Origin of the sequence: Sphingomonas sp. S-NIH.Pt15_0812, assembly GCF_003951315.1 — a bacterium.
Taxonomy (GTDB): Bacteria; Pseudomonadota; Alphaproteobacteria; order Sphingomonadales; family Sphingomonadaceae; genus Sphingomonas.
Window position 1 is genome coordinate 115,344 of sequence record NZ_QLJH01000004.1, and the last position, 57,671, is coordinate 173,014.

46 protein-coding genes, 1 tRNA gene and 2 pseudogenes (2 of these 49 cut by a window edge) are annotated in these 57,671 nt (G+C 69.3%); 14 read left to right on the forward strand and 35 right to left on the reverse strand.

Translation table 11 applies throughout. The features are described 5' to 3' along the window. Positions 1-2,213, forward strand: partial view of an esterase gene (locus BRX43_RS04135; protein ID WP_125993565.1) — the 3' portion only. The gene continues 316 nt to the left of window position 1, outside the view; the window shows 2,213 of its 2,529 coding nt (coding positions 317-2,529); the start codon falls outside the window, past its left edge; the stop codon is at positions 2,211-2,213. A gap of 17 nt (positions 2,214-2,230) precedes the next feature. Here BRX43_RS04135 and BRX43_RS04140 read toward each other — a convergent pair whose 3' ends face one another. The 5 genes from BRX43_RS04140 to BRX43_RS20175 form a co-directional block, all read right to left on the reverse strand. Further along, positions 2,231-3,391: an acyltransferase gene (locus tag BRX43_RS04140; protein WP_206433101.1), complete on the reverse strand. Its 1,161-nt coding sequence runs from the start codon at positions 3,389-3,391 to the stop codon at positions 2,231-2,233. 93 nt (positions 3,392-3,484) lie between these two features. Further along, positions 3,485-4,858 (reverse strand): glutamate--cysteine ligase, encoded by a 1,374-nt coding sequence (locus BRX43_RS04145; protein ID WP_125993567.1) that lies wholly within the window; start codon positions 4,856-4,858, stop codon positions 3,485-3,487. An 85-nt stretch (positions 4,859-4,943) separates the two neighbouring features. Continuing rightward, entirely contained in the window at positions 4,944-5,951 is a 1,008-nt protein-coding gene (locus tag BRX43_RS04150) for a glycosyltransferase family A protein (RefSeq protein ID WP_125993568.1), read from the reverse strand. 82 nt (positions 5,952-6,033) lie between these two features. Further along, positions 6,034-6,780 carry a 16S rRNA (uracil(1498)-N(3))-methyltransferase gene (locus tag BRX43_RS04155; RefSeq protein ID WP_125993569.1) on the reverse strand — a complete coding sequence of 249 codons (747 nt, stop codon included), beginning with the start codon at positions 6,778-6,780 and terminating at the stop codon, positions 6,034-6,036. Next, positions 6,780-6,938 (reverse strand): hypothetical protein, encoded by a 159-nt coding sequence (locus tag BRX43_RS20175; protein WP_164523518.1) that lies wholly within the window; start codon positions 6,936-6,938, stop codon positions 6,780-6,782. The genes BRX43_RS04155 and BRX43_RS20175 overlap by 1 nt, the downstream gene beginning before the upstream one ends. 239 nt (positions 6,939-7,177) lie before the next feature. Here BRX43_RS20175 and ubiA point away from each other — a divergent pair, with 239 nt between their 5' ends. From ubiA to BRX43_RS04170, 3 genes are read left to right on the forward strand one after another with little or no spacing between them, the layout of a single operon-like run. Continuing rightward, positions 7,178-8,086: a 4-hydroxybenzoate octaprenyltransferase gene (ubiA, locus tag BRX43_RS04160; protein ID WP_125993570.1), complete on the forward strand. Its 909-nt coding sequence runs from the start codon at positions 7,178-7,180 to the stop codon at positions 8,084-8,086. 37 nt (positions 8,087-8,123) lie between these two features. Then, positions 8,124-9,482 carry a metallopeptidase TldD-related protein gene (locus BRX43_RS04165; RefSeq protein ID WP_125993572.1) on the forward strand — a complete coding sequence of 453 codons (1,359 nt, stop codon included), beginning with the start codon at positions 8,124-8,126 and terminating at the stop codon, positions 9,480-9,482. Next, positions 9,475-10,257, forward strand: coding sequence for a 3'(2'),5'-bisphosphate nucleotidase CysQ (locus tag BRX43_RS04170; protein WP_125993573.1), 783 nt, complete (start codon positions 9,475-9,477; stop codon positions 10,255-10,257). Before BRX43_RS04165 ends, BRX43_RS04170 begins: the two co-directional genes overlap by 8 nt. 71 nt (positions 10,258-10,328) lie before the next feature. On the opposite strand, the gene BRX43_RS04175 is transcribed toward BRX43_RS04170, so the two are convergent. Then, on the reverse strand, positions 10,329-11,726 hold the full coding sequence (locus tag BRX43_RS04175) for a short-chain fatty acyl-CoA regulator family protein (protein WP_125993574.1): 1,398 nt from the start codon (positions 11,724-11,726) through the stop codon (positions 10,329-10,331). 162 nt (positions 11,727-11,888) lie between these two features. Between BRX43_RS04175 and BRX43_RS20180 the strand changes: the two genes are divergently transcribed. Together BRX43_RS20180 and BRX43_RS04180 are read left to right on the forward strand one after the other, a co-directional pair. After that, complete coding sequence (locus BRX43_RS20180) at positions 11,889-12,044, forward strand: hypothetical protein (protein WP_164523519.1); 156 nt, start codon at positions 11,889-11,891, stop codon at positions 12,042-12,044. Between the two features lie 139 nt (positions 12,045-12,183). Continuing rightward, a complete protein-coding gene (locus tag BRX43_RS04180; protein ID WP_125993575.1) occupies positions 12,184-13,779 on the forward strand; it encodes an isocitrate lyase in 1,596 nt (531 codons plus the stop codon). Positions 13,780-13,902: 123 nt separating this feature from the next. Here the strand turns inward: BRX43_RS04180 and BRX43_RS04185 are convergent, their stop codons facing one another. From BRX43_RS04185 to BRX43_RS04270, 18 genes are all read right to left on the reverse strand, one after another. Then, a complete protein-coding gene (locus tag BRX43_RS04185) occupies positions 13,903-14,304 on the reverse strand; it encodes a flagellar protein FliS (protein ID WP_125993577.1) in 402 nt (133 codons plus the stop codon). Then, positions 14,304-15,743, reverse strand: coding sequence for a flagellar filament capping protein FliD (gene fliD, locus BRX43_RS04190; RefSeq protein WP_125993578.1), 1,440 nt, complete (start codon positions 15,741-15,743; stop codon positions 14,304-14,306). The genes BRX43_RS04185 and fliD overlap by 1 nt, the downstream gene beginning before the upstream one ends. A 54-nt stretch (positions 15,744-15,797) precedes the next feature. Then, positions 15,798-16,931 carry a flagellar type III secretion system protein FlhB gene (locus BRX43_RS04195; protein ID WP_125993580.1) on the reverse strand — a complete coding sequence of 378 codons (1,134 nt, stop codon included), beginning with the start codon at positions 16,929-16,931 and terminating at the stop codon, positions 15,798-15,800. 3 nt (positions 16,932-16,934) lie between these two features. Then, a complete protein-coding gene (fliR, locus tag BRX43_RS04200) occupies positions 16,935-17,708 on the reverse strand; it encodes a flagellar biosynthetic protein FliR (protein WP_125993582.1) in 774 nt (257 codons plus the stop codon). A gap of 7 nt (positions 17,709-17,715) precedes the next feature. Further along, positions 17,716-17,985, reverse strand: a complete 270-nt coding sequence (gene fliQ / locus BRX43_RS04205) for a flagellar biosynthesis protein FliQ (protein ID WP_125993583.1) — start codon at positions 17,983-17,985, stop codon at positions 17,716-17,718. Positions 17,986-18,058: 73 nt separating this feature from the next. Next, positions 18,059-18,949: a flagellar type III secretion system pore protein FliP gene (gene fliP / locus BRX43_RS04210; protein WP_125993584.1), complete on the reverse strand. Its 891-nt coding sequence runs from the start codon at positions 18,947-18,949 to the stop codon at positions 18,059-18,061. Next, a complete protein-coding gene (locus BRX43_RS04215; RefSeq protein WP_125993585.1) occupies positions 18,946-19,200 on the reverse strand; it encodes a flagellar biosynthetic protein FliO in 255 nt (84 codons plus the stop codon). The genes fliP and BRX43_RS04215 overlap by 4 nt, the downstream gene beginning before the upstream one ends. A gap of 4 nt (positions 19,201-19,204) precedes the next feature. After that, the gene (fliN, locus tag BRX43_RS04220) at positions 19,205-19,507 is read right to left on the reverse strand and encodes a flagellar motor switch protein FliN (RefSeq protein WP_125993587.1); all 303 of its coding nucleotides are present in this window, start codon (positions 19,505-19,507) and stop codon (positions 19,205-19,207) included. After that, entirely contained in the window at positions 19,504-20,382 is an 879-nt protein-coding gene (locus tag BRX43_RS04225; protein WP_346962846.1) for a FliM/FliN family flagellar motor switch protein, read from the reverse strand. Before BRX43_RS04225 ends, fliN begins: the two co-directional genes overlap by 4 nt. A 57-nt stretch (positions 20,383-20,439) precedes the next feature. Beyond that, positions 20,440-21,093 carry a flagellar basal body-associated FliL family protein gene (locus tag BRX43_RS04230; RefSeq protein WP_125993589.1) on the reverse strand — a complete coding sequence of 218 codons (654 nt, stop codon included), beginning with the start codon at positions 21,091-21,093 and terminating at the stop codon, positions 20,440-20,442. A gap of 14 nt (positions 21,094-21,107) precedes the next feature. After that, on the reverse strand, positions 21,108-22,646 hold the full coding sequence (locus BRX43_RS04235) for a flagellar hook-length control protein FliK (RefSeq protein WP_125993591.1): 1,539 nt from the start codon (positions 22,644-22,646) through the stop codon (positions 21,108-21,110). A 24-nt stretch (positions 22,647-22,670) separates the two neighbouring features. Continuing rightward, the gene (locus BRX43_RS04240; protein WP_125993593.1) at positions 22,671-23,099 is read right to left on the reverse strand and encodes a hypothetical protein; all 429 of its coding nucleotides are present in this window, start codon (positions 23,097-23,099) and stop codon (positions 22,671-22,673) included. Then, positions 23,099-24,418 (reverse strand): FliI/YscN family ATPase, encoded by a 1,320-nt coding sequence (locus BRX43_RS04245; RefSeq protein ID WP_125993594.1) that lies wholly within the window; start codon positions 24,416-24,418, stop codon positions 23,099-23,101. The genes BRX43_RS04240 and BRX43_RS04245 overlap by 1 nt, the downstream gene beginning before the upstream one ends. Next, entirely contained in the window at positions 24,412-25,137 is a 726-nt protein-coding gene (locus BRX43_RS04250) for a FliH/SctL family protein (RefSeq protein WP_125993595.1), read from the reverse strand. Before BRX43_RS04250 ends, BRX43_RS04245 begins: the two co-directional genes overlap by 7 nt. Then, the gene (gene fliG / locus BRX43_RS04255) at positions 25,130-26,134 is read right to left on the reverse strand and encodes a flagellar motor switch protein FliG (protein WP_277600151.1); all 1,005 of its coding nucleotides are present in this window, start codon (positions 26,132-26,134) and stop codon (positions 25,130-25,132) included. The genes BRX43_RS04250 and fliG overlap by 8 nt, the downstream gene beginning before the upstream one ends. Next, positions 26,131-27,807, reverse strand: a complete 1,677-nt coding sequence (fliF, locus tag BRX43_RS04260; protein WP_125993597.1) for a flagellar basal-body MS-ring/collar protein FliF — start codon at positions 27,805-27,807, stop codon at positions 26,131-26,133. The genes fliG and fliF overlap by 4 nt, the downstream gene beginning before the upstream one ends. 4 nt (positions 27,808-27,811) lie before the next feature. Then, positions 27,812-28,180, reverse strand: a complete 369-nt coding sequence (gene fliE, locus BRX43_RS04265) for a flagellar hook-basal body complex protein FliE (RefSeq protein WP_125993599.1) — start codon at positions 28,178-28,180, stop codon at positions 27,812-27,814. Next, a complete protein-coding gene (locus tag BRX43_RS04270) occupies positions 28,177-29,499 on the reverse strand; it encodes a sigma 54-interacting transcriptional regulator (protein WP_125993600.1) in 1,323 nt (440 codons plus the stop codon). Before BRX43_RS04270 ends, fliE begins: the two co-directional genes overlap by 4 nt. 291 nt (positions 29,500-29,790) lie before the next feature. Here BRX43_RS04270 and BRX43_RS04275 point away from each other — a divergent pair, with 291 nt between their 5' ends. Next, positions 29,791-30,621 (forward strand): flagellin, encoded by an 831-nt coding sequence (locus BRX43_RS04275; protein ID WP_125993601.1) that lies wholly within the window; start codon positions 29,791-29,793, stop codon positions 30,619-30,621. A 439-nt stretch (positions 30,622-31,060) separates the two neighbouring features. Here BRX43_RS04275 and BRX43_RS04280 read toward each other — a convergent pair whose 3' ends face one another. Both BRX43_RS04280 and BRX43_RS04285 read right to left on the reverse strand, forming a co-directional pair. Next, the gene (locus BRX43_RS04280) at positions 31,061-35,668 is read right to left on the reverse strand and encodes an NAD-glutamate dehydrogenase domain-containing protein (protein ID WP_125993603.1); all 4,608 of its coding nucleotides are present in this window, start codon (positions 35,666-35,668) and stop codon (positions 31,061-31,063) included. Between the two features lie 51 nt (positions 35,669-35,719). Then, the gene (locus BRX43_RS04285; RefSeq protein WP_125993604.1) at positions 35,720-37,042 is read right to left on the reverse strand and encodes a hypothetical protein; all 1,323 of its coding nucleotides are present in this window, start codon (positions 37,040-37,042) and stop codon (positions 35,720-35,722) included. 157 nt (positions 37,043-37,199) lie between these two features. Here BRX43_RS04285 and BRX43_RS04290 point away from each other — a divergent pair. Then, positions 37,200-37,275, forward strand: a tRNA-Thr gene (locus BRX43_RS04290). A gap of 444 nt (positions 37,276-37,719) precedes the next feature. On the opposite strand, the gene BRX43_RS04295 is transcribed toward BRX43_RS04290, so the two are convergent. Continuing rightward, complete coding sequence (locus BRX43_RS04295) at positions 37,720-39,696, reverse strand: TonB-dependent receptor (protein ID WP_164523520.1); 1,977 nt, start codon at positions 39,694-39,696, stop codon at positions 37,720-37,722. A gap of 409 nt (positions 39,697-40,105) precedes the next feature. On the opposite strand from BRX43_RS04295, the pseudogene BRX43_RS04300 reads away from it, so the two are divergent. Continuing rightward, a pseudogene (locus tag BRX43_RS04300) lies at positions 40,106-40,642 on the forward strand (transposase). A gap of 365 nt (positions 40,643-41,007) precedes the next feature. Here BRX43_RS04300 and BRX43_RS04305 read toward each other — a convergent pair. From BRX43_RS04305 to BRX43_RS04315, 3 genes are all read right to left on the reverse strand, one after another. After that, the gene (locus BRX43_RS04305; RefSeq protein WP_125993608.1) at positions 41,008-42,111 is read right to left on the reverse strand and encodes a Ca2+-dependent phosphoinositide-specific phospholipase C; all 1,104 of its coding nucleotides are present in this window, start codon (positions 42,109-42,111) and stop codon (positions 41,008-41,010) included. Next, positions 42,111-44,792, reverse strand: a complete 2,682-nt coding sequence (locus tag BRX43_RS04310; protein ID WP_241214755.1) for a TonB-dependent receptor — start codon at positions 44,790-44,792, stop codon at positions 42,111-42,113. Before BRX43_RS04310 ends, BRX43_RS04305 begins: the two co-directional genes overlap by 1 nt. Before the next feature lie 221 nt (positions 44,793-45,013). Continuing rightward, the gene (locus tag BRX43_RS04315) at positions 45,014-48,103 is read right to left on the reverse strand and encodes a TonB-dependent receptor (RefSeq protein ID WP_125993610.1); all 3,090 of its coding nucleotides are present in this window, start codon (positions 48,101-48,103) and stop codon (positions 45,014-45,016) included. A 666-nt stretch (positions 48,104-48,769) separates the two neighbouring features. On the opposite strand from BRX43_RS04315, the gene BRX43_RS04320 reads away from it, so the two are divergent. From BRX43_RS04320 to BRX43_RS04330, 3 genes are all read left to right on the forward strand, one after another. After that, the gene (locus tag BRX43_RS04320) at positions 48,770-49,408 is read left to right on the forward strand and encodes a PEP-CTERM sorting domain-containing protein (protein ID WP_164523521.1); all 639 of its coding nucleotides are present in this window, start codon (positions 48,770-48,772) and stop codon (positions 49,406-49,408) included. After that, positions 49,408-50,040, forward strand: a complete 633-nt coding sequence (locus tag BRX43_RS04325) for a L,D-transpeptidase family protein (RefSeq protein WP_241214756.1) — start codon at positions 49,408-49,410, stop codon at positions 50,038-50,040. Before BRX43_RS04320 ends, BRX43_RS04325 begins: the two co-directional genes overlap by 1 nt. 82 nt (positions 50,041-50,122) lie before the next feature. Next, a complete protein-coding gene (locus BRX43_RS04330) occupies positions 50,123-50,647 on the forward strand; it encodes a CAP domain-containing protein (RefSeq protein WP_125993614.1) in 525 nt (174 codons plus the stop codon). 493 nt (positions 50,648-51,140) lie between these two features. On the opposite strand, the gene BRX43_RS04335 is transcribed toward BRX43_RS04330, so the two are convergent. Both BRX43_RS04335 and BRX43_RS04340 read right to left on the reverse strand, forming a co-directional pair. Then, on the reverse strand, positions 51,141-52,148 hold the full coding sequence (locus BRX43_RS04335) for a glycosyltransferase family 4 protein (RefSeq protein WP_125993616.1): 1,008 nt from the start codon (positions 52,146-52,148) through the stop codon (positions 51,141-51,143). 15 nt (positions 52,149-52,163) lie between these two features. Further along, on the reverse strand, positions 52,164-53,747 hold the full coding sequence (locus BRX43_RS04340; protein WP_125993618.1) for an alpha-amylase family glycosyl hydrolase: 1,584 nt from the start codon (positions 53,745-53,747) through the stop codon (positions 52,164-52,166). Between the two features lie 189 nt (positions 53,748-53,936). Between BRX43_RS04340 and BRX43_RS04345 the strand changes: the two genes are divergently transcribed. After that, positions 53,937-54,932, forward strand: coding sequence for an LLM class flavin-dependent oxidoreductase (locus tag BRX43_RS04345; protein ID WP_125993620.1), 996 nt, complete (start codon positions 53,937-53,939; stop codon positions 54,930-54,932). 3 nt (positions 54,933-54,935) lie between these two features. On the opposite strand, the gene BRX43_RS04350 is transcribed toward BRX43_RS04345, so the two are convergent. From BRX43_RS04350 to BRX43_RS04360, 3 genes are all read right to left on the reverse strand, one after another. Further along, positions 54,936-56,252 carry a HAMP domain-containing sensor histidine kinase gene (locus BRX43_RS04350; RefSeq protein ID WP_241214767.1) on the reverse strand — a complete coding sequence of 439 codons (1,317 nt, stop codon included), beginning with the start codon at positions 56,250-56,252 and terminating at the stop codon, positions 54,936-54,938. 109 nt (positions 56,253-56,361) lie between these two features. Then, a complete protein-coding gene (locus BRX43_RS04355) occupies positions 56,362-57,027 on the reverse strand; it encodes a response regulator transcription factor (protein ID WP_125993622.1) in 666 nt (221 codons plus the stop codon). Positions 57,028-57,153: 126 nt separating this feature from the next. Then, positions 57,154-57,447 carry a hypothetical protein gene (locus tag BRX43_RS04360; protein WP_125993623.1) on the reverse strand — a complete coding sequence of 98 codons (294 nt, stop codon included), beginning with the start codon at positions 57,445-57,447 and terminating at the stop codon, positions 57,154-57,156. 100 nt (positions 57,448-57,547) lie between these two features. On the opposite strand from BRX43_RS04360, the pseudogene BRX43_RS04365 reads away from it, so the two are divergent. Next, positions 57,548-57,671 (forward strand): annotated as a pseudogene (locus BRX43_RS04365) (ATP-binding cassette domain-containing protein); it runs 1,665 nt beyond the window's last position.

The window sequence follows — 57,671 nt, forward strand, 5'->3', positions numbered from 1 at the left end:
ACCAGGCATCGGTCGAGGCGATCAAGGACGACGCCTATAATGGCGGCCGCCCGATCGCCTGCCATTGTTTCGAGACGGGTTCGCAATGGCATTATGTCTGGACGCGCGACCTGTCCTACGCGCTCGACCTGGGGCTGGCGGCGATCGATCCGGGCCGCGCGGTCGACAGCCTGATGTTCAAGACCAGCGACATCCGCGCCGGCGTCGCGGTCCCGCCCGAAATCCCGGCGGCTTCGCGCCAGATCGTGCAGGACACCGGATCGGGCGGCAGCTGGCCGATCAGCACCGACCGCACCGCCTGGGCGCTGGGCGCCGAGCGGACGCTGGCCAATCTCGACGGCCCCGCGCGCGACCGGTTCGCGCGGGCGGCGCTCACCGCGCTCACCGGCACCCTGGAGGCGGACCGGGTCGCCGCCTATGATCCGCGCGACGGCCTCTATGGCGGCGAGCACAGTTTCCTCGACTGGCGCGACCAGACCTATGCGCCGTGGATCCTCGACGACCTGTCCGCGATGGCGCAGATGAAGGGGCTGTCGACCAACATCCTCCACTATCGCGCCCTCCGCCTCGCCGCGCGGCTGGCGGGGGAGCAGGGGCAGGCGGCGCTGGCCACGCGCTATGACGGCTGGGCGGGCAGCTTGCGCGGCGCGATCGCGCGCGGCTTCTGGGATGCGAAGGCGGGGCTGTTCGCCACCTATGTCAGCGCCGATACGACGCCCTACGCGATCGCCAAATACGACCTGCTCGGCAATGATCTGGCGATCCTGTCGGGGATCGCCGACGCGGCCCAGGCGCGCACCATCCTGTCGCGCTATCCCTTCGCGCCCTACGGCCCGCCCGTCGTCTGGCCGCAGGCACCGGGCCAGTTCGTCTATCACAACCGCGCGCAATGGCCATTCGTCACCGCCTATACGCTGGCGGCGGCGGCACGCGCGGGCCATGTCGCCGCCGCCGACCGCAGCCTGGACGCGGTGATGCGCGGCGCGGCGCTCCACCTGTCGAACATGGAGAATCTCGAATGGCTGACCGGCCGTTCGCGCTTCGACGATGGGCCGGAGATCAATGCCCGCCGCCAGCTCTGGTCGGTCGGCGGCTATATCGGCGCGGTCACCGCAACCCTGTTCGGCTGGCATCCGGAGGCCAACGGCGTGCGCGTCGCCCCGTTCCTGACCACGCATATGCGTACATTGCTGGGGGCAGGCGACACGGCGACGCTGGGGCGGCTCGACTATGCCGGCCGGCCAATCGCGATCACGCTTCGCCTGCCGCCCCGGGCGGCGGCCGGCGGCGTCTATCCGGTCGCGCGCATCCTGCTCAACGGCCGCCCCGCCCCCGCCCGGATCACCGCGCACGATCTGTCGCCGGGCGAAAACCGGATCGAGGTGACGTTCGGCAAGGCGCGACGCTCCGCCACGCGCGTCGCCACCGTGGCGGCGATCCCGGCGACCAGCCATGACGATCCCCGCGCCTTCATGCCCGCGACGCCGGGCCTGACCGCCAGCGCCCAGACGGACGGCGTGCGACTGGCGATCACCGGCCCCGCCCCCATCGCCCCGGTCCGCTACACGCTGCTGCGCGACGGCCGACCGGTGGCGCGCGACCTGCGCACGACTGGCTGGACCGATCGCGGCCGCGATCCCGAACGCACCGCCTGCTACAGCGCGATCGCGACCTTCACCGGCAGCGGCCTCGCCTCGCAACCCTCGGCAGCGGCCTGCGTGCGCGGCCGGTCGGCGCAGACGATCGCGATCGACGACCCGCGCCTCTCCGGCGCCGGCCGCCGCCTGCCCGCCGGGGCGGACGGCGTCGCGGAACCCACCTTGCTGCTCGGCACGGGGATGCGGGCGAGCATCGCCGACGTGACGATCCCGCGCGCCGGCACCTATGCGATCAGCCTGCGCTACGACAATCATGTCGGGCCGCTCAACACCGGCATCACCAACGGCGTGAAGCGGCTGACCCTGACCGGCCCCGGCGGCCGCGCCGGCGGGATCGTCCAGATGCCGCATATCCGCGGCATCGGCGACGCGCATCCGTTGCGGGCCTCGACCCGCGTCTATGTCACGCTGCCCGCCGGCCGATACCGGCTGGACCTGAGCGACTTCCTCAACATGAGCGCGCTCGCCGCCAACGCCACCTACAAGGGCGCGGGCGGCCCCGACGGCCCGGTCAACGCCGTGCGGATCGCCGCGGTGATGATCGACCCGGTCTGATCGACGATGGCATTTTCCTATCGCCCGCGCGCATCAGGATGAAGCCGCCATGATGCTGAGCGCGCAAACCAGATAGGAGCTTGCTTCGCCAAGTGTCGCGCCAGCATAGACGAGGGGCGTTCGATCAAGCGATGAAATGCCATTGCGACGGGAAAAACAAGCGACACGGACAGGAGGGTCCCCATCCAAGATGGCGCATGACCGTCCATCAACCTGACAACACTGATCAGAACCAGCATGTGCGTAAGATACAGGCTATAGGATATTTGCCCAAGGAAGCTAGTCGTTCTGCCCAGGAGAAACGAAGGTGTAGCCGCTTTGGACAGGCACAGTGACAGGATGATACACGCCCCCACCCCTTGCATCAAAAGCCACAATAGATTTGCCGGGCTACTTATCCAGCCCACTTGAAATGGTGGAAAACATAGCAATCCCACGCCTAAAAGCCATGCAATGGCGATCAACCGCGGCGACCGTGCATCAATCCATGCCGATACATTGTTGGCGTTGATTGCTATCAGCGACCCCATAACGAAAAGTGATACATATTGCATCGAAGTGAGGATGGATCGCACTATGAAACGATCCGTCAAATGGATCGCCCAACTCGCTATGATCAATAATATCAAAGATGCCGCACATGTTTCCATCGGGCGCAGGCGCAATCCAACGACAAAAAACGGCAGGATAAAGGCGATCCGCATTTCGTGGAAAAGGCTCCACGCCGGATTGTTCAGCGTATCCTTGGCACCCGTCATCAGCAAATGATGCAGGACGAGCATGCTGCTGACAGGGTCGCTCCAGCTATAGTTGAACCAGCCGGTCGCGTCCCGCAGCGGGTCTTGCCCCAGCAAGCCGCATAAGATGACAGCAATAACAATCGATGCCGCGAAGGGCATCCAGATCCGTATGCACCGACTGATAATATAAGGTAGATACTCTCTGCCCAGTGAAGCGCTTGGCGCAAGAACCAACCCACTCAGTACGAAGAAAAGAATGACGGCAGGTGGCCCCGCAACCAGCATGCGTAGCGGTGATGCAAACAGCCATGATGGCTGATGGGCCGTCGCCGTGATGGTTAAGCTCACATGCCATAGCAACACTATGACAGCTGCGATTCCCCGCACCGCATCCAATGAGCGTATCCGCACCCATGCCCCCCCGGCCATGTAAAGCATGCCGGAAGCGCCGGCGACCGGAGCCGCGAATATCACATCATAGGCGTCGTTGGAACGACCAGAACTTTAGTCCTTGTGGTTCCGGCAAGGAAGTTAGAAACTCTCCTCGGCATAGACGCGCGACACGTCGCCGCCCCAGATGCCGTGATAGCGGTCGAGCAGCGACTGGGCCGGCACCACGCCGCTGCGCACGATCTCACGCAGGGGATCGAGGAAGCCGGTCTCGTTCTCGCCCGCCGCGTTGAGCCGGCCGCGCGCCGCCAGGCCCCGATGGGCGATGTCGAGCACTTCGCCGGCGATGTCGCTCAGGCGTCCCCCGCCCGGCACCGGCGCGTCGAGCGCCAGCGTCGGCACCGCATCGCGCAGGGTCTGGCGCTCCTCCAGCGTCCAATGCTTCACGAGGTTCCAGGCGGCATCCAGCGCCCCCTGGTCGTAGAGCAGCCCGACCCACAGGGCCGGGAGCGCGCAGATGCGGTTCCAGGGACCGCCATCGGCGCCGCGCATCTCCAGGAAGGTCTTCAGCCGCACCTCCGGGAAGGCGGTGGAGAGATGGTCGGTCCAGTCGTCCAGCGTCGGCTTCTCGCCCGGCAGCACCGACAATTCGCCCTTCAGGAAGTCGCGGAACGACAGGCCGGCGGCATCGATATAGCGGCCGTCGCGATAGACGAAGTACATCGGCACATCGAGCATATAGTCGGCGTACCGCTCATAGCCGAAGCCGTCCTCGAACACGAAGGGCAGCATGCCGGTGCGCGCCGGATCGGTGTCCGACCAGATATGGCTGCGATAGGACAGCTTGCCGTTGGGCTTGCCCTCGGTGAAGGGCGAGTTGGCGAACAGGGCGGTGGCGAGCGGCTGGAGCGCCAGGCCGACGCGGAACTTCTGCACCATGTCCGCTTCCGACGCATAGTCGAGATTGACCTGGATGGTGCAGGTGCGCAGCATCATGTCCAGCCCCATCGAGCCGACGCGCGGCATGTGCCGGCGCATGATGTCGTAGCGGCCCTTGGGCATCACCGGCAGGTCGGCACGCGCCTTGTCGGGCCACATGCCCAGGCCCAGGAAGCCCAGGCCCAGCCGCTCGCCCGCTTCCTTGACCTGCGCCAGATGCCGGCCGGTTTCCGCGCAGGTCTGGTGGAGATTGTCGAGCGGCGCGCCGGACAGTTCGAACTGGCCCGCCGGCTCCAGGCTGACGCTGCCGTCCTGGCCGCTCAGCGCGATCACCGTGTCGCCCTCGGTCACCGGCTGCCAGCCATGCCGGGTCAGATCGGCGAGCAGATCCTTGATGCCGCCCGGCGACGCATAGTCCGGCGCGCTGTGATCGGCGGTGCGATAGACGAATTTCTCATGCTCGGTGCCGATCCGCCAGCGTTCCGCCGGTTTCTCGCCGCGCGCGAAGCTGGCGATCAACTGGTCCCGCGATTCGATGATCGGCGAGCGCTTGGGTTCGGCGGTCTTGGTGGTCATGGCGGGCCTTTACGCGCGCGTGAAGGCGGACGCCAGCCGGGATTGAAGCGATCCCGACAAGCCGCCGCCCCGCAAGCATTTTCTCCTATTGCGCCAACAGCTTGTACAGCCCCAGCTTGGCCGCGACCGCCCGCAGCCGGAACTTGCGGTCGAACTTCTGGCGGGTGAAGGGCTGATAGGGGCGGACCGGCGTCGGCGCGGTCAGGTCGGCGGGATGGTCGAACAGGCCGGCGCGCTCCGCATCGACCAGCCAGTTCTTGGCGACGCCGCCGGCATGGAGGCACTTCGCCGATTTCAGGTTCAGGTCGCGCAGCATCGCCACGCCGTCGCGGCCCATCTTGCGCCGCAGCCGCACCGACACGCTGTTCGCGAAGCAGTGCCAGGCGGTGGGATCGAAATAGCCGCCCCCCTCGCGCATCGCCAGTGCCGCCCACACGATCGACTCGACGTGCATCGACCAGGCGGGCAGCGCCGCATCGCCCAGCTCGACCAGCAGCGTCTCCAGATAGGCCCAGTCGATCCCGCGCACCTGCGCGACGCCGATATCGGTATGGTCGGCCAGCGCCACCTGCCGCTCGAACGCGGTCTCGACCACCTCTTGCGGCAACAGGCAGTTCGGCCCCTGCCACATCAGCAGCACGCCGCGCGCCGGCGCTGGCTCGAAGGTGAAGCGGTTGGGGAAGTAAACGTCGGGATCGATGATGACGACCGGCCGCCCCTCATCCACGACCAGCGCGGGATCGGTGATCTTGCGCCAGCAGGGGTGGCCGTTGCGGAACCGGCGCACCGCCGGCTGCCCCGCCAGCCGTTCCTCGGCGATGGCATCCACCGCCGCCTTGCCGACGACACTCCACGCGCTGTGGCGCGGCGCATCGACCTCCGCCAGCGCGGCGCTGATCGCGGCGACATCCTTGTCGCCATCGGTGACGACGATCAGCTCGATCGGCTCGGCGACGTTGCGGATCAGGCTGGCCAGGCACGCCTTCGCATAGCGCAGCGACCCCGCGCCCATCACGCAGACCACGGCGCGCCGTTCACCGGCGCCCGTCCCGCGATCCCTGCCCTGGCCGCTGTTCGTCGTCGCTGCGGTCATGTCCGTCGTCCTGCCCGTTCCCGTTGCGCGGGTGTCTGCCCGGTGCGGCCGCCCCGCGCAAGCGCCTGCGGACGATCGAAAGTCACGACCGCCAGTCGCCCGCCGCCGCCATCCACAGCGCCACCGCCGCCGCCGCCGCCGTGTCGGCGCGCAGGATGCGGGGGCCGAGCGCGATGCCGACCGCCGCCGGATGCCCGCGCACCGCCGCCCGCTCCTCCGCGTCGAAGCCGCCCTCCGGCCCGATCAGGATCGCCGCCGGACCGGGCCGCGCCGCCATCGCCTGGAACGCCGGCTCCCCGCCCGTCTCGTCGGCGAAGAACAGCGCGCGCTCCGCCGGCCAGTCGCGCAGCAGGGCGGGCAGCTTCATCGGTTCGGCCAGTTCGGGCAGCGCGGTGCGGTCGCATTGCTCCGCCGCCTCGACCAGATGCGCGCGCAGCCGCTCGCCATTGGGCTTGTCGACCACGGTGCGCCGGGTGACGACCGGCACCAGCCGCGCGACGCCCAGCTCGCACGCCTTTTCCGCCATCCAGTCGACCCGGCCCTTCTTCAGCGGCGCGGCGCACAGCCACAGGTCGGGCACCGGCTCGCGCGGGCGGAGCAGCGTCTCGACGGTGAGCGTCAGGTCGCGCTTGCCGGCATCGGCCACGGTGGCGAGCCATTCGCCGGTGCGGTCGTCGAACAGCTTGACCGGCGCGCCCGGTTTCAGCCGCATGACCGACAGCAGGTAATGCGCCGCCGGTCCGTCGATCCGGCGCGGGCCGGCGGCGAGTGCGTCGTCGACGAACAGCCGCGGCGTCGATTGGGGTGGCCAGGCGGGGGTGGCGGGCATCAGCGTCTCCGGCGGAGCAGGCGGCGACCGATCCACCAGAGCGCCGCCGCCGCCACGACCGCCAGGATCGCCGCGCCCGCCACCGCCCCGGCGACGCGGAAGATCGCCCAGAACAGCGCCTCGACGAAGCGCCCGACCGCGACCGACAGGCCGATCAAAAGGATGCGCGCCGAGGCATGATGCGTCCCCGGATAGCGACGGATCGGGGGTGCGCCAATGGCGGAGGCGTCGGCGTCTCAACATGCCTGGAGCGCCAAGAGCTTGCGCCACCCCGGCGGAGGGCGGGACGGGCGAGTACGTCCGCCTCCCCGCCCCCGTCCCAGCCTCGCGTCTTCGCGCGGCCATTACCGCTTCCCGGCAAGGTGACGCCGCCGCCCGGCTGCGATAAGGCCGCGCGATGACCATCGGCATCGTCCCCGACAGCGAGCATCGCGGGTTCGTCGCGCGCCTCCCCGCGACCTTGCGCGGCCTCGCTTTGCTGGCCCGGTTCGACCGGCCGATCGGCTGGTGGCTGCTGTTCTGGCCCGGTGCGTGGGGCGTGGCGCTGGCCGGCGGGGCGGCGACGCGCTGGCCGCTGATCCTGTGGATCCTGGCCGGGTCGATCGCGATGCGCGGCGCGGGCTGCGTCTATAACGACATCATCGACCGCGATCTCGACGCGCAGGTCGCGCGCACCGCCGCGCGGCCGATCCCCAGCGGCCTCGTCTCGCTGCGCACCGCCTGGCTGTGGCTGGTCGCGCTCAGCCTGGTCGGGCTGGCGGTGCTGGTGCAGCTCCACCCGCTCGCCGCCGGGGTCGCGCTCGCCAGCCTGGCGCCGGTCGCCGCCTATCCCTTCATGAAGCGGATCACCTGGTGGCCGCAGGCGTGGCTGGGGCTGGTCTTCTCCTGGGCGGCGCTGGTCGGGTGGAGCGAGACGGCGGGCGACCTGTCGGCGCCGATCTGGTGGCTCTATCTGGGATCGATCCTGTGGGTGATCGGCTATGACACCATCTATGCATTGCAGGACCGGGAGGACGATGCGCTGATCGGCGTCCGCTCCTCGGCGCTCAGGATGGGCCGCCGGGTGCGCGGCGGCGTGGCGGGCTTCTATGCCGGCGCGCTTCTCGCCTGGGCGCTGGCGATCTGGAGCGTCCGGCCCGATCCGCTGGCGGTCGCGGCGCTGGTCCCGGCCGGCCTGCATCTCGGCTGGCAGGTCGCGACGCTGCGGCCCGACGACGGCGCGGGCGCGCTCGCCCGGTTCCGTAGCAACCGCTCCACCGGGCTGCTGCTGTTCCTCGCCTTTCTGGTCGTCGGCCTCAGCCGTTAGGTTGCGCGAGCGCAGACCCGCGCTTAAGTCCACGGGCATGTTGTCCCCCGACCAGGCGCGCGACCGCGCCCAAGACATCGTCGCCCGCGCCACCGCCGCCGGGGCCGATGCCGCCGATGCCGTGTTCGCCGCCGACAGCGCGCTGGAGATTTCGGTGCGGCTCGGCAAGCTGGAGGATGTCGGCCGGTCGGAAAGCGCCGAGCTGGGCCTGCGCGTCTTCGTCGGCCAGCGTTCGGCGAGCGTGTCCACCTCCGACCTGTCCGACGCGGCGCTGGACGCGCTGGTCGAACGCGCCGTCGCCATGGCGCGCGAGGCGCCGGAGGATCGCTGGGCCGGCCTCGCGCCCGCCGAGCGGCTGCTCCACGGCGCGCCGCCGCAGCTCGACCTGGACGATCAGGCGAACGGCCAGGGCGAACCCTCGCCCGAAGCCCTGCGCGACCTGGCGCTGGCGGCCGAGGATGCGGCACGGGCCGTGCCCGGCGTCACCAACAGCGAAGGCGGCGGGGCCAGCACCTCGCGCAGCCTGTGGGCGCTCGCCACCTCGACCGGATTCGCGGGCGCCTATGCCGCGACCGGATACGGCCTGTCCGCCAGCGTGCTGGCCGGCGAGGGCAGCGGGATGCAGCGCGACTATGCGCATCACGGCGCGCGCAAGCGCCAGCATCTCGACAGTCCCGACGCCATCGGCCGCGAGGCGGGGGAGCGGGCGGTGGCGCGGCTCAATCCCGGCCGCCCGACCAGCGGCGCGATGCCGGTGGTGTTCGACCCGCGCGTCGGCGCCTCGCTGATCGGCCATCTGGTCGGCGCGATCGGTGGCGCGGCGATCACCCGCCGGACCAGCTTCCTGCTCGACTCGCTGGGCGAGGCGGTGCTGCCCGCCGGCCTGTCGGTGCGCGACGACCCGCATCGCCCGCACGGCCTGCGCTCCCGCCCCTTCGACGGCGAGGGGCTGGCGGTGTCGCCGACCGCGATCGTCGAGGACGGGGTGCTGGAGACGTGGCTGCTCGACTCCGCCGCCGCGCGGCAATTGGGGCTGGAGCCGACCGGCCATGCCAGCCGCGGCATCGGCGGCGCGCCCGGCGTGTCGACCAGCAACCTCTATCTCGACGGGGGCAAGCTGCCGGTCGAGACGCTGATCGGCGACATCGCCGAGGGCGTCTATGTCACCGAATTGATCGGCATGGGCGTGAACGGCGTCACCGGCGACTATAGCCGGGGCGCGGCCGGCTTCCTGATCCGCAACGGCGAGATCGCCGCGCCGGTCGCCGAGTTCACCATCGCCGGCAACCTGAAGGACATGTTGCTGGCGATGACCGCCGCCAACGACCTGCGCTTCCGCTACGGCGTCAACGTCCCGACGCTGCGGATCGACGGGATGACGATCGCGAGTGCCTGACCGCTATCTCCTGGAGGCGGCGGTCGATATCGCGCGCGAGGCGGGTCAGATGGCGCTCGCCCGCTGGCGCACCGATTTCCGTCGCTGGGAGAAGGAGCCGGGCAGCCCGGTCTGCGAGGTCGACCTGGATGTCGACCGGATGCTGCATGCGCGCCTGTCGGCGCTGCTGCCCGACGCCGGCTGGCTGTCGGAGGAGACGGCCGACGCGCCCGACCGGCTGGCGCAGGCCCGCGTCTGGGTGGTCGATCCGATCGACGGCACGCGCGACTATATCCGGGGGCGCGACGGCTGGTGCGTGTCGATCGCTCTGGTCGAGAATGGCCGCCCGGTCTTCGCGGTGCTCGATGCGCCGGCCCGGCGGGAAAGCTGGGTGGCGAAGGCGGGGCGCGGCGCGTGGCGCAACGGCGTCGCGCTGGCGGTGGGCGACCGGGTGGAACTGGCGGGCACGCGGGTGCCGGCCGATGCCCTGCCCAAGGCGGATCGCGACTTCGTGCTGGTCGACAAGCCCAATTCGATCGCGCTGCGCATCGCCATGGTCGCGGCGGACGAGGCGGATCTGGTCGCGACGTTGCGCTGGGGCAATGAATGGGACATCGCCGCCGCCGTGCTGGTCGCCAGCGAGGCGGGCGCCGGCGTGTCCGACGCGCTGGGCCAGCCCCTGTCGTTCAACAAGCCCGATCCGCGCGCCTTCGGCGTATTGGTCGCCGCGCCCGGCATCCAGCAGGCGGCCATCGCCCGGCTGGATGAGCGCGCCCGCACGCTGTCGGCCGGATAAGGGCTGATCGATCCTGCTTTTCGCGCGACGACGCGGAGACGCAGGTCCTGCGCCGTGGCGCCCGGTCACCGTCACCCCTCCGCGAAGCGAAAGGGTGACAGGCCGCGTTCGCGATCCTGCACGATCCGCGCCCGGCCGGCGGGCGGGGCGGAGCGTTGCAGGCAATCGGCGCGCAGGCAGGCCCGGCACCCCAATCCGATCGGCGTCGCCGCGCCCGCCGGATCGAGCCCGCGCGCCGCGTGCAGGCTGGCCGCCTGCGCGGCGGCGACGCCCAGGCCGATCGCATATTCGACCGGTACCGCCTCCGGCCCGACCGTCGGCGCGCCCGGCGCGGGCGTGCTGCGCGTCAGCGTGATCCAGCGTGCGCCATCCTCCAGCTCGACCAGTTGCACCCCCGTCGTGCCCGGCCGGTCGAAGGCGTGGTGCAGCCGCCACAGGGGACAGCGCCCCGCCGCCTCGGCCAGCACCGCGCCGCTCGCCCCCCCCAGCCGCTCGGCCAGCTGTCCCGCCCGGTCGATGCGGATGAGGAAGAAGGGCAGGCCGCGCGCGCCGACGCGCTGCATGGTCGTCAGCCGCCGCGCCACCTGGTCGAAGCTCGCCCCGAACCGCCGCTCCAGGATCGGCAGCTCATAGCCGCTCGCCTCGCAGGCGCGCAGGAAGCGGGCATAGGGCATCATCACCGCGCCCGCGAAATAGCCGAGCAGGTGCTGGCGGAACAGCCGCTCCGCCGTCCGGTCGGCAAAGCCCGCGCCGCGCGCCAGCGCGTCGATCTCGGTGCGCGCCTCGACCTGCCCCAATTGGTGCGCCAGCGCGAAGATCCGCTCGGCCGGGGCCAACCGCTCGCTGAGCTGGAGCTGGCGGGCGTGCAGGTCGAGCCGGCGGAGCAGGTCGGGCAGCACCTCGACCGGCAGGATGCGGATCGACAGGCCGTGGCGGACGCGCAACCGTTCGACCAACGCGCCGTACAGGTCCGCGCCGCTCAGCCGCAATTCGTCGGCCAACGCCTCCGCCATGGCGTCGAGATCGGCGAAATGGTTGCGCCAGCGGTCGATTTCGCGCCGGGCGAGCAGCATCGGATCATCGTCCTCGCCCCCGCCCGATGCGCCGCCGCCACCGATCCGGTCGAAGGCGCGGGCGAAGGCCTCCGCCCCGCCCGGCGCGGCCGCCAGCCATTCCTCCACCTCATGCCGGTCGATCGCCAGGTCGGCGAACAGCGGATCGGCCAGCCGCCGCCGGAGCGCCTCTGCCCCGCCGCCCGGATCGCCCCCGCCCAGCCCGCGCGGGTCGAAGTCGAACCGCTCCGCCATCGCCACCAGCAAGGCGGCGGGCAATGCGCGCTGGTTGCGCTCGATCAGGTTCAGATAGCTGGGCGAGATCGCCAGCATCTCCGCCATCGCCGCCTGGGTCAGGCCGGTGCGGCGGCGCAGGCGGCGGACCGCATGTCCGGCGAAAAGCTTGTCGCGTGCCATCCCGCATCCTGTCGAGAAATTTACAAATCGACGGTTCATAGCGCGTCCCGGCCGACGCCGCGACACGATTCCGGATCGATACAGGCTGAGCAGCGGTGATTCGGTGGATTACACCACAATCTATCCGGCGGACTGATCCGCCAGAGCAAAGGAGGATTTCCGATGCCGAACGAACCGCAACGCAGCCGCGCCGTCTTCTCGACGGAGGATTTCAGCCTGATGAAGGAGGCGGTCGCCGATTATGTCCGCCGCATCGCCGACGATCCGCGCTCGGTGAAATTCTCCAATCTCTACCACCGGCTCGGCCGGCTCGGCTGATCGGCCTCTCCCGTGTTCCGGCGAAAGCCGGAACCCAGGGCCAAGCCAGAAAACGCCTGAAAGCGCGTGCAACCCTGGGCTCCTGCCTTCGCAGGAGCACGGCGGGCGCATGGCGCCCCCTCACGACAGGATCGCATCGATGACCTATCAGGAACAGACCAGCCAGATCCGCCGCCTGGTCGACGCGCACCAGGGCAGCTGGGACGGCATCGACCCGGACGCGGTCGCCCGGATGCGCGCGCAGAACCGGTTCCGCACCGGCCTCGACATCGCGCGCCACACCGCCGCCATCCTGCGCCGCGACATGGCCGCCTATGATGCCGATCCGGCGCGCTACACCCAGTCGCTGGGCTGCTGGCACGGCTTTATCGGCCAGCAGAAGATCATCAGCATCAAGAAGCATTTCGGCAGCACGCAGGGCCGCTACCTCTATCTGTCCGGCTGGATGATCGCGGCGCTGCGCAGCCGGTTCGGCCCGCTGCCCGACCAGTCGATGCACGAGAAGACCAGCGTGCCCGCGCTGATCGAGGAACTCTACACCTTCCTCCGCCAGGCCGATGCGCGCGAGCTGGGCATGATGTTCCGCGACCTCGACACGGCGCGTGCCGCCGGCAACGCGATCGAGGCGCAGCGGCTGCTCCACGCGATCGACCATCACGAGACGCATGTCGTGCCGATCATCGCCGATATCGATGCCGGCTTCGGCAATGCCGAGGCGACCTATCTGCTCGCCCGCAAGATGATCGAGGCCGGCGCCTGCGCGATCCAGATCGAGAACCAGGTCAGCGACGAGAAGCAATGCGGCCATCAGGACGGCAAGGTCACCGTCCCGCATGAGGACTTTCTGGCGAAGATCCGCGCCTGTCGCTACGCTTTCCTGGAGCTGGGCGTCGAGGATGGCGTCATCGTCGCGCGCACCGACTCGCTCGGCGCGGGACTGACCAAGCAGATCGCCTATTCGCGCGCCGCTGGCGACCTGGGCGACCAGTATAACGCCTTCCTCGACTGCGAACCGGTGACCGACCTCTCCGCCTTGCGCGGCGATGTGGTGATCGCGCGCGACGGGCAGTTGATGCGGCCGAAGCGCCTGCCCTCCAACCTGTTCCAGTTCCGCGCCGGCACCGGCGAGGATCGCTGCGTGCTCGACTGCATCACCGCGCTCCGGAACGGCGCGGACCTGTTGTGGATCGAGACGGAGAAGCCGCATATCGACCAGATCGCCGGCATGGTCGATCGCATCCGCGCGGTCGTGCCCGACGCCAAGCTGGTCTACAATAATTCCCCCAGCTTCAACTGGACGCTCAACTTCCGCCAGCAGGTCTATGACGCGTGGGCCGCGGCGGGGCGTGACGTCTCCGGCTACGACCGGGCGCGGCTGATGAGCGTCGACTATGACGACACCGCGCTGGCGCAGGAGGCGGACGAGCGGATCCGCACCTTCCAGCGCGACGCCTCGGCGCGGGCGGGCATCTTCCACCATCTGATCACGCTGCCGACCTATCACACCGCGGCCCTCTCGACCGACCATCTGGCGCGCGACTATTTCGGCGAGGCGGGGATGCTGGGTTACGTCCGCGGCGTCCAGCGGGTCGAGATCCGCGAGGGCATCGCCTGCGTCCGCCACCAGGCCATGTCCGGTTCCGACATCGGCGACGATCACAAGGAATATTTCGCGGGCGAGGCGGCGCTGAAGGCCGGCGGCGCGCACAATACGATGAACCAGTTCGCGGCCTGACCTTCCGCGAACCTACGTCCCCGTCTTGCACTCCTGCGAAGGCAGGAGCCCAGGGCCAAGCAGAGCAAGGATTGTTGGTTTGCGGAACCCTGGACTCCTGCTTTCGCAGGAGCACGGGAAGCTTCACGCCGCCGAGATGCTGGCCCAGGCGCCGGCGATCTCGGCCATGCTGTCGGCGGTGGCGCGGAACGGCGTGGGGTCGTCGCCCAGCGCGGCATGGACGATCTGCGCGCGCGTGCCGGCATAGAGCCGCGCCAGCGTCTTCGACACCTCGCCGCCCTGGTCGAAGTCCAGCCCCGTCTCCAGGGCGAACAGGATCGCGGTGGCGCGGGTCACCCGGTCGCTCTTCACACGATGCTGGCGATGCTCCGCCGCACAGGCCGCCGCGCGCAGCGCCGCAACCAGTTCGGCATAGAGGAGCTGCACCAGCTTGGGTCCGGTCGCCGCCTGGGCGGTGCGGCCGGCGGCATCGATCTCGCGATACGTCGCCCAGGGATCGCGGAGCAGGGTGGAGGCATAGGCCATCAGTCGTTGCCCTTGGTCCACTGCGCGATCTGCTGCGTCATGAACGCCTGCGTCGCCTTGTACGCCGCGACGCGCGCGTCCATCGCCGCGAACTGGCTGGTGAGGCGCGTCGACAGCATGGTGGCCGCGTCGCCCGCCTTGCTCTTGGCGTCGGCTAGGTCGCTCTGCTGCTTGGTATAGCGCGCGGTCGAGCCGTCGAGCCCGGCATTCTTGTCGGTCAGCTTGCCGACCACCGCCGACAGCGCCGCCGACAGGCCGCCGCCGCTCGCGCCCGTGCCATCGGCGAACAGCGCCTCGACCGCCGCCGGATCGGCCGCGATCGCCTTGTTGAAGGTGGCGGTGTTGAACGACAATGTGCCGTCGCGATTGGTCGACACGCCGATATCGGCCAGCGTCTGCGGCCCGCCGCTGCCGGCGGTCGCCAATCGGGTGGTGGTCAGCGCGCCCAGCGCGCGCATCATCGCGGTCGCGGCGCTGTCGGTCTTCAGCACGCCGTCGGTGACGTTGGTTTCCTCGGCGATCACCGCCTTTACCTGGTTGAAGGTGTCGACGAAGTCCTGCGCCGCCTGCATCAGGCTGTTGGACGGGCTGGCGGTGCCGATCGTCACCGTGCCGACCGATTGCAGATCGAGCCTCACCCCGTCGAACAGGTTGTTGATCGTGTTGCTGCTGCGCGTGAAGCGCGCGCCGTCGAGCATCACCACCGCGTCCTGCGCCTTGGTCCCGACGGTGGTGCCGGTCGCATCCGGTCCGACCGACAGGGTGGCGAGCGACAGTCCGCCCGCGCCCGTATCGCTGCCGGTGATCTCGAACGCCTGGGACGCGCCCGTCGCGCCCTTGATCGTCAGCCGCTGGCCATTGCCGTCGCTGATGACGCTGGCGGACAGGCCGGTCTTGTCCTTGATCTGCGCGGCGATGTCGCTGAGAGTCGCGCCGGCGGCGATGTCGACCGAAACGGTGCGGGTCGCCGACAGGCTGGTCTTGCCCTCCGCATCCGTCACATAGCTGCCGGTCACGACCGACAGCGTGCCGGCGCGGAACCCTTCGGTCGCGCCGACCGGCATGTTCGTGGTCGCGGCCTGTGCCGCGGCGAGCTGGGTGACGTCGATCTTGGCGCTGATCCCGGCGACCTTCGCCCCCGCCAGCCGGCTGACCACCGCGACGCCGCTATTGGAGCTGGTCGGCTGGGTGGCGAGCGAGCCGCCCTTGACCAGCGAGCGCAGCGCCGAATCGAAACCGGTGATGCCGCTCTTCAGCTTGGCGAGGCCGCTGATCTGTGCGGTCAGCGTGTCCTGGCGCGTGGTGAACTGGCTGGTCTTGGCGGCATATTGCGCATCGACCAGCGAGGCGACCAGCGCCTTCAGGTCGATGCCCGATCCCACGCCCAGCGCCTGGGTGATGGAGGAAGAGCCACTGGTCGCCGAGGTCGTACTGGTCATCACCCGTCCCTTGTCTGACAGGGTAAACGGCCGGCGGGCCGCATCCTTTAGGATTTACTGCTTGGCGCCATTCTCGTCGAAGCGCGCGGTGTCGGGCACCTCGACCGGCGGCAACGGCGCGGCGCTGCCCCCGACCTTCGCGTTCAGCCCGAACACGAAGGCAAGCACGGTCGCGATCGCCACATACAGGTCGTCGCGCACCTCCTGCCCCTCGCGACTGGTATAGTAGACCGCGCGGGCGAGCGCCGGATATTCCAGGATCGGCACCGCCATCTCGCCGGCGATCTCGCGGATGGCGAGCGCGGTCGCGCCGCGTCCCTTGGCGACCACCACCGGCACCTGGTCCCGGCCCCGGTCGTAGCGCAACGCCACCGCGAAATGGGTCGGGTTGGTCAGCACGACATGCGCCTCCTGCACCGCCTTGCGCGCGCCGCCCGTCAGGATCGCCCGCTGGCGCGCGCGGATATGGCCCTTGGCCTCGGGCGAGCCTTCGCTTTCCTTATGCTCGTCCTTGATCTCCTGCTTCGACATGCGCAGCTTGCGCATCCGTTGCAGCCACTGGACCGGCACGTCGATGCCGGCGATCGCGACCATGCCCAGCGCCATCGCGACCAGGATGCCGGTGAAGGTTCCGCCGACCTCGTTCAGCGCCTGGGGCAGGCTGGACGAGGACAGGCCGAGCGTGGCGCGCGACGCCTTCCACAGCATCCAGCCGCCGATGCTGCCGAGCAGCACGACCTTGAGCAGCGACTTGGCCAGCTCGATCCAGCCCTGCATCCCGAAGATTCGCTTCAGGCCCGAGGCGGGATTGATGCGGCTGGCCTTGGGCGCGAGCAGCCCGCCGTTGAAGCCGAAATGGCCGAGCATGGCGCCCGACACCAGGGCCGCCGCCAGGCTGATCGCCAGCAGCGAGCCGACCGGCGCCGCCAGCCGCCATCCCGCCTCCGCCAGGGGTCGCCAGGGCGCGAAATCCTCGACATCGCCACGCCCGAACTGGAAGCTGGCGGCCATCACCGCCTTGCACGCCGCAAGCAGGGCAGGCCCCATGAACAGGACCCAGCCGACGCCCGCCAGCGTCACCACCGCCGCTGCCAGATCGCGCGAGCGCCAGACATTGCCGTCCTCGACCGCCTTGTCCTGGCGCTTCTGGGTCGGGGCCTCGGTCTTTTCGCCGAATTCGTCCGCCATGGTTCAGCCCAGCACCAGGGTCTGCACCGCGCCCAGGGCCTCCTGCACGATCACCTGCATGTAATCGCCCATCGCCGGGAAGGCGATCGCCAGCGCCACCACGCCGACCGCGAGGCTGGCGGGCAGGCCGACCGAGAAGAGGTTGAGTGCTGGTGCGGCGCGGCTCATCATGCCGACGACCAGGTTGAGGCAGAGCAGCAGGAAGCCGACCGGCAGCGCCAGGAGCAGCCCCGCCAGAAAGGCATAGCCGCCGAAGAAGGCGATCGCCTTGAAACGGTCCGCACCCAGCCACGCCTGGCCCGGCGGCAGCGCGGCATAGCTTTTGACCACCATGTCGACCAGCACCAGATGCCCGTCCATCGACAGGAACAGGAGCGTCAGCATGATGCTGAAGAACTGGCCCAGCGCCGGGCTGGACCGCCCGTTCTGCGGGTCGATCGACGAGGCGAAGCCGATCCCCATCGCGCCGCCGATCAGTTCGGAAGCGATGAGCGGCGCGGCGAAGGCGATCTGGAGGATGAAGCCCATCGCGAAGCCGACCAGCGCCTCGGCGGCGATCGACAGGAAGGTGGCGACCGCGAACACGCTGGGCGGCGGCGCGATGCTGTGCGTCGCCAGCACCAGCACCCCGACCGCGCCCGACAGGGAAACGCGGACCAGCAGCGGCAGGCTGACCGAGCCGAACACCGGCGCGGCCACGAACGCCGCGCCGATCCTGACCATCACGAACAGGAGCGCCCAGAGCTGCGGCTCGATCGAGAGGCCGAAGCCCAGCATCGCGACGCTACTTCACCAGGTCCGGGATGCGTTCGAACATCTGCACGGTGAAGTCGGACAGCAGGCCCAGGATCAGCCCGCCGAAGATCAGGATCGACAATGCCACCACGACCAGCTTCGGTACGAAGGTGAGCGTCTGCTCGTTGATCGAGGTCGCCGCCTGCACCATGCCCAGGATCAGCCCGGCGAGCAGCGCCGGCACCAGGATCGGCGCGGCCGCCAGCGCCAGCACCCACATGGTCTGGTTGGCGATGGTCAGGAAATAATCGGCGTCCATGTCCTTGGATTCCGTTTCGAGAGGGTGGCCGTGTCGCGCCGATGCTCCGCTTCAGGCCGGAGCAGGGCGGCCCTCACGTCGCGAAGGAGTTGGCGAGGCTGCCCATGGTCAGCGCCCAGCCATCGACCAGCACGAACAGCAGCAGCTTGAACGGCAGCGAGATGATCGTCGGCGACAGCATCGCCATGCCGAGGCTCATCAGCACCGTCGCCACCACCAGGTCGATGACGATGAAGGGCAGGAAGATCAGGAAGCCGATCTGGAACGCCGTCTTCAACTCCGAGGTGACGAAGGCGGGCAGCAGCACCGCGAACGGAATGTCGTTGGGCGAGGCATAGGGGCCGGACTTGGCCATCTGCGCGAACATCGTCACGTCCTTGACCCGCGTCTGCTTGGTCATGAACTGGTGGAGCGGCGTGGCCGCCGTCTGGATCATCTGCGTCCCGGCCAGTTGCCCGGCGGCATAGGGCTGGATCGCCTGGGTGTTGATCTGGCTGATCGTCGGGGCCATCACGAACAGGCTGAGGAACAGCGACAGGCCGATCAGCACCTGGTTGGGCGGCGTCTGTTGCAGGCCCAGCGCCTGGCGCAGCACCGCCAGCACGATGATGATCCGCGTGAAGCTGGTCATCATCAGCAGGATGCCCGGCAGGATCGTCAGCAGCCCCATGATGATGAGGACCTGCAACGACAGGCTGAGCGGCGCGGACTGGCCCTGTTGCTGGCCGCCCAGCTGCCCCAGCGCGCGGTCGACCGCGTCGCCGACGCCCGGCACCGGCGCGCCCGGCGCACCGACCGGGGGGGCGGCCTGGGCGAAGGCCGGCATCGCGACCGCCAGTGCCACGACCAGCGCCAGCGCGATCCAGAGCAGCGTCATGCCCCGCGACCGGCGATCGGCGCGCGGCGTGCGGCCGGCGCGGAGCAGCGCGGGACCGACGCCGCCGCGGGTAACGGACATGCTCATGAGTCCACCTTGTCGACCAGCGACACGCCGCCACGCCCGACCGAGACGAGCAGCCGCCGATCCTCGAACTCCACCACCGCCAGGCGCAGTCCCGGCGAGATCATCATGGTTTCCTTCACCGCGATCAGCCGCGTTGCCGGCCGGCCGGGCATCCGGCTTTCCAGCCGCCGCCAAAGATAGAGGCAACCGATCATCAGGCCGCAGACCAGCGGCAGGAGGATGACGAGCTTCAGGATGTAGGACCAGAGCATCGGATCAGCCCCGCAACCCGCCGGCCTTGTCGGGCGAGACCAGCTCGGTCATCCGCACGCCGAACCGGTCGCCGACCGTCACCACCTCGCCCCGGCCGATCAGCGTGCCGTTGACGAACACGTCGAGCAGTTCGTTGGCCTGGCGATCCAGCTCGATCACGCTGCCCTCGCCCAGCGCCAGCAATTCGCGCAACGACAAATGGGTCGAGCCGATCTCGACGGTCAGCTTGACGTCGACATCCTGGAGCAGCCGGAAATTGGCGGCGACCGCGGCGTCGACCGGGAATTGGCCGGTCATCTGGTTCATGGATTCAATCCTTCGGGAAGTGCCAGCGCGGTGAGCCGGATGGCGGCATGGCCGTTCGAGACGCCGACGGTGCCGTGGCCCAGCCGGTCGTTGCCGACCATCACGGGCACGTCGGGGGCGATGCTGATCGGGATGACGTCGCCGGGCTTCAGGTCCAAGAGCAGCTGGAGCGAGACGACCGGTTCGGCCAGCACCGAGCGGACCGGGAAGCGCACCGTCATGGCGGCGCGGGTCAGTTGCGTGCGCCACACCGGATCGGGCTCGGCCTTGTCCAGCACCTTGCCGGTCAGGGTCGGCGCATGGGGCTTGAGCGGCGCGACCGGGTAGAGCAGGTCGAGCGTCAGCGGCGACGGCCCCTCCGCATCGATCACGAAGCGGGTCAGGATCACCGCATCCTCGCCGTCGAGATCGGCCCCGGTCTCCGGCGCGCCGGCGGCGAAGGCCATGCGGGTCAACGGCTCCCAGGCCTGGGCCAGCGGCGTCGCCAGCATCTCGGCGATGCGGCGGCCCATGGCGAGCGCGGCGGGCGAGAATTCGGTCGGCAGCGTCGCGGGCGCGGCACCGGTGCCGCCGAAGAACTGGTCGAGCAGCTGGAGCAGCGCGCCGCCGTCCAGCACCGCGAAGGCGCGCACCGACCCCGCATCCGCCGCGAAGGGCAGCCAGACCGCGAGCGCGTCGCCGCGCTCCGCCCGGTAATCGGCGAAGCGCTGCACCACCAGCGGCTCGGCCGCGCAGCGCAGTTCGCGGCGCAACAGCCGCTCCCAGACCGGGCGTAGCCCGCGCGCCAGCCGCGCCGACAGATGCTGGAGCGTGTGCAGGTCGCCAAAGGGATTGAGCGGGGCCGCCCCCAGCGTCGCCGCTTCCGCATCCGGCACGGACGTGCGGCGGCGCGAGCGTTGATCGCTGGTTGGTGAAGCGGCGTTAACCATGTCTCACTGAACCACGAAACTGGTAAAATAAACGTTACTGACGCCGCCAAACCCCTCTTTTTGCTGTAAGGTTGCGTTAATCGCCTTGACCAGCCGATCCTGGAGCTGGCGCTTGCCGGCGGTGGTGAACACCTGGTCCTCGGTGGTGTCCCCCAGCGCCATCAGGATCGCCGAGCGGACCGCGATATCGTTGGTCTTGAGGTTCTGGACGACCTTGTCGTCATAGGGCGTCGACACCGCCACGCCGAGCTGGATGAAGTGCACCGAGTCCTGGAGGTTGGAGGTGAAATCCTTGTCCATGGCGTAATAGGTGGAGGCATAGCGGTCGCCGCCATGGCCCTCGGGCGTGGGCATCCCCTCAGCCCCGGTCTTGGCCTCGGCCTCCCCCTCGCCGCCGCCGCCATGACCGCCGCCCTCGCCGCCTTCACCACCCTCACCGGGACGCTTCTGCTCGCTCTTGGGGACGAGATGCGGTTCGTCCTTGGCGGGCTTTTCGGCCGCCTCATGCTTGCCGCCGACCAGCCCGGACTGGGCGGCATAGACGCCCGCGCCGACCCCGCCGCCGACCAGCACCAGCAGCGCCGCCGCGCCGATGATCAGCTTCTTCTTGCCGCCCTTCTTCGCCGGGGCGGGGGCTTCGGTCTTGGTATCGCTCATATCGGGTCCTTCGGTCAGGCGAGACGCGCATCGTCATCGCCGTCGCGCGCCGATGCGGTTCGATGGGGGGAGGCCGGGCGCGGAGACGGCGCGGCCTGATGCTGGGATTGGGACTGAGGCTGGGGCTGGCGCTGTCCGCTGCCGGCCTCCGCCTGATTCTGGCCGACCGAGGTCTGGCCCAGTTTCAGCCCGCGCTGCTCGGCCGCTTCGGCGAGGCGGGGTTGCGCCTCCTGCAACAGGCTGCGCGTCTGCGCCTCGGCGGCGGTGAAATGGACATGGAGCGTCTCGCCCTCCTGACGGACGCCGATGTCGATCGCGCCCAGCGCGTCGGGCACCAGTCGGATGCGCGTGTCGGCGGCATCGGCGGCATCGCGCAGCCGCTCGATATGCGCGACCATCGCCTGCGGCCAGCGCTCCTGCGTCAAGTCGAGCGGCGACCGCTCGCCGCCGCTCGGCGGCGCGACGGCGGCGACCGACGGGGTCGCCGCGGCCGGGGCGATCGCGGCGAGCGGATCGGTCGGGGCGGCCGGGTCGCGGTCCTTGCCGGTCGGCAGGGTCGCCGCCGTCACGGCGGCGGCGAACATCGGCGCGGCGGCCGGATCGGGTGCGGCCGGCGGAACCGACTGCGCCTGCGGCAATGGCGCGGTGTGCTGATCGATGCGGTTCGGCATCACCGGCCGGCCGGCGTCGATCCCTCCCTCGGCTGTCAGGGGCGCGGCCGGCGCGGCATCGGTCGCGACCGGCAGCGGGGTCGCCGCCGCGAGCGGCACCGGACCCGCCAGTGCGACGACGGGGGCGGCCTGCGCCTGCCAGTTCGCCGGCAGCGCGACCGGGGCCAGCGGCAGCACCGGCGCGGCGGGCAGCGGCACCGGCTCGATCCGCACGCCGGCCCGCATCGCATCCGCCACCATCGTCCGGGCCGCCATCACGATGGCGGCCGAGGGGGCGGCCGGCGCGGCGACGGCGGGCATGGCGGGAGCCGGCACGGCAAGCGACGCGATGGGCACGGCCGTTTCGATATCGGGTGCCTGCGCCTTGGGCGACACCGGGGTCGGTGCGACCGACATGGCGGGCGCGGTCGGCACGGCCGGGGCCTCACCCCGGACCGATACGACATCGGGAAGAGGCGTGGGCGAAACGGCATCGGTCGCCACGACCGGTGCCTGCGGCCCGACAGTGGAGATGGCCGGCAGCGTCCAGCGCTCCGCCTTCGGCCCGGATCGATCGGTCGCCGACACGGGGGTCGCGACCGGCCCGAAGGCGGCGCTCGGCAGCGACGCCTTCTCCTCCGGCGCGACCGGCAGGGGGACGCCCGGCAACAAGGCGGCGAGGAAGCGGAGGTCGTCGGTCGCCCCCTCCGGCAAATCGCTGCCGGGGGCGGCATCCTCCTGCCGTTCGCCGGGCATGGCGTTCGCTCCGGCCACGCCCGCCGGCGCGACCCCCGCCTCAGCGCCCGGCAACAGGAAGGCGAGCAGGCCCGCGCCCGCCGCGACGGGGGCCGGGCGGCCGGCGGGATTTGGGACGTTAGTGGCAGGAGCGGCGATCTGGATCATGGAATTTCCCTGTTCGCCGCTCGATCAGCAAGGATCGTGCCGTTTCGCGAGCAGGCCGGCACGGAACACCGGCGCATCCTCCAGCGCGCGCATCGCCTGGCGATCCGCCTCGATCCGGGCGCGGTCGATCAGCTTCTCGACGGCGCTCTGGTCGCGCTTGGCGTCCTGGCTGGCGGCGGTGGCGGCGGCGGCGCGGGCCTCGGCCTGCGTCACACGCTGCGCGGCGGCGGCGGCCGACTGGTGCAGCCGCTCGCGATAATGGGCGACGGCGGCGAAATGGGCGGAGTCGTGCAGCGCCTCGGTCGGCGCGACCGCGTCGACCAAGCCGGCGATCCGGCGGGTCAGCGCCTGCTGGTCCTCCAGCGCCGCCCGCTGCCGTGCTTCCTCGGCGCGGGCGAGCGTCAGCTGCATCGTCCGCACCCGGTGGATCCGCGCCAGCGTGTCGCGGTTCATCAGCCGTCGCCGAACACGCCGGTCAGCTCGGCGATGGCGGTATCCAGCGGCACGATCTCGTCATGATCCTGGCGGACATAGTCGGTGATCGCGGGATGATAGGCGATGGCCGCGTCGATCGCCGGATCGGCCCCGGCGCGATACGCCCCCATCAGGACCAGGTCGCGATTGGCCTCATAGGTCGCCAGGTGGCGGCGCAGCACGCGCGCGGCCTGGAGGTGCGGGCGGCCGGTGATATCGGTCATCACGCGGCTGACCGACGGCCCCAGGTCGATCGCCGGATAGACGCCGCGTTCGGCCAGGGCGCGCGACAGCACGATATGCCCATCCAGGATCGAGCGCGCCGAATCGACCACCGGGTCGTTGCCGTCGTCGCCATCCGCCAGCACCGTGTAGATGGCGGTGATCGAACCCGGCCCGTGCGCATCCTGCCCGGCCCGCTCGATCAGATTCGGCAGGATCGCGATGGCCGAGGGCGGATAGCCGCGCGCCGAGGCCGGCTCGCCGAGCGCCAGCCCGATCTCGCGACCGGCATGGGCGACGCGGGTCAGCGAATCCATGATCAGCAGCACCGTCTTGCCTTGGGCGCGGAACGCCTCGGCGATGGCGTGGGTGCGCAGCGCGCCGCGGATGCGCAGCACGGGGGAATGGTTGGCGGGCACCGCGACCACCACCGATCGCCCCCGCGCCGCCCCCGCCACCTTGGTGTCGAGAAAGTCGGCGACCTCGCGGCTGCGCTCGCCGATCAGGCCGACGACGACGACATCGGCGCGCGCGGCACGGACCATCATGCCGAGCAGCACCGACTTGCCGACGCCCGAGCCGGCCATGATGCCGATCCGCTGGCCCTGCCCGATCGTCAGCAGCCCGTTGATCGCGCGCACGCCGACATCCAGCGGCTCCAGCACGCGCCCCCGATCCAGCGGCCCCTGCAACTTGCCGGCCAGCGGCCAGCGCTGCGCACCCCGGATCGGCCCCAGCCCGTCGATCGGCCGGCCCGCGCCGTCGACCACCCGGCCGAGCAGCGCGTCGCCCACCTCCGCCTCGCCCGGCGCACCGATCGGGCGGACGGGCGCGCGCGGCAGGAGCGGCGCGGGGCCGCCCAGGTTCATCAGGATGGTACGGTCGCCGCGAAAGCCGATCACCTCCGCCTCGACCACCCCGCCCACTTCGCAGACGGTGCCGACCGGCACGGTGAGCCCCGTGGCCTCCATCAGCAGCCCGTCGCAGGACAGCAGCCGCCCGGCGACCTTGGGCACGGGACGGAAATCGGCCTGGGCCAGGGTCTCCAGATAATCCGCGACGAAGCGGTTCAGCATGACGCGGCCTCGCGCACCGGCAGCGGCGCCCGGTCGATCGCGGCGGACAATTGCTCCAGCCACAGGGCCGGGCCATCCTCCACCACCGTCGAGGCGCTCTCCAGCACGAAGCTGCCGCGCGCCAGTTGCGCGTCGCCGACCGCGAAGATCGTCGCGGGCAGACGCCCGTCCAGCAGCGCGACATCGGCCGGATGGACGCGCAGCATCGCCGATTCCTGCGCATCGGCCAGCATCTCCGCCGCGACGCCGACGCGGGTGGCCAGCCGCTCCGCATCGATGCCCGCCTCGCCGACCAGCCGCGTGACCAGCGCCAGCACCGTCTGGCGGAGCTGCGCGGCGATCGCGTCGCGGTCGATCCGGGCGCCCAGCGCCCCGGCGACGCCGTCGATCAACGCCCGGTCGCGCGCCTGCTCGGCCTGCGCCGCCGCATGGGCGGTCGCCAGTCCCTCGGCGACGCCGGCGGCATGGGCGGCCTCCAACGGATCGATCTGGACCACCGGCTCGGCGCAGGGATCGAGCATGTCCCAGCCGGCGGTCGGATTGACGCTCGGATCGGCGGGGCGGAAATGCTTCGGCCCGGTCGATTCCGCCGCATCGGTGCGCCGGTTCGCGCAGGGATCGACCGCGGCGAAGCCCATGGGCGGCGCGAAGGCGGCCTGGAGCGTCTCCGCCGCGACCGCGTGGCGGACCGCGAAGCCCGCGACGAACCCGTCAGACATAATCGTCGTCGCCCCCGCCCATCTGGATCGTGCCGTCCTTGGCCAGCGTCCGCGCGACGGCGATCATCGCCTTCTGCGCTTCCAGCACCTCGGCCAGCTTCATCGGCCCGCGCGCCTCCATCTCGTCGCGGATGCCGTCGGCGGCGCGCGCCGACATGCAGCCCAGGAAGCGGGTGCGGATATCCTCGTCCACGCCCTTCAGCGCCTTGACCAGGATTTCGCCATCGACGTTGCGGATCAGCGTGCCCAGATTCTTGTCGTCCATCTCCAGCAGATTGTCGAAGACGAACAGCGCCTCCTCGATCTGGCGGGCGACATCCTTGTCGATCTTGAACAGCTTGGGCATCAGCTTCTGCTCGGTGCCGCGCCGCGCGCCGGACAGGATCTTCGCCGCCTCGCGCGTGCCGCCCAGCGTCACCGTCTGCGGCGGGCCGCCGGTGCGCGCCGCCAGCATCGCCTTCAGCGTCTCGACCGCCTCGGGCGTGATCGGCCCCAGCTTGGCGATGCGGTGGAGGATGTCGGGCTGCGCCGCCTCGGGCAGCCGCTCCAGCACCTGCCCGCCGACCGCCGGGTCCAGATTGGCGATCAGCACCGCCGCGATCTGCGGATGCTCCTTCTCCACCATCGCCGCGATCTCGCTGGCGTCGAGCCAGTCGAGCAGCTCCAGCTCGCACACCGCCTCGGGCGGGGTGATGCGCTTCAGCACGCTTTCGGCCTTTTCGGGGCCGAGCGCGCGGGTCATCACCGCCTCGATCTGCGGCCGGGGGTCGAAGCTGATGCCGGTGCGCTCGCGCGCCTTGCCGACGAAATCGTCCAGCACCTCGGCCACTTCCGCCTCGGACACGTCGGCGACGTTGAACATCGCCGCGCCCAGCTGGCGCACCTCCTCCGGCTCCAGCTTCTGGAGGATGGCGGCGGCCTCCTCCTCGCCGACGATCATCATCAGCACCGCCGCGCGCTCGATGCCGGTATAGCTGCGGGTGGCGAGGCTGCTCACTGGCCGTCCGTCCGGATCATGTCGCGCACCGCCAGCGCCGCGCGCGCCGGATTGTCGCGGGTGAAGCCGCGCACCGCGCTGATCCGCTCGTCATAGCCGCGTGCCGTCTCCAGCTGGTCGAGGCTGACCGGCGGGCTGACCGCGATACCGTCCGCGCCGACGCCCGCCCCGCCCGTGCCGAGCGCCGGGGCGCTGCCGGGGACGGGTGCCTCGGCCTCCTCCTTCTTCTTCATCAGCGCCTTGGCCAGCGGCCGGACGCCGAGCAGCAGCACGAGCAGCGCGATGATGATCGCGGTGCCGTTGCGCGCCAGCACCGGCAGCCAGGCATTGTCGTACCATTTGCTGGTGTCGACGGCGTCGCTGGCGCCAGCGAACTTGCGGCTGATGACGGTCACCTGATCCTGGCGATTGGCGTCGAAGCCGACCGCGCTCTTCACCAGGTCGGTGATTTGGTTGATCTCCATCGCCGTGCGCTTGCCGGTCGCCGGATCGCGCAGCAACACCGCGACCGACAGCCGCTTGATCGAGCCCGGCGCGCCGCGGGTGACCGAGACCTCGCGGCCCAGGTCATAGGCGCGCTGGTAGCTGTCCGATTGCTTCGCCGGATCGGGCGGCGCGGCGCCCGCCTGGGGCTGGGGCGAGCCGGACGCGCCGACCGCCGGGGTCGGCACCTGCAGGGTGGAGGCGGGCGGCGGCGTGTTGGACAGCGCGCCGGGGATGCCGCCGGGGGCTGCGCCACCGCCCTGGTTGCCGGTCCACTGCCCCGTCTCCGCGCGCAGCGCGCCCTGTTTCTCGTAGCTCTCGCGCGTCGCCTGGGTCTCGTCCAGATTGACGTCGGCCTGTACCTCGGCGGAGAAATTGCCCGCGCCGAGCAGCGGGGTCAGCAACTGGGTGAGCTGCTGGCGCACCTTGTCCTCGACCCGGTTCTGCACGTCCAGCCGCTCGTCGCCCGCCTTGCCCAGCCCGTCGCGGCCGCCCGGCCGGGTCAGCAGCGCGCCCGCCTGGTCGACGATCGTCACCGCATCGGGCTTCATCCCCGGCACCGACGAGGCGACCAGGTTGACGATCGAGCTGACCTGCGCGTCGCTCAGCGAACGGCCGGCATTGAGCTTCACCACCACCGAGGCGGAGGGTTCGGCATGGTCGCGCACGAACACCGTCGCCTCCGGCATGGCCAGGTGCACGCGCGCCTCGGCGACCGAGTCGATCTCCTGGATCGAACGCGCCAGTTCGCTCTCGCGCGCCTGGCGCAGCCGCTCGCCCTCCACCGCGCGGCTGACGCCCATCGGCAACTGGTCGAGGATCGCATAGCCGCCGGGCGCCGCCTTGGGCAGGTTCTGGCTGGCGAGCAGCATCCGCGCGCGGCTGTACTGGTCCTCGTCCACCGTCACCGCGCCGGTCGCGTCGTCGACATGCGCGCCGATATCCGCCTGTTGCAGCGAGGCCATGACCGCCGCCTTGTCGGCATCGGCCAGATTGGCGAACAGCGTCTTCTGCGGCGGCGTCGACAGCGACGCATAGGCCAGGCCGGCGGCGCCGATCAGGCCGACCAGCATCGCCATCGGCGCGGACCGGCGCACCGCCGGCTGGGCCATGACGCCCCGGATCTGGCGCAGCGGGTTGGCGAAACGCTCCGGCACGGCGGGCGCGGTGGTGGTGAGGGCATTGCTCATCGGATCAGACCGGCATGCTCATGATGTCCTTGTAGGCGGACAGGATCTTGTTGCGGACCTGAAGCGTCGCCTCGAACCCGACCGAGGCGGTCTGGCGCGCCAGCATCACCTTGGCGATGTCGACCGTCTCGCCGCGCTCATAGGCTTCGGAAAGCTTGGTGGCCTGGTTCTGGCCGTCATTGACGCTCTTCAGCGCGGTGTCGAACGTGTCGGCGAAGCTGCCGACCCCGCCGGCCGGATTGGTCGCGACGGGCGCGCTGCCTTGCGTCGAGGCCGCCTTGGCCAGCGCCTGGTTGCGCTCCAGGATCTGCGCGCGCAGCGCCAGGACGCGGTCGATCCCGTTCGCGCCGCCGATGCCCCCGACGCCGCTCACGATGCCACCGCCTGGGCCACCGCCCGGGAGAGATCCTCACCCTGCTCGCGCGCCTTGGCGAGGCGGTAGCGCAAGGTGCGCTCCGAAATACCCAGCCGCCGCGCGGTCTCGATCCGGCTGCCGCCGCATGCCGCCAGCGTCTCGCGGATCGCCTGGAATTCGCTCATCTGCACGACATTCCCCAAGGTCGCGGGGCCCGGGGTCGCGGGCGCGGCCGGGACGACGCCACCGATCGGCACCACGTTGGTCGCCGCCGCGCTCGGCGTGAAGCGCATCGTGATCGGCCGGTCGAAGACGATGTGCGCCGCCTCGATCGTGTCGCCGCCGGCGAACAGCAGCGCGCGCTGCACGACATTCTCCAGCTCGCGGACATTGCCCGGCCAGTCGTGGCGCATCAGCAGCTCGACCGCCTCGACGGTCGGCCAGGGCACGACCGCGCGCGCGCCGGCATGACGAAGCACCATCGTCGCGACCAGCGCCGGAATATCCTGCGGCCGGTCGGCGAGCGCGCGCGTGGTCAACGGGAAGACGGCGAGACGATAGTAGAGATCGGCGCGGAACCGGCCGGCCGCCACCTCGGCCTGCAGGTCGCGATTGGCGCAGGCGACGACGCGCACGTCGATCGGCTGCGGCACGCTGGCGCCGATCGGCACCACCTCCCGCTCCTGCAGCACGCGCAGCAGCTTGGCCTGGAGCGACAGCGGCATCTCGGCGATCTCGTCGAGCAGGATGGTGCCGCCCTCCGCCGCGCGGAAAAAGCCCTCGCCACCCGACGATGCGCCGGTGAACGCGCCCTTCTGGTGGCCGAACAGCAGCGCCTCCAGCATCGATTCGGGCAATGCGGCGCAGTTGATCGCGATGAACGGCTTGGCGGCGCGGGCGGAGGCGGCGTGGATGGCGCGCGCCAGCACTTCCTTGCCGGTGCCGGTCGGACCGTTGATCAGCACGGTGATGTCGGCCTGCGCCACCCGCTCGGCCAGCGCGAACAGCGCCAGCGTTTCGGGATCGGCGGCGGTCGGCATGTCGGGACCGCCGGCCAGCGCACGGACGAAGCCGTGACCGACCGCCGTGTCGGCCGGTCCGTAGGAGATGCGGTGCGGCGCCCCGTCGCGCCCCGGTACGATTCGCCGCCCCTGGTCGCCGACGATCAGCGTGCGGGCCGGGACCGGTGCGGGTTCGCCCTCGGCGACCAGGAACAGGTCGCGCGGGCCGGGCTGGCCCACTTCGAAACTGCCGATGCCGAGCCCTTGGGCGCGCAGCGACGAGACCAGCGCGTAGCGCTGGTTCGCGATGGCCGCCGATGGAAAGATTGATCGCATGTATGCCCCCAATTGCTCGTGCGGCAAGTTTTGCCGGATTTGGGTAAACACACTCTTAAACCCCCATAATGAGGGCAGTTTTCTACCGCGCCCGTGTGCACGTAGAGGGAAATACCCCGTGTCGGTGCGCGCGACCCTATCTTTTGGCGATCGGGACCGGTCGAATCCGGCGCGAATCGGAGCCCGTGATTTTTTCCGCTTAAGCCCCGCCCCGCCCGGCCGTTCCTTGCTGCGACGGCTCGGCCCTCCGCTCTGGGGGCGGCGGGGAAGCCGTGCAGACGGAGACACATCATGACCGTAATCGCCACCAACACCGCCGCGCTGCGCGCTGCCAATGCCTCGATGAGCGCGTCGACCTCACTGTCGACCTCGATGGAGCGCCTGTCGACCGGCAAGCGAATTAACTCCGCCAAGGACGACGCCGCCGGCCTCGCCATCTCTCAGACCATGACCTCGTCGATCCGCGGCATGAGCCAGGCGATCCGCAACGCCAATGACGGCATCAGCTACGCCCAGACGGCGGAAGGCGCGCTGGGCGAAGTCACCAACATGCTGCAGCGCGTCCGCGAACTGTCGGTCCAGTCGGCCTCGGGCACCTATACGGACGGTGACCGCACCAACCTGAACGCCGAGGTTTCGCAGCTCAAGGACCAGATCACCAACGTGCTGGCGACGACCGAGTTCAACGGCAAGCGCGTCTTCAACAGCAATGCCACCGGCGGCACCTACACCGCCGCAGCCGGCACCACCAAGATCCAGGTCGGCGCGCAGAATGGCGACACGGTCGAGCTGGCCTTCACCGCGCTGTCCGACCTCGCCTCGGCCGACGTGACCACCGACGCCAACGCCAACACGACGCTCGGCACGGTCGACACGATGCTGAAGGACGTCGCCACCACCCGCGCGACGCTGGGTGCGGCGCAGAACCGCCTCGCCTCGGTGGTCAACAACCTGACCAGCAACGTCACCAACCTGTCCGACGCGCGCAGCCGCATCGAGGACACCGACTTCTCGGCGGAAACGACCGCGCTCGCCAAGGCGCAGATCCTCAGCCAGGCCTCGACCGCGATGCTCGCCCAGGCGAACCAGTCGCAGCAGTCGGTGCTGAAGCTGCTCCAGTAATCCGGGCTTCGGCGCCGGCCCCGGCCCCCGATCGCGGGTGCCGGCTTCGAGACGGGCGGCCCTTCCCTCCTGAAGGGTCGCCTCACCGGCCCCGGTGGTTCACGCCGCCGGGGCCTTCGGCTGTCTGGAGCAGGGTGGCGGAGCCACTGGCTCCAAAACGCACCCTATCCTCCCGGCGCAGGCGGAACCTTCGCAAAGCTCGGGCAGGCTCGTGCTCCTGCAAACGCAGGAGCCCAGGGCCAGGCTAACCTACGCCTTATGGGCCCGTCCGTCACCCCGGCTACCACTAGCCGCATTGGCCAGGCTAACCTACGCCTTATGGGCCCCTGCGTCCGCAGGAGCATGGTAGCGACTCGGCATCGCTGCGGGGTGGAGGCCAGGGACAGGAGCGATCCCTCCCGCAGCGGTGCCGGGGAGGGAGCCGCAGCCATCGCGCGACCTATCGCCCGAGCAGCACGCGCGCCTGACCCGCCACCTGCGCCAGCATCGCGGCGCTCGGCTGCGCGGCATGGCGGGCGCGGTCGACCACGGCGCGGAACTGGCCCACGCGCGCGGCATTGTCGGCCAGCCACTGCGCCACCAGCGCCTCCGGCGCGGCGTCCGTCCCGACCCGGCGCTGGAGGAAGTCGAGCCGCAACTGCTCGAATTCGCGCACCAGTCCGGCGACCAGCAGCCGCTCCCAGGGATCGCCCGGCGACAGGCGCGTCGCCTGCCCCTGCGCCCAGTCGAGACCCAATGCCTGGCCCAGCGCGGTATAAGCACGGGTTAGGTCCGCCTCGTCCACGCTCAGCTCGACGCCCAGCGCCGCGAGACCGACCGCGCCGTCCAGGTCGAACAGCCCGGCGACCCGCGCCGCCAGATGGTCGGGCGCGCCCTTGTCTCGGAGCTGGCCGGCGATCCGGTCGCTCGCCGCCCGCGCCTCGTCGAGCAGCAGCGTGTCGGTGGTCGCCGCCAGCTTGCCGATGCCCGGCCCCAGCCGCTCGATCGCCGCACCCGGCATCGTTCCCGCCGGCACCGCACGGAGCAGGTCGGCGACATGGCTGCGCACCGCACGCGCCGTCTCGTCGAACAAGGCGATCCGCGCCGGCTCGCTCATCGGCTCGGTCTCGATCGCCTGCCACAGGGCGGGCAGGTCGAACAGATGCTCGGCCGCCACCGTCATCGCGGCGATATCGGCCATGCCGACGCCCTCCTCCTCGGCCAGTTCGACCGGGGGCAGGATGCCCAGCCGGTTGACGATCCGGTTGGCGAGCTTGGTCGCGACGATCTGGCGACGCAGGCGATGCTGGTCGATGGCGTCGGCGAACCGCGCGCGCATCGCCGCCGGGAAGGCCGCATGCAAGTCGGGCCGCAGCACGGGATCGAGCCCCAGATCGGTCGCCTCGATCGCATCCTGCAGCGCGAGCTTGGCGGTCGCCAGCAGCACGGCGAGCTCGGGCCGGGTCAACCCCTGCCCGTCCTGTCCGCGCCGCAGCAGGTCGTCATTGCCCGCGAGCCCCTCGACCCGGCGGTCGAGGCGGCCGGCCGCCTCGAACAGTTCGATCGCGCGGACATAGCTGGGCATCGCCGCCGCGCCGTCCTGTTCGGCGATCGACAGCGCCAGCGTCTGGAGCCGGTTATCCTCCAGCACCAGATGCGCGACATCGTCGGTCATCGAGGCGAGCAGCGTGTTGCGGTCGCCCTCGGCCAGCCGGCCCTCGTTCATCTCGCGGTTGAGCGCGATCTTGATGTTCACCTCATTGTCCGAGCAATCCACGCCGGCGGAATTGTCGATGAAATCGGTGTTGATCCGCCCGCCCCGCTCGGCGAACGCGATCCGCGCCGCCTGGGTGACGCCCAGATTGGCGCCCTCGCCGATCGCGGTGACGCGCAGCGCCTCCGCATCGACGCGCAGCCGGTCGTTGGCGGGATCGCCGACCCCGGCATTATTCTCGGACGCCGCCTTCACATAGGTGCCGATGCCGCCGAACCAGAGCAGGTCGGCCGGCGCCTTCAGGATGGCGGAGATCAGCGCCGCCGGCTCCAGCAGCGTGTCGGTGATGCCGAGCAGCGCCTGCACCTCGGGCGTGATCGGGATCGTCTTGGCCGCCCGGCTGTGGATGCCGCCCCCCGCCGAGATCGGCGCGGCATAATCGGCCCAGGACGACCGCGGCAGCGCGAACATCCGCGCGCGCTCTTCATAGGACACCGCCGGGTCGGGATCGGGGTCGAGGAAGATGTGGCGATGGTCGAACGCTGCGACCAGCTTGATCGACCGGCTGAGCAACATGCCGTTGCCGAACACGTCGCCCGACATGTCGCCGCAGCCGACCACGGTGATCGCGTCGCGCTGCACGTCCACCCCGCGCTCGGCGAAGTGGCGCTGGACCGAAACCCAGGCCCCCTTGGCGGTGATGCCCATCGCCTTGTGGTCATATCCCTGGCTGCCGCCGCTGGCGAAGGCGTCGCCCAGCCAGAAGCCGCGTTCCAGCGCGATCGCGTTCGCCACGTCGGAGAAGGTCGCCGTGCCCTTGTCGGCGGCGACGACGAAATAGGGATCGTCGCCGTCCAGCACCGTCACGCCCTCCGGATGCACGACCCGGCCGTCGACGATATTGTCGGTGATCGACAGTAGCGAGCGGATGAAGACGCGGTAGCTCTCCGTCCCCTCGGCCAGCCAGGCGTCGCGATCGACAGAGGGCGAGGGCAGTTGCTTGGGATAGAAGCCGCCCTTGGCCCCGGTCGGCACGATCACCGCGTTCTTGACTCGCTGCGCCTTCATCAGGCCGAGGATCTCGGTACGGAAATCGTCGCGCCGGTCGGACCAGCGCAGGCCGCCGCGCGCGACGGGCCCGGCGCGCAGGTGGATGCCCTCGACGCGCGGGCTGTACACCCACACCTCGCGCCATGGCAGCGGCGCCGGCAGGCCCGGGATCTGTGCGCTGTCGAGCTTGAAGGCCAGCGCCTCCGCCGATGCGGGCGCGAAGGCATTGGTGCGCAGGCAGGCGCGGATCAGGCTGGCATAGGCGCGCAGGATGCGGTCGTCGTCGATCGCCGACACGGCGTCCAGCCCGGCGGCGATCGCCTGGTTCTCCGCCTCGACCTGGCCGTGATTGGCGGGATCGTGCGCGGCGGCGAAGCGGGCGACCAACGCATGGGTGACGGCGGGCGCACGGCGCAGCGCATCGACCACCGTGGTCAGGCCGTAGGGCAGGCCCGCCTGGCGCAGATAGCGGAACCAGGCGCGCAGCAGCACCACGTCGCGCGGGGCCAGCCCGACCTCGACCAGCAGCCGGTTGAACGCGTCATTCTCCGCCGCGCCCTGCAGCACGGCGGCGATCGCCCCCTCCAGCACCGCCGGGTCGGCGATCGCGCCGAAGCTCGACACCACGAAGTCATGGACGAAGGCGTCGCCCGCCTCGCGCAGCCGGGTCGGCAGTTCGCCGATCACGCGGAAGCCGAAATTCTCCAGCACCGGCACCGCGTCCGACAGCGCCAGCGCGCCGCCGGTCTTGTAGATCTTGAGCTGGCGATCCTCGCCAGGCCGCGCATCCTCCGCCTGGGGTATCAGGCGGACGCCGCGGTCTTCGGCGCTTTCCAGCTGGCCCAGCCGCAGCACGTCGAGCGCCGCTTCCTGCGCGCTGGTGACGTTGCGGTAATTTTGCGGGAAGGCCCCGGCCCAGCGCAGCGCCAGTCGCGCCGCGCGCGCCGGCGGCACCAGGTCGGTCAGCGCCGCCTCGACCTCGGGCACCCAGCCGCGCACCATCCGCTCGATCCGGTTGGCGAGCGGCGCGGTGTCGGGCAGCGTGCCCGATCCCTTCAGGTCGAGCATGTAGCGCATCAGCGCGACCTGCCCGTCCTCCAGCGCGATCGACCAGTTGAGCAGCCGCGCATTCGCCGCCTCCGCCAGCATGTCGCCGATCGCGACACGGCGGCCGGTGGTCACGTCGTCGCGCGGCAGCCAGACGAAGCCGAACAGATGCCGGCCGAGCGGCGAGCGGACCAGCACCAGCGCCGGGCGCGGGCGATCGGCCAGCGACATGGCGGTCAGCGCCAGATGTTCGAGCGATTCGGCGTCGAAGCCGACCACCAGGTCGTGCGGCAGCGCGGTCAGCGCATGGGTCAGCGCCTTGCCGGTATGCCCCTTGGGATCGAAGCCGAACTTCTCCTCCAGCGCGGCGAGGCGCGCGCGCAGCAGCGGCACCTCGCGCGGCGGGCTGGCCAGCGCGGCGCTGGTCCACAGGCCCATATGGATCGACAGGCCGACCACCGCGCCCTGTTCGCGGATCGGCATCACGATCAGGTCGATCGGCACCGAGCGGTGGACCGTGGCGTTCAGGTTCGACTTGAGCAGCAGCGGCGGCTCGCCGCCCTTGTCGAACCAGCCGAGCGCCAGGTCCTTGGACGCATCGGCCAGGATCGGGCGCGGCTGCGGATTGCGGGCGATGCCCAGGTCCTGCCCCGCACGGCCGTCGCGATACCAGCGCTGATGGCCGAGCAGCGTCAGCTTGCCGTCGAGGAACCAGCGGAGCAGCGCCGCGCCCTCGCCCGACCAGAGCGCATCGGCATCCTGCGCCATCGCCTGGCGCAAGGCCTGCCAGTCGGTGACGGCGGCGCGCACATCGGCCAGCGCGGCGGACAGGTCGTCGATCAGCTCGCGGCGGTCGCGCGCATCGGCGCGCTCCATCTCCAGATAGATCATCGATTCGGGCGCCCCGCCCTCGCCCACCGACTGCAACCGGCCCTCGCCGTCGCGGGTGACGGGGACGACGGGGTGGATGATCCGGTCGATCGCGATGTCCTGGCCGGTGATCGCGGCGGCGACCGAATCGACCAGGAAGGGCATGTCGTCATTGACGATCGCGACCCGCATCCGCCGGCGGACATCGTCCGCGGCGATCGGCTCCAGCGCGATGGCGGCCTCACCCGGACGGCGAACCGCGGCGGTGGCGGCGACGAAGCGCGCCGCGGCCTCGATCTCGGCCGGGCCGAAATCGCGCAGTTCCCCAGGCAAAGCGCCGACGGTCAGCCGAGCGGCGAGCGCGGCTGTGATGTGATCCTTCTCCATGGCGGGCTCCTATGCGCCCGCGAGCGGGTCTTCTCAAGCACTGTAGGGCCGTTATGCTGTCCTTGGTCGCCCGTCCGATCCTTTCCGCCGCGATGGTTTCGCTACCAGCAATCGTTCCGCCAATTTCGGATCGCTATGGCTGTGCACGACGTCGAGCACGCCGTCCGCGCCCATCCGCGCCAGCAGCACCACCGCCTCGCCCGGCGCCGCATCGACGGTCATGGCGACGCGCGCCAGCGCCGGCCGGCTCGCCAGCGTGGCGGCGGCGACGGAGGCGGTCGGGATCGGACGACGCGCATCGCGCTCGGCGGCGACCACCGCCTTGATGCCGCCCTCCGCCCCTTCCAGGAAGGTGCCCAGCCGCCCCTCCGCGACGCCCAGCCGGCGCGCATGGCCCAGCACGGCGGCATATTCGGTCAGCCGCGTCTTGTCATATCCCGCCCCGAAGACCAGCTTGACGATCGGCGTCAGCGGCGCGCGCGCCTGCGGCTTCAGCCCGGCGGCGGCGAGCAACGCGGCGAAGGCCTGCGGGTCCCGCTCCGCCGCCAGCCCGAAATCATGCGCCCGACCCAGCGCCCGGTAGAGCGCGCCCCGGCTGCGCAGGTCGGCGGTGGCGACGGCGGCGGCGCTGTCCTGCGCCAGCCGCAGCACCTCGGCGAGCGATTCGGCCGGCGCCACGCCGCTGCCGTCCGCGGCATGGGGACCGTCCGCCCAGACCGCCGCCTCCGCACCGCCGCGCAAGCGCTCGCCCATCGGCGCGGGCGCGGGCGATTCGGCGGCCAGGGCGGCGTGCAGTTCGATGTCGAGCGCCGCCTGCACCACCGGGTCGGCGACTTCCTTCCAGTTGATGACGCCATAGATATAGTCGATCCGCTCCGCCCCCGCCGCCGCGAAGGGCATCAGGATGCCGCGATAGAGCGTCGTCCGCCCGCGCGCGCCAATGAACTCCGCCTCGAACCCGATGGGCGCGCGATTGGCCAGAATCTGCTGATACTGGTCGGTCAAGCGCGACAGCAAGGACCGCGGCGGCACATCGGCGATCCGCGCGATCTCGCCGCGCAGGCCGCATTCGTCGCGCAACGCCCGGCCCAGATAGGCGATTCGCGGGTCGTCCAGCCCGGACGCGAAGTCGATCAGCACGCTATGCGCGCCGAAATCGGCGATCGTCGCCGGCTCCAGATCGGCGATCGACGGAAAGGCGCGCCCCTTCAGCAGCGATACCCAGTGATTATAGGCGCGGACATGCATCCGCCGCTCGTCGCCGCCCAGGTCGAACATCCGTTCCTCGGGCGCACCCGCGCCGCGCCGCCCGGCGAGATGCTCGCCGCCGATGCCGTGTTCCGTGTCGCTTTCCAGCGTGCGCGCGCTGTCCATGATCGTGGCGTCCCCAAACTTTGGCGGGGATCGTGCATCATCCGTGGTAAACGATCCGTAAATCGGCCGCGATGCGGGCCGCATGGCAAAACAGCGCTTGCCAGCCCTATTCGACGTTGGTAAGCGCCGCACCTCCAGCCCGGCAGTCGCCGGCCATGCCGCTTTAGCTCAGCTGGTAGAGCATCGCATTCGTAATGCGGGGGTCACAGGTTCGAGTCCTGTAAGCGGCACCACTTTCAAAAGCCTATGCAGAGTAGCAAATTCGGCCGAAAACCGGCCCGGATTGTAGCCCATAGATGTCGTGCAATTCACTTTGACGCGGGCGACATGCCGAAACCAAGCCTGTACGGCTACGGCGTGCAGGGGCCGATCCTGGCCGTGCAGGCCTGATCCGATACCAAAATGCCCCCTCCCGGCCGCCACCGAACTGGTAGCGCTCTTTAACTTGCCACCATAAAGCCCAAGGCAATGTGCCAATAGTTTCGGCTTCATCCAGCGCATGTCAGGCGCACCACCGGCGAAACGACGACCTTCCGCACGGTTTGGATCGGATCTTGGAAGAAGTCACTCGGCCGGTCGATCTGCAAAGCCGGCGTGGATTCCCAACCGTGAAGACCTGCCATCCGTTGATTGCGCAGCCGCCGGGATCGTCGTTTCGCCGCGGGTGGATGCCCGCATCAGAAGCGGGCACGCACCGCTCCCAGGATGCTGCGCGGCGTACCGGGATAGTTTTCCAGCCGGGTAACCGTGGACTCGATATAATAGGCGTCGGTCAGGTTGCGGGCGGTCAGCGACAGTTCCAGGCCCGTGCCGGGCACCGCATAGCTGATCGTCGCATCATAGACGGTATAGCCATCGACCGTGAAGCTGTTGCTGAGGTCGCCCGCCCGCCGGCCGACCAGGGTCACGCCGCCCGCCAGGGTCAGCCCCTCGGCAGCGCCGCCCAGCAGATAGCTGCTCCACAGCCTGCCGGACCAGCGCGGCACGTTGGTCAACCGGTTGCCCACCGCGAACAACTCATCCCTGCTGATCGTCGCATCGAGATGACTGCCGCTGGCGATCACCTGCCACCGCTTCGTCAGGTGGCCGATGACGTCCATTTCCAGCCCGCGCACCCGCTGCTCGCCGGTCTGGATCGCGAAGCTGGTATCGGCCGGGTCCGGGGTGGCGACATTGCGCTTGGTGATGTCGAAGGCCGCAAAGGTCGCGATCAGGCGCCCGCCCACGGGGTCCAGTTTCACGCCCGCCTCATATTGACGGCCACGTTCGGGATCGAGATAGCTCAGGTCGCGGCGCTGGCTGGTCTGCGGCTGGAAGCTCTGCCCATAGCCGCCGAACAGCGATATGGCCGGCACCGGCTGTACGACCACCCCGCCGCGCCACGTCGTCGCACCGCTGTCGCGACGGTCTTCCCGACCATTGACCTGATTGAGCAACCGGTCGCGCACAATGTCGTGGCGGACGCTGCCGAGCAGCTTGAGCCAGTCGGTCACCGTGACCTGGTCCTGGACATAGGCCGCATAGAGATCGGATCGGCGATAGGTGTCGGCATTGAGCGACAATCGCGGCAGCGGGGCATTATAGACCGGGTTCAGGATATCGATCGACGCGATGTTGCCGCGATAGGTCAGGAAATCGAGCGTGGCATGACTATAGCTGCCGCCGGCCAGCACGACATGGCCGACCCCTCCGGTCGCGAAGGTCGCCACGGCTTCTGCGCGCGTATCGACCGTTTCCAGATCCTCGGTGCGGACCGTCGCACGACGGCTCAGCGTGCGGCCATTGGCGGCCAGCGCCCGATAGTCGATCGCATGATCGTCCTGCACGACCGCATCGGTATAGCGGCCGTTGAGGTGCAGGCTGAGCCAGTCGGTCGCGCGGTGCGCCACGTCCAGCACGACGCGGGTCTTGCGCGCGCCCGTGACCGACCAGGGTTCCGACAGGAAGCGCCGGGCGGGGAGCGTGACCCGGTTGTCGGCGCCGACGACAAGGCCGCGGTCGAACGGATTGCGCTGGCTGGTACGGTCGACATCGAGATTGATCGTGGTGGCATCGCCCGGTCGCCAGCGGGCCGCGAAACCGGCGAACTGACGCGTGGATGTGGCCGCATGCTTGCCGCGAAACCCCTCCAGCGCCTGTGCCGCGCCGGTCACACGCACCGCCAGCCTGTCGCCGACGGGGCCGCTCGCCGTGGCCGAGACGCGCGCGAAGTCGAAGCTGCCGGCCTGCAGGCTAATTTCCGCCGTCGCCCGGTCGGTGGGGCGCCGTGTCGTGATATTGATGACCCCGCCCGGATCGCCCTGGCCATACATGACGGATGCGGGCCCCTTCAGCACCTCCACCGTCTCGACATTGGCGAGGTCGAGGAAGGTTTCCGACCGATCGGCCACCCGGTTCAGCAACACGCCGTCGATCGCGTAACGCGGGGTGGTGAAGCCGCGGATCTGATAGATTTCGCCACGGTTGCCGGCGGTGGTCGCCGGCTGCACCCCCGAGACGTTCTGCAAGACGTCGGTCAGGCGGATGCTGTTCTGATCCTCGATCACGCTGCGGGGGATCACCTGGATCGATTGGGGCACGTCGCGCAGCGGCGTCGCCGTGCGGGTCGCGGTCGCGCTTTCGCCCTCGACATAGCTGGGTCGCTCTCCGGTCACGACGATTTCGCCCCGTTCCTGGATCTCGTTTTCTTCGCGACGGATATGGTCGTCGGTGGACTCTGCCAGAGCGCCAGCCGAAAATCCGAACCCAGCGCACAGCATAGCCGTGCTGGAAATCCAGCGCACCATTACACCCCTTTAGCTATTGCGTTTCGCTCGCATTAGCTAAAGGGGTGTAATGGTGCAAGCTTGTTCGGATGACGATGCGGAGTATAGTTCGCGCTTGGGCAACCAATTGGGTCCGTACGTCGCATCAACATCCAATATTTCCAAAGCTTTGAGTGTCGATTCAAAGGCATCCCCGTCCGTGATCAGGGTCAGGACCCATCAATGTGGGAGGCGGTGATCTAATTCGGGCTCCGTAGGGGGACTGGTGACGCGCAACCTGATTTGGCTGACGGACGAGATGAGGGGGCGGCTGCGTCCGTTCTTTTCCAAGAGCCGTGGCACGCCTCGCATGGATGACCGGCGGGTGTTGGGCGGCATCATGTTCGTCAACCGCATGGACTGCGCTGGCGCGATGCGCCAGCCGCCTACGGCCCGCTCAAGCGGCATGAATACGAAGCTCCATGCCATCGCCGATGCCAATGGCCGCCCCTTCAGCTTCTTCAGGACGGCGGGCCAGGTCAGCGACTATACCAGCGCGGCAGCGTTGCGCGATGGCAGGCTCAAGGCACAATGGCGGTTCGGTGACCGCGGCGACGACGCCGACCGGTTCAGAGACCCGCTCCAGGCAAAGGGCATCCGGCCATGCATCCCGGGCCGGCGATCCCGCGACCAGCCCGTCAGGCATGACAAGCGCCGCTACCGGCGTCGCGACCGCATCGCGATCATGTTCGGCCGCCTCACGGACTGGCGACGCCTCGCCACCCGCTACGATCGCTGCCCGAGCGTCTTCTTCTCCGCCGTCGCCCTCGCCGCCACCGTCATCTCCTGGCTGTGATCGACGAATTCTGACGCTAGCTGGATGTTCTTCGTCCACCATCGGAATTCTCGAAAACCGATCTCCGGTGCAACTCCGGTGGGATGCGCCCGGAACACGGATTGCCGAACATGGTGACGCGCGGGCGATGTCGAACGAAGGAGCAGTTGGTACCGCTGCAGCCTATCGGCCGCGACTGGAAGCCGTGACCGATCGTGTCATGAAACGCGGCGATGGCCCCGCTTTGTCGTCACGATCCGCGATGGCGGGTGCCATCGCGGTCGCGAACCGCGGCCATGACACCTCTGGGGCGACCGAATGGTCGCGGTGCCGGAGCCCGCGACCCCGGTGAGGACGTCGGGAGGACGTCCGCCGGATCGACGATTCTAAGGCCGCACCGAGCACCGGGCGGTGACGCGCACCGGATTGCACTGCGCCGTCGTTCCTCCGGGCAGCGTGACCCGATACTGCAGGCCCAGCGGATCGGGCGCGCCGGGATAATAGTCGGTGCTCACCGCCTGCGCGCCGCTGGCGATCGCCGCCTTGGCCTTGGTCCAGTCCTGCGCGCGTGCCTCGACCGTGTTGGCGTCGGTGCGGGTGCGGACGATCACGCCCTGCCGGACCAGGCGACGGATGCGGTCGGCATCGGCGATCGGGTCCTGGACGATCTGGACCGCCGCGTCCGGGTCGGCATCGTCATACCAGCCGAACATCGCGCGTCCGCGCAGGCCCGGATGGCCCTGGCGATAGGCCTCGGACACCGCCCGGCGCACGTCGAACAGGATGTAGATGCGGCCCCGCGCCGCCGCCAGGGTCGGCCAGCCGCGCGTCCGGATCGCCTGGGCCAGCGTCGGCGCGTCGCCGCGCACCTCGTCCGGCGTGATCAGGCGACGGCCGGGAATGGCCTGGCGGATCTCCGCGTCCAGCGCGTCGAGCGGCTTGGGATCGTCGAGCGGCAGCGGCGCGGTGACGGCGCGGTCGCCGACCGTATCGGCCGCGTTGATCGTCAGCATGATCGGCAGATGCCCCGGATGCGCGCGCGACCAGGCCTCCACCTCGCCCAGGCAGCGGACCAGCGTCATGCAGCCCGAGCGATAGTCGATATCGGGGATGTGCAGGACCTTGTAGCCGGGCCTGCGCATCGCCGCCCGGTCGAAGCCGGTCCGCTCCCCCGCCGCCCGGGCCAGCCGTTCGCCCTGGGGATCGGCATAGCGGCCGCCCTGCGGATCGGCGAAGATGTCGATCTCCAGCTGACGGACGCCCCGGTCGAGCTGCGCACGCAGCGGCAGGTGGTAATAATCCAGCGCCGCGGCCAGCTTCGGCTCGCGGCGGCGCAGATCGGCCATCACCGCCGTCGGGATCTGCGCCTTGAAGCTGTTATGCGAGCCCAGCACTTGGATGTCGTTCATCCGGAGCGCCGGGCCCGCCGGCTGCGCCAGCGCGGCGGGGCCGGCGGAGCAGATCGCCGCCAGCGCGAATGCCCTACGCATCAGAACTCGGCCCGCACGCCGAACAGGATCGTCCGGCCATAATAGTTGATCTCGCCGAAGCGCAGGCGATTGTCGTTATAGGTGTCCTGGTGCGCGCCGGCGATGTTGATCCCCTCCAGGCTGAAGGTCAGATTGTCGGCGGCGCGGACCGAAAGCTGCCCGTCGAGCGAGCCGAAAGCGGCGACATAGGTCGGCGCCTGCACCGTGCTGCCCGTGCCCGACAGATATTTGTCGCGCCAGACATAGGAGAGGCGGGCCGACAACGGCCCCTTGTCGTAGAAGCCGACCAGGTTGAAGCTGTTCTTCGACAGGCCGATCAGCTGGTCGCGGATCGTGCGCGAACCGGCCGTATAGTCCGCCTTCACCTCGGTATGCGTATAGCTGCCCTGCACGCCGAAGCCGTCGAACGGCGCCGGCAGGAAGGTGAAGACCTGGCTGTACGCCGCCTCCGCGCCGTAGACCTTGGCATTGCCGCCATTGACCGAGCTGGACAGGCGGACGATCCCGCGCCCCGGAATGGTGATCTCGGTGTTCGACTGGGTGATGTAATCGTCCATCGCCTTGTAGAAGACCGCGCCCGACAACATGCCCGAGGGCGCGAAATACCATTCCAGCGACCCGTCGAACTGGGTGGCTAGGAACGGCACCAATTGCGGATTGCCGCCGCTGGCGGTGGGCGCGTCGGTCGACACGGTGATGCGCGGCGCGGTGTCGGTGACGTTGGGGCGGGTCAGCACCCGGCTGGCGGCCAGGCGACCGACCAGTTTCTGGGTCAGGTCGGCGCGCAGGTTGAAGCTGGGCAGGACATTGTCGAAGGTCTTGGGATAGCTGACCGGCGTGGCGGTGCCGCCGGCGGTCAGCGTGCCGCTGGCCACCTGGTCGGTATGGACGTAGCGGACGCCCAGATTGCCGCTGATCGCCACCGAACCGGTATCGAACTGATAGTCGGCGCGGACATAGCCGGCGGCGATCTTCTCCGACACGACGAAGGACGAGCGGCGATCGGCATTGGTCAGCGGCGCATTGGCGACGGCGGGCGTGAAGAACGCGCCGACAAAGGCCTTGGTCGACGGCACCAGCCAGGTGCGGAAGGCATTGCCGTCGACGCCCTTCAGGAAATCGCCATAGGGCAATTGCTCATAGGCCGCCGAGCCCAGGCTGTTGAGCGTCGCGCCGGCTGGCGGGTTGACGATGAAGTCGCGGCGGAAATAGTCGCGCTTGCGCCAGTGATATTCGCCGCCCGCCGCCAGCTTCGCGAGGAAGCCGTCGAAGTCGCGCCCCACGTCCAGGCGCGAGAAGATGTCCCAGTCCTTGCTGTCCTTGGGCGCGATGTTGAACGGATAGAGCTTGTAATTGGCCGGGTTGGAGACGTCGACCGGCGTAGTGAAGGTCGGCAGCACCTGATAGCCGCCGCTCGCATCATAGCTCAGCGGCGCATTGAAGAAGGCGCGGCTGCGCACCGTGCCGGTCTTATAGTCGGGGTGATAGCTGTGCGCCGCCGACCAGTTGACGTTCGCCGTGACGTGCCAGCGATCCGGGTTCCACGCCTGCTTCAACCCGATGGTCAGCAGGTCGTGGCGGTTGAGGCTGTATTCGCGCGACGCCATGAAGCGGACATTGTTGATCGTCGCCTTGGTGATCGTGTCGCCGACCACGCTATAGCCGGGCTGGATCACCGTGCCGGAATCGTCGGGATAGATGTCGAGCCCGAACTCGTCATAGGCCACGTCCAGCCGGGTCGCGACCACGTCCAGCGTCGTCTGGAGTTCGGCGGTCGGCTGCCACTGGGCCGAGACGATGCCGGAGATGCGCTTGCGATCCTCGGTTTCGACGGTCGGGCGGGTGCGGGTCGGCGAGTAGAGGCCGGCGGGCAGGCCGCCCGCCCCCGGCGAGGTATAGCGGTTGAGCAACCAGCCGAAGTTCATGAACCGGTCGTTGCGGACCGCCTTGCCCCAATATTGCGCGCCGGCCAGGATGCCGAAGGTGCCGCTGTCGTTCTTGGCGCTGGTCAGCACGGTGACGTTGGGGCGCACGTCCTTGGTCTGGCCGGTATAGGTGCCGCGCATGTTGATCGTCGTCTTGGTGCCGACCTCCAGCGGGCGGAAGGTCTTGACGTCGATATTGCCGCCCAGCGCACCCTCGGTCATGTCGGCGGTCGGCGTCTTCACCACGTCGATGCTGGAGGTGAACTCCGCCGGCAGCATCTCGAAGCGGAACTGCCGCCCGGCCGCGCCGCCATTCTCGATCAAGTCGTTGAGCGCGATGGTGCGGCCGTTCATCAGCGTGTTCTGGAACTGCGGCCCCAGGCCGCGCACACTGACATAGAGGCCCTCGCCGCGCGGCCGGGTGATCGCGACGCCGGGCACGAGCTGCAGCGCCTCGGCGACGTTCTGGGTCGGGAACTTGCCGATATCGGTCGAGCTGATCGAATCGACGCCGTAGGCCGCACGCCGCTTCGTCTCGATGCCGGCGGCCAGGCTGCGCGCATAGGTGCCGTTGACGACGATCTCGTCGCCCTCGCCTTGGGGGGCGTCCGGCGCGGGCGTGCCGGCGGTGGGTTCGGTCGAAAGGCTGGCCTGCGCCTGGGCGACGGTGGCGACGCCGGTCGACAGCATAAGCGTCGCCGACGCCCGGAACAGGCGGTTGCAGAAGGTCATGGTGATGAAGGTCCCCAGCGGCATGTTTGCCGTTCGTGTGGGGCGCTTAGGATCGCTCTGTGTAGAACCGGCGACGGTTTTGCGACGCGCGAATGACAGCGGCGATTTGGTTCACAATGGTCGCATCATTGCCACCGAGAGGGGCCGAAGGCTCGGCGATGCCATGGAAAAAAGGGCCCCCGCGAACGGAGGCCCCATGATCCGGCCGAGGCGTCCCCACCCCGGCCGATACCCGGTTCCGGCGATCAGAAGCCGAACTTCACGCCCGCGCGGAACGAGCGGCCATAGATGCCGTCGCCGCCCTGGATCGGGTTGTACAGATAGGCGCCATAGGTCGCCGGATCGATCGGGGGCAGGTCGTTCAGCAGGTTCAGGACGTTGACGTAGAACGAGAACTTGTCCGTCACCTTGACCGTGCCGACCATGTCGACGGTGATATAGCCCTTCACGTCGCAGGGCAGGTAGTCGACGCCCAGGCTGCAATCGCCGCGCACGCCGCCCTGGTCCTCCGCCGACAGGTTGTAGCCCGCCGTGTAGTTGACCGTGGCGCTCAGCGTATAGGCATCGGCCAGTGCGAAGGTGTTGGTCACGTTCGCACGCCAGCGCGGCGTGCCCGAACCGGCGGTCAGGTTGTAGTTGCCGAGCGTGCCGACATACTTCTCCTTGGTGCCGTCCGGGAATTTGGTGCTGAGGTCGAGCAGCACGCTACCCTCGCCCGACACGGTCCAGCGGAAATTGTCGGAGAAGGGCACGCGCACCGTGCCGCCGATATCGATGCCCTGCGAGTGGATCGTATTGGCGTTGATCAGCTGCGACCGCACGAAGGCGATGCGCGGCGTCGCATTCTCGAAGCCGACGCCCGGGGCGTCCGCGATGACCTCATAGCCGGCCGGGATCGCCTGGCCGCCATAATAGGCCGCCAGCGCCGGAGCGTTGGACGGCTGGGTGATCGCGCCCGTCTTCTTGATGTCGAAGAAATCGACCGTGAAGCTGACGTTGCGGATCGGCTCGAACACCGCGCCGGCGGTGAAGCTGCGCGACTTCTCCGGCTCCAGATTCTGGCTGGCCAGCGTCGTCTGCCCATAGCTGCCGCTGCGGATATAGGTCGGGCAGCTCTGGAAGGTCGCGACCGTACAGCCATATTGCGCCAGATAGGCGTCGTTGAAGATGCCGGCATTGTTGTTCACATAGCCCGTGGTCGGCAGGGCGTTCGCCTCGCCGAAGCTTGGGATGCGGAAACCGCGCGACCAGGTGCCGCGGATCGCCAGCTGGCGGATCGGCGTGAACTTCGCACCGATCTTGGGCGAGAAGTTGCTCTGGCCCGACGAATAATGGTCGTACCGGCCCGATGCGTTGACCAGGAACTGCTCGACGATCGGCACCTGCACTTCGCCAAAGGCCGAGGTGACGGTGCGGTTGCCCTCGGTGCCGAAGGCGTTGATCGTGAAGTAGCGCTGCGTCGGCCCGTTGATGTCGGAATTCGCCGAGGGGGCGTTCACCGCCTCGTAGAAGACCGAGCCGCCGAGCGCCAACTGGACCGGGCCGCCGGGCAGGTTGAACAGCGCCTTGGACACGCTGGCCTGCGCCTGGAACAGGTCGGAGCTGGAGTCGACGATGTTGGTCGGCGTCAGGTAATCACGCACCGCCTGGCTGTTCTGCGACGGGTCGCGGAAATTGTAGCTGCCATCGGCGATCACATCGAGCAGGTGCTGGATATAGACATAGCCGCTCTGCGTGCGACGCAGGTCGCTGTGCATCGCGGTCAGGTCGACCCGGTAGTCCCAGTCGCCGAACACGGTGCCGTTGACGCCCGCCGCCGCGCGATAGACGCGGTTGCGCGTCGCGTTGGAGACGGTGGTGTCGGGCAGGAAGCCGAGCAGCGCCGCCACCTGGCCCTGCGCCGCGAACGGGTTGTTCGGGTTCAGGCGGCCGGTCGTGGCATCGCAGACCGCGGTGCCGCGCGGGCAGACATAGACCGGCAGGGACAGCGGCGACGAGCCGGGGAAGAAGGTCGCGGCGTTCGACGAGGTCGAATATTGCGGGAAGAGGATGCCGGCCGGCGCGTTGCCGCGAATGGTCGACGGGTTGCCCGTATAGCTCGACCTCGCCTGCTGGAAGTTGACCTCCAGATAGGCTTCCGACGTATCGCCCAGCTTGCCGGTGAAGCGCGCCGAACCGCCGAACCGCTCGATCTTCGGCGCGACGACGCCGTAGCGATTGGTCCAGTCTTCCTGGCAGACGGTGGTCGGCACGCTGGCATTCGGGTTGGTGCCAGCCGCATTGCGGATGTCGTTCAGATCGGCGGCCGAGGGCGAGAAGGGCGTGCCATTGAGGCAGCCGTTGCTCAGCAGCTGATAGCGTGAACCGGCAACGCCGGTGACGGTCGTGCCGGAAAGGGTGGCCGGACGAACGTAGAAGTTCGCACCCGCCTGGGTGCCGGTATTCTGCAGGCGACCGTCCGCGCCGACGCCGTAGATGGTGTCGTTCGGACCGCCGGTGCCGACGCCGCGCTTGTCGTCCGAGTTGAACGGATAGGGCAGGTCGCGATTGTAGACGGCTTCGCTGCGGTAATAGAAGCCGCTGATATAGGCGTTATAGCCCTTCTCATCCAGGTCGCCGGTGCCGGCGGTCAGGGTCAGGCGCTGGTTGGCGGCCAGGCCGCGCTGGCTGATGCCCGCCTCGGCGCGGCCGCTGATGCCGTTAAACTTGCGCTTGGTGATGATGTTGACCACGCCCGCGATCGCGTCCGCGCCGTAGCTGGACGATGCGCCGTCGCGCAGCACCTCGATCCGGTCGACGATATCGTCGGGGATGGTGTTCAGGTCGACGAAGTTGCGGGTCGCATCGTCGGCGAGCGGGTAATAGGCCGCGCGCAGGCCATCGAACAGCACCAGGGTCGAATTGGTCGACAGGCCGCGCAGCGACACCGCCGACGCGCCGCCGGCGAACGCACCGTTGGCGGTGAAGGAGTTGGTCAGCGCCGGGCCGTTGTTCGACGCCAGCGACTGGATCGCGCTCTGGATCGTGGTGATGCCGCGCTGGTCGAGATTCTCGGTGGTGATCGTGGTCACCGGCGACGGCGTCGCCGCATCGGTCTGGCGGAACAGCGAACCGGTGACGACAATCTCGCCGCCATCGCCCGCCGCGCCGGAGGTCGCGCGCCCTTGCGCGTCGGTCGCGGTCTGGACCTGCGTCGCCGGATTGTCGGCGGCGCGATTCTCGGCATTGTCGGCTGCGGCCGGCACGGTCTGCGCGGCGGCCGACAGGCTGCCGAGCGCCAGCACCAGCGGTGCGGCCGTGACCATCAGGAAGGTGTTTCGCGTGAAGCGATTCATGGCGATTGTCCCCTTGGCTTCCCACCCTTTTGGATCGGGAAGAATGTCAGACCTGCGGTCCTTGATATAAATCAAGCCACTGGTTCCAAAGGAAACTTGCCGGCCGCGGATCGCCCGGACAAGCAGGAGAGTCAGGGATCATGACGTTTTCACGATCGTGTCATAAAAGAACAACGATCTATGATAGGCGCGGTCTTCGGGCGGGAATCCTGGCCGCCGGCACCCTTGCCAAGCACGCGGTCGGCATGGCACATGGCTGAAATACCGAGATTTTTTCCTGACATCGGCCGAAAGTAAAAGTCCTCACCTATTATAAGATAGATCGTTTATTTGGTTGATCGCCACGCAGTACGGCATGGAATGCGAGGTCCACCCCAGACACGAGATCATCGCGCCATTTCAGCGATCGAGCCGGACATGGCAGCAAGTATAACCATGTATCCTTAATGTCTCACCCGTCCCGAACTGGGCTTCGCGGCGCACGCCTCATATGGACGGCCATGCCGGCAACGCGTACAAACCCCTCTGTCGGAATATCGTCGCGCCATGGGGGGCCGAATGATCCGGAAACCTTCACTTTGGCCGCGTGTTGATATGAAAATGAAGATGGGGCGTAGGAAAAGGACGCGTAAAACCCTCGGCATCCGTGCTCGTCAGCGGGTCTTCATGCGTCGCTCGGTCTGGGCGCTCTCCGCCTTGTCGCTGCTGGCGTTCGTGCCGATCGTCGCATCCGACCATGGCCGGCAGATGGCCAGTGCGGTCGCGGCCGCCATCGCCGATCCCACCGCCCTGTTCGACCAGCGTTCACCCGGCGCACGCGCCGCCGGTGCCCTGACCCAGACCAAGCAACGCCGTCTGGCCGGCCGGAACGGCCGCACCGGCAATGCCCGCGAGCCCTTCGTCCCCGTCGAGCGCGTGCTGGCCGGCGAACGCCGCCGGCCGGGCGATGGCGTGAACATCCCGGGCTTCGCACCAGCCGGCGGTGTCGAGACCCCCCTGCCCGGCGATGCACCGCCGCCGGTCGGCGATGCCTTCCTGCCGCCAGCGGGAGTGACCGGTGGCGGCGGCTCGTCCGTGCCGGTCGCGCCGATCATCGGTGGCGGCGGGGGTGGCAGCGGCATCGGCGGCGGCGGTGGCGGCGGCGGTTCGACGCCCACGCCGCCGCCCACACCGACGCCGACGCCCGAACCCTCGCCCGTTCCGGAGCCGGCCACCTGGCTGCTGACGCTGACCGGCTTCACGGCCCTGGCGACGGCCCTGCGCCGCCGCCGCCGTCTCGACCAGGCGCGTCCGGAACAGGCGTGATGCGCCGTCTCGCGTGGCTGGTGGCGGCCATGCCGCTGCTGGTGCTCGCCTATCTGGCCGTCGCGCCGGACCGTGCACGGATCGTGCAACCGCGCGTCGAGCAGCCCTATCGCCGCGCCGAAGGGCGGCTGATCTTCGCGCCGGACAAGGTCCCGTCGCTGGCGCTGCCGGATGGCTCGCATCGCCGCGTGCGCAGCGTGCTCGACATTCCCCAGGCGATGCACTTCGGCGACTATGTCTGGAACGACACCGACGTGCCCGCCGGCCCGGTCTGGGTGCGCGTCGATCTCGGCCGACAATTGCTGTCCGTGTTCCGCGCCGGGCATGAGATCGGCTCGGCGGTGATCCTCTACGGCACCGACGGGATGCCGACGCCGACCGGCGTCTTCCCCATCAAGGCCAAGGCGGCCGAGCATGAGTCGAGCCTGTACGAGGCGTCGATGCCCTTCATGCTGCGCCTGACCGATGACGGCGTCGCCATCCATGCCAGCCTGGTCCAGCGCGGCTCGGCGACGCATGGCTGTGTCGGCATCCCGGAAAGCTTCGCGCGCCACCTGTTCGCGCAGGTCAAGCTGGGCGATCCGGTCGCGATCCTGCCGGCCGACGCGTCGTCCTCGGGCAAGCAGGCTTAATTTTCCGCTAACCAGCGACGGGAACCGGGTGCTTACGCCTATCATGGGATGAGGGACCATCATCCATGAGAGGTCTGCATCGATGTTCGGCAAACGAGCGGCGGCGGTGGTGGCGCGCGTGGCGATCCTCAGCGTCGCCCCCTTCATGCTGGGAGCGACCGGCTTCACGAATAATTTCGACGCCCGCATCCTGGCCGCGCACAATCGCGAGCGGATGGCGATGGGCGTCGCGCCGTTGCGCTGGGACCCCGTTCTGGCGCAGCGCGCGCAGCAATGGGCCAATTACCTGGCGGTGACCGGACGCTTCGAACATGCCCCCGAACGGCCCGTGAACCCGGACGGCGAAAATATCTGGGCGGGCAGCAAGGGCTATTTCATCGCCGAGCAGATGGTCGACGGCTGGATTCGCGAGAAGCGCTTCTTCAAGCCCGGCAGCTTCCCCGACAACAGCACCACCGGCCGGCTGGAGGATGTCGGCCACTATACCCAGCTCGTCTGGCGCGCGACCGGCGACGTCGGCTGCGCCCGCGCGCAAAGCTGGCGCGAGGACATATTGGTCTGCCGCTATGCCGAGGCGGGCAATTATATCGGCGAGACGCCGTTGTGAGGGGGGCGGCAGCGCTCCTGATGGTGGCACCATGACGGCCAGATCTCGTCGATCGCCGCTATGCCAGCCTTTGTGGGTCCGAGCCGGTACGCTTCACATTGGGCTGGCTGATATGTTCCGACGTCCATGGGCCTCACGACCACGGGTGCGTGCCCGAACTGGTCAGCCGTTATATCGACGATGAAAGCTTCCGCTTCGACCCATGCATGGCCCGCCCAGCCTTCGGCCGTGAGGATTCCACAATTCACCCCCGTGACGCCGAGGCCCGGCACGGGAGGCTGACCGCTTTGCAGGCACGCCTCGATTCCTCGGTCATGAAGCGCCCTCACGAGAAACAGGCTCGATCGAACGCATGTCCATTGCGAAGATATGGTCGGCATGGGCGGCCCCCATATTTGATGCCAACGCAACCAGTGGGGATGCAGGAACGCCCGAGCGGCGGTCGCCACGTCGTAGAGCGCCGCCTGAACATCCATCCCCACCGATCCCTCCATCACCGCCCCAGAATCTCCCGGTACAGCGCCACATAGGCATCCGCCATCCGGTCGACGCTGAACCGTTCCGCCACCGCGCGGCGGCAGGCGGCGCGGTCGATGGTATCGATCCGGCCGATCGCGTCCAGCGCCTCTTCGGGCGTGTCGACCAGGAAGCCGGTGACGCCATCGTCGATCAGTTCGGGCATCGATCCGCGCCGCGCCGCGATCACCGGCGTGCCGCAGGCCATCGCCTCGATCACCGACAGGCCGAAGGGTTCGTCGAAATTGATCAGGTGGAGCAGCGCCTTGGCCCCGCCGAGCGCCTGCACCCGCGCCTCGCCGCCGACCGGTCCGTGATAGCGGATGTCCGCGCCCAGATGCGGCGTCACCTCGCGATCGTGATAGCCGCCGTCCTGGACGATGCCGTACAGGTCCAGGCCGTGGCCGCTCGCCCGCGCCGCCGCGATCGCCTCGCCCGCGCCCTTGTCGGGATGGATGCGGCCAAAGAACAGCAGGTCGTCGCCCGGCGCCGGCTGGAAGGGGAAGTCGTCCAGCACGATGCCGTGATGGATGGTCGCGGCATAGCGCAGCGCGGGATGCCGGTCCGAATCGCTGATCGCGACATAATGGACGCGGTCCTGATAGGGCCGGTACATCGGCAGGATGCGGTCGGACGAGAAGCCGTGGATCGTCGTCACCATCGGCGTCGCGACCAGCCCGGAAAAGCCGTGCGCGGGAAAATCCGCCTGGTTGTGGATCAGGTCGAACCGGTCCGCCTGTTCGAACAGATGCGCCAGGTGACGGAATTCCCACACCTTGGCATCGATCGACGGGTCTTCGGAATAGGGCGCGGGCACCACGCCGTCGAGCCGCGCAGCCGTCTGGCTGTCGAGCGTGGCGAACAGCGTCACGTCGACGCCGCGCGCGACCAGCGCCTCGGTCAGCAGGCTGGTGACCAGTTCCCATGGGCCATATTGGCGCGGCGGCGTGCGCCAGGCGATCGGCGCCAGCATCGCGATCTTCATATCTATCCTTGTCTGTCAGAGCGGTAAGCGGAGAATCAGGCCTTCGTCGGCACGCAGCCCGGCCGGGTCGGCGATACCGGCCAGCGTCGATGCCAGCACCGCGCCCGACCAGGGCAGGGCCACGGCCTCGCCGGTCAGGTTGAGCAGCACGCCCACCCGCTCGCCCGCAATGCGCCGCTCATAGGCCAGGACGCCCGCCGGGGCATCGAGCAGCGTGACGCCGCCGAGCGACAGCGCGGGCGTCGCGCGGCGCAGCGCCAGCAGGCGGCGATAGAGGGTGAGCATCGATCCCGGATCGTCCGCCTCGGCGGCGACGTTGCGCGTCGGCCAGTCGTCGTGCAGCGGCAGCCACGGCCCGACCGTGCTGAACCCGGCGAACGGGCTGGCGTCCCAGGCCATGGGCGTGCGTGAGCGGTCGCGGCCGATGCCGATCCCCGGCTGGCGCAGATCCTGCGGGTCGCGGATGCGATCGGGCGGAATGACGATCCGACCGATGCCCAGTTCGTCGCCCTGGTAGAGCGTCGGTGTGCCGCGCAGCGTCAGCAGCAGCATCGCCGCGACCCGCGCCTGTGCCTCGCCGATCCGCGCGGCGATGCGGGGGGCGTCATGGCTGCCGATCACCCAATTGGGCCAGCCATGCGCCGGCAGCGACGCCTCATAGTCCGCGATCACCCTGCGCAAGGCGTCCGCCGTCCAGTCATTCTCGATCAGCTGGAAGTTGAAGGGCAGATGCACCTCAGGCTGGTCGGGCGTGCCGTACCAGCGGGCGTGGCGGTCGTTGGGCAGGAAGATCTCGCCGACCAGCAGCCGGCCGCCATAGCCATCGGCCAGCGCGCGCATCTCGGCGGCGATCGCATGGGCCTCGGGCTGGTCGGTCGAATGACGCTGGATCAGCCGGTCGCGCTCGGTGCGGCCGGGCCGCCAGTCGGGATTGACCGGGTTGTCGGGCAGCCCCTCGGCCTTGACGATGTGCCACAGCACGTCGATGCGGAAACCGTCGACGCCGCGATCGAACCAGAAGCGCATCACGTCCATCATCGCCGCGCGCACCGCCGGGTTGCGCCAGTTGAGGTCGGCCTGTTCCTTCAGGAAGGTGTGGAGATAATATTGCCCGGTCGCCGGGTCATGCTCCCAGGCCGGACCGCCCATGTCGCTGATCCAGTTGTTGGGCGGCCCGCCATCGGGCGCGGGATCGCGCCAGATATACCAGTCGCGCTTCGGGTCGTCGCGCGACGACCGGCTGGCGACGAACCAGGGATGCGCGGTCGAGCTGTGATTGGGCACGAAGTCGAGCAGCAGCTTCAGCCCGCGCGCATGGATCGCGGCGAGCAGCGCGTCGAACGCGGCCATGTCGCCGAACAGCGGCTCGATCCCGCGATAATCGGCGATGTCATAGCCGAAATCGGCCATGGGCGACGGGAAGATGGGCGACAGCCAGATCGCATCGACCCCCAGCGACACGACATGGTCCAGCCGCTGCCCGATGCCGCGTAAGTCGCCGATGCCGTCGCCGTCGCTGTCCTGGAAGGAGCGCGGATAGATTTGGTAGATGGTGCCGCCCCGCCACCAGGGGGCCGGATCGGAATGCGGGTCGGTCATGCGCGGGCTGGAACTCCTCTGCCACGGGCAGGATAACGCCGGTCGCGGCGAAACGGCACATCATGGCGGACCACGATCGGCACCGAGCGTTCCAGATGCGATGCCGGACGCTCCCGCCCCACGAAATTCTATCCCGCGATCAAGCCGCTATCGCTGGCGAGCGGCCGTCATCCTCCCCATCTTCGGTCAATGAAGCTTTCCTTTCTCGATCTCGTGCCCGTCGTTGAGGGCGGCACCGTCGGCGAGGCGCTGACCCGCGCCGCCGATCTCGCGCGTCATGCCGAAGCGGAGGGTTACACCCGTTACTGGGTGGCCGAGCATCACGGCATGACCGGCATCGCCTCCGCCGCCACCTCGGTGGTGATCGCGCATCTCGCCGCCGCCACCCGGCATATCCGGGTGGGCGCGGGCGGGATCATGCTGCCCAACCATGCGCCGCTCGCCATCGCCGAGCAGTTCGGGACGCTCGACGCGCTCTTCCCTGGTCGAATCGACCTGGGCCTGGGTCGCGCGCCCGGCAGCGACCAGCGCGTCGCGCGCGCGATGCGGCGGACGCTGGAGACCGACGCCAACGCCTTTCCGCAGGACGTGCTGGAGCTGCAAAGCTATTTCGCCGATGACGGCCAGACCGGCATCGTCGCGACCCCCGGCGCGGGCGCGCGGCCGGACCTGTGGATCCTGGGGTCGAGCCTGTTCGGGGCGCAGCTCGCCGCCGCGCTCGGCCTGCCCTATGCCTTCGCCTCGCACTTCGCGCCCGACGCGCTGGACCAGGCGATGGCGATCTACCGCCGCGACTTCCGCCCCTCGGCCTATTGCGCCAAGCCCTATGCGATGGCCGGGTTCAACGTCTTCGCCGCCGACACCGCCGAGCAGGCGGAACTGATCGCTTCGTCGCAGCAACAGTCGTTCGTGGCGCTGCGCACCGGCAATCCGCGCCAGTTGCCGCCGCCGGTGGCGGGGTATCGCGCTTCGCTGGGGGCGCAGGGCAATGCGCTGCTGAACCAGGTGCTGAGCTGTTCGTCGATCGGCACCGCCGACACGGTGGCGCGCGACCTCGCGGCGTTCGTCGCGCGGACCGGGGTCGACGAGGTGATGGTGACCAGCGCGATCTACGACCAGGATGCGCGCAAGCGTTCGCTGACCCTCACCGCCCAGGCGGCACAGGAGGTCAAGGTCGCCGCCTGACGCTCAGGCGGCCGCCGTCGCCGCCGGCAGGCGCAGGCGGACGAGCAGGCCGCCGAGATCCTCGCTCTCCTCCAGCGTGACGGTGCCGCCATAGATTTCCGCCACGTCGCGGACGATGGCGAGGCCCAGGCCGGTGCCCGGCTTGCCCGTGTCCAGCCGCACGCCACGGTCGAAGATGCGCACCCGGTCGTCGGGCGGGATTCCCATGCCGTCATCCTCGACCAGGATCTCGACGAACCCCGCCTCCGCCGCGACCGTAACGAAGACGCTGCCGCCGCCATATTTGGCGGCATTCTCGATCAGGTTGCCGAGCATCTCGTCCAGGTCCTGCCGCTCGACATGGACCTGCAGGTCCTTCGGGCCGGCGACGTCGATGCGGACATGGCGATAGAGGCGGCCGACCGCGCGCTCGACCGATTGCAGGCTGGGCCAGACCTCGGCCCGGCTGTGCGCCGAACCGCGCCGGCCGACCGCGCGGGCGCGCGCCAGATGATGGTCGACCTGCCGCCGCATCGTCCGCGCCTCGCGGATCACCGTCTCGGCCAGGTCGTCGGCCTGGGCGGTGGCGGCGTTCATGATCACGGTCAGCGGGGTTTTCAGCGCATGGGCGAGGTTGCCGGCATGGCGGCGCGCCTCCTCGGCCTGTTTCTCGTTATGCTCGACCAGCGCGTTCAGCTCCTCGACCAGCGGCGCGACCTCGTCGGGCAGCGCGCCGCCGACGCGCGAGCTTTGCCCGCTGCGCATCCGCACGATCTCCATGCGCAGCCGCCTGAGCGGCAACAGGCCATAGACCGTCTGGAGCCCCGCCAGCACGATCAGCCCCAGCGCCAGCAACAGGAAGGATCGCACCAATGTCCGCCGCAGCGCCGCGATCTGCGCGTCGAGCCCGTCGCGGCTCTGCGCCACCTGGAAGCGCCAGCGCACCTTCGATCCGGGCAGTTGCACGTCGCGCTCGACGATGCGCAGTTTCTCCTGCCCGAACTGGTTGCTGTCATAGGCATGGACGCCGCGATCCTGGTGCGGCGCGCCATAGGCCAGTCGCCGGTCCCAGAGCGAGCGCGACGGGAAAGGCTCGCGCCCCGGTGCCGACACCTGCCAGTAGAGGCCGGAATAGGGCTCCAGGAACCGCTGGTCCGCCGCCTCGCGCGAGAATTGCACCTCGCCGATCGGGTCGATCTCGGCCGACACGATCTGCGCGGTCAGCACATATTCGAGCTGGTCGTCGAAATTGCGCGTCACCGCATTGGCCAGCACCCGGTCGAGCGCAAAGCCGCCCCCCGCCAGCAGCAGCGTGATCCACGCCGCCGCGATCAGGATCATGCGCCGCGACAGCGACCCCGTGGTGCGCGCGGGCGCGAAGGTCGGCGGGTCGCCAGGGCGAGCGTCGGGGACGGCAGAGTCGGTCACGGAGGCGGTCACGTCGTCGGGATCAGGCGTCCGGCTCGTCCAGGCTGTAGCCGAGCCCGCGGATGGTGGTGATGACATCCTGGCCCAGCTTCTTGCGAATGCGCGTCACGAACACCTCGATCGTGTTCGAATCGCGGTCGAAATCCTGGTCGTAGATATGTTCGATCAGCTCGGTGCGGCTGACCACCTTGCCCTTGTGGTGGAGCAGGTAGCTAAGCAACTTATATTCCTGCGCGGTCAGCTTCACCGGCTCGCCGGCGCGCGTCACCTTGCCCGAGCGGGTGTCGAGCCGCACGTCGCCCGCCGTCAGTTCCGAGGACGCATTGCCCGAGGCGCGGCGGATCAGCGCGCGCAGCCGGGCGATCAGTTCCTCGGTCTGGAAGGGCTTGGCGACATAGTCGTCCGCGCCCGCGTCCAGTCCCGCCACCTTGTCGGACCAGCTGTCGCGCGCGGTCAGGACCAGCACGGGCGTGGTCTTGCCCTCTTTGCGCCAGCGGTCGAGCACGGTCAGCCCGTCGATCTCCGGCAGGCCCAGGTCGAGCACGATCGCGTCATAAGTCTCGGTCTGGCCCAGGAACAGGCCCTCCTCGCCATCGGTGGCGAGGTCGATCGCATAGCCCGCGCCTTCCAGCGTGTTCTTGAGCTGCTGCCCCAGATTGGGTTCGTCCTCGACGATCAGCACCCGCATTGTCCATCCTCCATGACCACGAACGACCGTCGTTAAGCCCGCGGGGGCGTGGAGGAAAGCACCTGTCGCACCGCTGAACCCGATCGTCGGCGATCATTCAGCCTGGGAGACGCACCAGGGGGCCGATCAGTTGCCGGTCTTGCCGATCACCTGGCCCGACCGCTCGTCGACATCGACCCAGATGACGACCCCGTCGCGCAGGAACTTCATCGTATAGGTGCCGCTGCGCGCGTCGTAGTCGAACCCCAGATATTGCGCGCCGCGCATCATCGGGATCACCCGCCGCTCGATCTCCTTGATCGATACCGACCGCCCCTGCCGGCGCGCGTCATAGGCGCGCATCTGGTCGCCACGCGACTGGGCCGGCGCGATCGCGGGGGCCGTGGCGGCCAGCAGCGCAAGGGGCAGGAGGATTCGCATCGCTGGACGCCATAGCTAAGGGGCATTGAACCGCCTGTGAATGCCTTGTCGGTCGCGGTTGCTGTTGCCGATCGGCCACAGGCGTCTTAGGTGGCGACGCATGGCCGCACCTATTCTCTCCTTCGAAGACCTTGGCTTGATCCAAGGATCGGGCTGGCTGTTCCGCCAACTCGACATCCAGATCGGCCCGCGTGACCGGCTGGCGCTGATCGGCCGCAACGGCG

Bases quoted from the DNA above. Each gene is read 5' to 3' on its own strand.
- BRX43_RS04140 (WP_206433101.1), bottom strand. From the start codon at position 3,391: ATGCTTTACATGGCCGGGGGGGCATGGGTGCGGATACGCTCATTGGAT.
- BRX43_RS04145 (WP_125993567.1), bottom strand. From the start codon at position 4,858: ATGACCACCAAGACCGCCGAACCCAAGCGCTCGCCGATCATCGAATCG.
- BRX43_RS04150 (WP_125993568.1), bottom strand. From the start codon at position 5,951: ATGACCGCAGCGACGACGAACAGCGGCCAGGGCAGGGATCGCGGGACG.
- BRX43_RS04155 (WP_125993569.1), bottom strand. From the start codon at position 6,780: ATGCCCGCCACCCCCGCCTGGCCACCCCAATCGACGCCGCGGCTGTTC.
- ubiA (WP_125993570.1), top strand. From the start codon at position 7,178: ATGACCATCGGCATCGTCCCCGACAGCGAGCATCGCGGGTTCGTCGCG.
- BRX43_RS04165 (WP_125993572.1), top strand. From the start codon at position 8,124: ATGTTGTCCCCCGACCAGGCGCGCGACCGCGCCCAAGACATCGTCGCC.
- BRX43_RS04175 (WP_125993574.1), bottom strand. From the start codon at position 11,726: ATGGCACGCGACAAGCTTTTCGCCGGACATGCGGTCCGCCGCCTGCGC.
- BRX43_RS20180 (WP_164523519.1), top strand. From the start codon at position 11,889: ATGCCGAACGAACCGCAACGCAGCCGCGCCGTCTTCTCGACGGAGGAT.
- BRX43_RS04180 (WP_125993575.1), top strand. From the start codon at position 12,184: ATGACCTATCAGGAACAGACCAGCCAGATCCGCCGCCTGGTCGACGCG.
- BRX43_RS04185 (WP_125993577.1), bottom strand. From the start codon at position 14,304: ATGGCCTATGCCTCCACCCTGCTCCGCGATCCCTGGGCGACGTATCGC.
- fliD (WP_125993578.1), bottom strand. From the start codon at position 15,743: ATGACCAGTACGACCTCGGCGACCAGTGGCTCTTCCTCCATCACCCAG.
- BRX43_RS04195 (WP_125993580.1), bottom strand. From the start codon at position 16,931: ATGGCGGACGAATTCGGCGAAAAGACCGAGGCCCCGACCCAGAAGCGC.
- fliR (WP_125993582.1), bottom strand. From the start codon at position 17,708: ATGCTGGGCTTCGGCCTCTCGATCGAGCCGCAGCTCTGGGCGCTCCTG.
- fliQ (WP_125993583.1), bottom strand. From the start codon at position 17,985: ATGGACGCCGATTATTTCCTGACCATCGCCAACCAGACCATGTGGGTG.
- fliP (WP_125993584.1), bottom strand. From the start codon at position 18,949: ATGAGCATGTCCGTTACCCGCGGCGGCGTCGGTCCCGCGCTGCTCCGC.
- BRX43_RS04215 (WP_125993585.1), bottom strand. From the start codon at position 19,200: ATGCTCTGGTCCTACATCCTGAAGCTCGTCATCCTCCTGCCGCTGGTC.
- fliN (WP_125993587.1), bottom strand. From the start codon at position 19,507: ATGAACCAGATGACCGGCCAATTCCCGGTCGACGCCGCGGTCGCCGCC.
- BRX43_RS04230 (WP_125993589.1), bottom strand. From the start codon at position 21,093: ATGAGCGATACCAAGACCGAAGCCCCCGCCCCGGCGAAGAAGGGCGGC.
- BRX43_RS04235 (WP_125993591.1), bottom strand. From the start codon at position 22,646: ATGATCCAGATCGCCGCTCCTGCCACTAACGTCCCAAATCCCGCCGGC.
- BRX43_RS04240 (WP_125993593.1), bottom strand. From the start codon at position 23,099: ATGAACCGCGACACGCTGGCGCGGATCCACCGGGTGCGGACGATGCAG.
- BRX43_RS04245 (WP_125993594.1), bottom strand. From the start codon at position 24,418: ATGCTGAACCGCTTCGTCGCGGATTATCTGGAGACCCTGGCCCAGGCC.
- BRX43_RS04250 (WP_125993595.1), bottom strand. From the start codon at position 25,137: ATGTCTGACGGGTTCGTCGCGGGCTTCGCGGTCCGCCACGCGGTCGCG.
- fliF (WP_125993597.1), bottom strand. From the start codon at position 27,807: ATGAGCAATGCCCTCACCACCACCGCGCCCGCCGTGCCGGAGCGTTTC.
- BRX43_RS04270 (WP_125993600.1), bottom strand. From the start codon at position 29,499: ATGCGATCAATCTTTCCATCGGCGGCCATCGCGAACCAGCGCTACGCG.
- BRX43_RS04275 (WP_125993601.1), top strand. From the start codon at position 29,791: ATGACCGTAATCGCCACCAACACCGCCGCGCTGCGCGCTGCCAATGCC.
- BRX43_RS04280 (WP_125993603.1), bottom strand. From the start codon at position 35,668: ATGGAGAAGGATCACATCACAGCCGCGCTCGCCGCTCGGCTGACCGTC.
- BRX43_RS04285 (WP_125993604.1), bottom strand. From the start codon at position 37,042: ATGGACAGCGCGCGCACGCTGGAAAGCGACACGGAACACGGCATCGGC.
- BRX43_RS04305 (WP_125993608.1), bottom strand. From the start codon at position 42,111: ATGCGTAGGGCATTCGCGCTGGCGGCGATCTGCTCCGCCGGCCCCGCC.
- BRX43_RS04310 (WP_241214755.1), bottom strand. From the start codon at position 44,792: ATGCCGCTGGGGACCTTCATCACCATGACCTTCTGCAACCGCCTGTTC.
- BRX43_RS04315 (WP_125993610.1), bottom strand. From the start codon at position 48,103: ATGAATCGCTTCACGCGAAACACCTTCCTGATGGTCACGGCCGCACCG.
- BRX43_RS04320 (WP_164523521.1), top strand. From the start codon at position 48,770: ATGCGTCGCTCGGTCTGGGCGCTCTCCGCCTTGTCGCTGCTGGCGTTC.
- BRX43_RS04325 (WP_241214756.1), top strand. From the start codon at position 49,408: ATGCGCCGTCTCGCGTGGCTGGTGGCGGCCATGCCGCTGCTGGTGCTC.
- BRX43_RS04330 (WP_125993614.1), top strand. From the start codon at position 50,123: ATGTTCGGCAAACGAGCGGCGGCGGTGGTGGCGCGCGTGGCGATCCTC.
- BRX43_RS04335 (WP_125993616.1), bottom strand. From the start codon at position 52,148: ATGAAGATCGCGATGCTGGCGCCGATCGCCTGGCGCACGCCGCCGCGC.
- BRX43_RS04340 (WP_125993618.1), bottom strand. From the start codon at position 53,747: ATGACCGACCCGCATTCCGATCCGGCCCCCTGGTGGCGGGGCGGCACC.
- BRX43_RS04345 (WP_125993620.1), top strand. From the start codon at position 53,937: ATGAAGCTTTCCTTTCTCGATCTCGTGCCCGTCGTTGAGGGCGGCACC.
- BRX43_RS04350 (WP_241214767.1), bottom strand. From the start codon at position 56,252: ATGATCCTGATCGCGGCGGCGTGGATCACGCTGCTGCTGGCGGGGGGC.
- BRX43_RS04355 (WP_125993622.1), bottom strand. From the start codon at position 57,027: ATGCGGGTGCTGATCGTCGAGGACGAACCCAATCTGGGGCAGCAGCTC.
- BRX43_RS04360 (WP_125993623.1), bottom strand. From the start codon at position 57,447: ATGCGAATCCTCCTGCCCCTTGCGCTGCTGGCCGCCACGGCCCCCGCG.